The organism is Chlamydiota bacterium (assembly GCA_016178055.1).
In the GTDB taxonomy this organism is placed as follows: domain Bacteria; phylum Auribacterota; class JACPWU01; order JACPWU01; family JACPWU01; genus JACOUC01.
This window is the reverse complement of the sequence record JACOUC010000047.1, coordinates 1-57,671: the sequence shown is the minus strand read 5'-3', so window position 1 is coordinate 57,671 and position 57,671 is coordinate 1. Positions and strand designations below refer to the sequence as shown.

55 protein-coding genes and 1 tRNA gene (1 of these 56 running past the window's edge) are annotated in these 57,671 nt (G+C 41.4%); 38 read left to right on the top strand and 18 right to left on the bottom strand.

Annotated features, from left to right (window positions below):
• The 3 genes from HYS07_07475 to HYS07_07465 form a co-directional block, all read left to right on the top strand.
• A protein-coding gene (locus HYS07_07475; GenBank protein MBI1871015.1) for an ABC transporter ATP-binding protein crosses the window boundary here: on the top strand, positions 1-426 show its 3' portion. It extends 264 nt beyond the left edge of the window; 426 of the gene's 690 nt are visible here — the last part of the coding sequence; its start codon lies off the left edge, out of view; it ends in the stop codon at positions 424-426.
• 2 nt (positions 427-428) lie between these two features.
• Positions 429-1,583 carry an FtsX-like permease family protein gene (locus HYS07_07470; GenBank protein ID MBI1871014.1) on the top strand — a complete coding sequence of 385 codons (1,155 nt, stop codon included), beginning with the start codon at positions 429-431 and terminating at the stop codon, positions 1,581-1,583.
• A gap of 212 nt (positions 1,584-1,795) precedes the next feature.
• A complete protein-coding gene (locus tag HYS07_07465; protein ID MBI1871013.1) occupies positions 1,796-2,956 on the top strand; it encodes an ABC transporter permease in 1,161 nt (386 codons plus the stop codon).
• Positions 2,957-3,082: 126 nt separating this feature from the next.
• On the opposite strand, the gene HYS07_07460 is transcribed toward HYS07_07465, so the two are convergent.
• Entirely contained in the window at positions 3,083-3,397 is a 315-nt protein-coding gene (locus tag HYS07_07460; protein MBI1871012.1) for a 4Fe-4S binding protein, read from the bottom strand.
• 100 nt (positions 3,398-3,497) lie between these two features.
• Here HYS07_07460 and tilS point away from each other — a divergent pair, with 100 nt between their 5' ends.
• Positions 3,498-4,991 (top strand): tRNA lysidine(34) synthetase TilS, encoded by a 1,494-nt coding sequence (gene tilS, locus HYS07_07455; protein MBI1871011.1) that lies wholly within the window; start codon positions 3,498-3,500, stop codon positions 4,989-4,991.
• A gap of 353 nt (positions 4,992-5,344) precedes the next feature.
• Here tilS and HYS07_07450 read toward each other — a convergent pair whose 3' ends face one another.
• Positions 5,345-5,854, bottom strand: a complete 510-nt coding sequence (locus tag HYS07_07450; protein ID MBI1871010.1) for a hypothetical protein — start codon at positions 5,852-5,854, stop codon at positions 5,345-5,347.
• Positions 5,855-6,004: 150 nt separating this feature from the next.
• Between HYS07_07450 and ahpC the strand changes: the two genes are divergently transcribed.
• The gene (gene ahpC, locus HYS07_07445; GenBank protein MBI1871009.1) at positions 6,005-6,568 is read left to right on the top strand and encodes a peroxiredoxin; all 564 of its coding nucleotides are present in this window, start codon (positions 6,005-6,007) and stop codon (positions 6,566-6,568) included.
• Between the two features lie 35 nt (positions 6,569-6,603).
• Here ahpC and HYS07_07440 read toward each other — a convergent pair whose 3' ends face one another.
• From HYS07_07440 to HYS07_07430, 3 genes are all read right to left on the bottom strand, one after another.
• Entirely contained in the window at positions 6,604-7,356 is a 753-nt protein-coding gene (locus tag HYS07_07440) for an SIMPL domain-containing protein (protein ID MBI1871008.1), read from the bottom strand.
• 34 nt (positions 7,357-7,390) lie between these two features.
• Positions 7,391-7,463: transfer RNA gene (locus HYS07_07435), tRNA-Phe, on the bottom strand.
• Between the two features lie 255 nt (positions 7,464-7,718).
• Entirely contained in the window at positions 7,719-8,990 is a 1,272-nt protein-coding gene (locus HYS07_07430; protein ID MBI1871007.1) for a hypothetical protein, read from the bottom strand.
• A 73-nt stretch (positions 8,991-9,063) separates the two neighbouring features.
• On the opposite strand from HYS07_07430, the gene HYS07_07425 reads away from it, so the two are divergent.
• Both HYS07_07425 and HYS07_07420 read left to right on the top strand, forming a co-directional pair.
• Positions 9,064-9,321, top strand: a complete 258-nt coding sequence (locus HYS07_07425; GenBank protein MBI1871006.1) for a type II toxin-antitoxin system prevent-host-death family antitoxin — start codon at positions 9,064-9,066, stop codon at positions 9,319-9,321.
• Positions 9,321-9,737, top strand: a complete 417-nt coding sequence (locus HYS07_07420) for a type II toxin-antitoxin system VapC family toxin (protein MBI1871005.1) — start codon at positions 9,321-9,323, stop codon at positions 9,735-9,737. Before HYS07_07425 ends, HYS07_07420 begins: the two co-directional genes overlap by 1 nt.
• Here HYS07_07420 and HYS07_07415 read toward each other — a convergent pair.
• Genes HYS07_07415 through HYS07_07395 form a run of 5 tightly spaced genes read right to left on the bottom strand, consistent with a single transcriptional unit; the run spans position 9,714 to position 15,594 of the window.
• Positions 9,714-10,829: a long-chain fatty acid--CoA ligase gene (locus HYS07_07415; GenBank protein ID MBI1871004.1), complete on the bottom strand. Its 1,116-nt coding sequence runs from the start codon at positions 10,827-10,829 to the stop codon at positions 9,714-9,716. The two genes, HYS07_07420 and HYS07_07415, sit on opposite strands and share 24 nt — an antisense overlap.
• Complete coding sequence (locus tag HYS07_07410; protein MBI1871003.1) at positions 10,826-12,145, bottom strand: aspartate aminotransferase family protein; 1,320 nt, start codon at positions 12,143-12,145, stop codon at positions 10,826-10,828. Before HYS07_07410 ends, HYS07_07415 begins: the two co-directional genes overlap by 4 nt.
• The gene (locus HYS07_07405) at positions 12,142-12,864 is read right to left on the bottom strand and encodes a DUF4143 domain-containing protein (protein ID MBI1871002.1); all 723 of its coding nucleotides are present in this window, start codon (positions 12,862-12,864) and stop codon (positions 12,142-12,144) included. Before HYS07_07405 ends, HYS07_07410 begins: the two co-directional genes overlap by 4 nt.
• 17 nt (positions 12,865-12,881) lie before the next feature.
• Positions 12,882-14,186 (bottom strand): ATP-binding protein, encoded by a 1,305-nt coding sequence (locus tag HYS07_07400; GenBank protein ID MBI1871001.1) that lies wholly within the window; start codon positions 14,184-14,186, stop codon positions 12,882-12,884.
• Between the two features lie 31 nt (positions 14,187-14,217).
• Positions 14,218-15,594: a hypothetical protein gene (locus HYS07_07395; GenBank protein MBI1871000.1), complete on the bottom strand. Its 1,377-nt coding sequence runs from the start codon at positions 15,592-15,594 to the stop codon at positions 14,218-14,220.
• A gap of 137 nt (positions 15,595-15,731) precedes the next feature.
• Between HYS07_07395 and HYS07_07390 the strand changes: the two genes are divergently transcribed.
• From HYS07_07390 to HYS07_07340, 11 genes are all read left to right on the top strand, one after another.
• Positions 15,732-15,974 carry a hypothetical protein gene (locus HYS07_07390; protein ID MBI1870999.1) on the top strand — a complete coding sequence of 81 codons (243 nt, stop codon included), beginning with the start codon at positions 15,732-15,734 and terminating at the stop codon, positions 15,972-15,974.
• Positions 15,975-16,188: 214 nt separating this feature from the next.
• The gene (gene mfd / locus HYS07_07385) at positions 16,189-19,392 is read left to right on the top strand and encodes a transcription-repair coupling factor (protein ID MBI1870998.1); all 3,204 of its coding nucleotides are present in this window, start codon (positions 16,189-16,191) and stop codon (positions 19,390-19,392) included.
• A gap of 31 nt (positions 19,393-19,423) precedes the next feature.
• A complete protein-coding gene (locus HYS07_07380) occupies positions 19,424-20,386 on the top strand; it encodes a SurA N-terminal domain-containing protein (protein MBI1870997.1) in 963 nt (320 codons plus the stop codon).
• Positions 20,387-20,412: 26 nt separating this feature from the next.
• Positions 20,413-21,390, top strand: a complete 978-nt coding sequence (pdxA, locus tag HYS07_07375; GenBank protein ID MBI1870996.1) for a 4-hydroxythreonine-4-phosphate dehydrogenase PdxA — start codon at positions 20,413-20,415, stop codon at positions 21,388-21,390.
• 42 nt (positions 21,391-21,432) lie between these two features.
• On the top strand, positions 21,433-22,590 hold the full coding sequence (locus HYS07_07370) for an ATP-binding protein (GenBank protein MBI1870995.1): 1,158 nt from the start codon (positions 21,433-21,435) through the stop codon (positions 22,588-22,590).
• Positions 22,587-23,492, top strand: coding sequence for a ribosomal RNA small subunit methyltransferase A (gene rsmA, locus HYS07_07365; GenBank protein MBI1870994.1), 906 nt, complete (start codon positions 22,587-22,589; stop codon positions 23,490-23,492). The genes HYS07_07370 and rsmA overlap by 4 nt, the downstream gene beginning before the upstream one ends.
• Positions 23,493-23,551: 59 nt before the next feature.
• Complete coding sequence (locus HYS07_07360) at positions 23,552-23,869, top strand: excisionase family DNA-binding protein (GenBank protein ID MBI1870993.1); 318 nt, start codon at positions 23,552-23,554, stop codon at positions 23,867-23,869.
• Positions 23,870-23,882: 13 nt separating this feature from the next.
• A complete protein-coding gene (locus HYS07_07355) occupies positions 23,883-24,320 on the top strand; it encodes a putative toxin-antitoxin system toxin component, PIN family (GenBank protein ID MBI1870992.1) in 438 nt (145 codons plus the stop codon).
• A 14-nt stretch (positions 24,321-24,334) separates the two neighbouring features.
• Positions 24,335-25,330, top strand: coding sequence for an NAD-dependent epimerase/dehydratase family protein (locus HYS07_07350; GenBank protein MBI1870991.1), 996 nt, complete (start codon positions 24,335-24,337; stop codon positions 25,328-25,330).
• Between the two features lie 220 nt (positions 25,331-25,550).
• The gene (gene shc, locus HYS07_07345; protein MBI1870990.1) at positions 25,551-27,506 is read left to right on the top strand and encodes a squalene--hopene cyclase; all 1,956 of its coding nucleotides are present in this window, start codon (positions 25,551-25,553) and stop codon (positions 27,504-27,506) included.
• A 76-nt stretch (positions 27,507-27,582) separates the two neighbouring features.
• Positions 27,583-28,326 (top strand): hypothetical protein, encoded by a 744-nt coding sequence (locus HYS07_07340; protein ID MBI1870989.1) that lies wholly within the window; start codon positions 27,583-27,585, stop codon positions 28,324-28,326.
• Between the two features lie 117 nt (positions 28,327-28,443).
• Here HYS07_07340 and HYS07_07335 read toward each other — a convergent pair whose 3' ends face one another.
• The 3 genes from HYS07_07335 to hpnC all read right to left on the bottom strand — a co-directional run bounded on the left by HYS07_07335 (position 28,444) and on the right by hpnC (position 31,752).
• Positions 28,444-29,784, bottom strand: coding sequence for an FAD-dependent oxidoreductase (locus tag HYS07_07335; protein MBI1870988.1), 1,341 nt, complete (start codon positions 29,782-29,784; stop codon positions 28,444-28,446).
• Between the two features lie 3 nt (positions 29,785-29,787).
• Positions 29,788-30,624 carry a squalene/phytoene synthase family protein gene (locus HYS07_07330; protein ID MBI1870987.1) on the bottom strand — a complete coding sequence of 279 codons (837 nt, stop codon included), beginning with the start codon at positions 30,622-30,624 and terminating at the stop codon, positions 29,788-29,790.
• Positions 30,625-30,822: 198 nt separating this feature from the next.
• Entirely contained in the window at positions 30,823-31,752 is a 930-nt protein-coding gene (gene hpnC, locus HYS07_07325) for a squalene synthase HpnC (GenBank protein MBI1870986.1), read from the bottom strand.
• 114 nt (positions 31,753-31,866) lie between these two features.
• Between hpnC and nadA the strand changes: the two genes are divergently transcribed.
• Complete coding sequence (gene nadA, locus HYS07_07320; GenBank protein ID MBI1870985.1) at positions 31,867-32,793, top strand: quinolinate synthase NadA; 927 nt, start codon at positions 31,867-31,869, stop codon at positions 32,791-32,793.
• A 190-nt stretch (positions 32,794-32,983) separates the two neighbouring features.
• Here nadA and HYS07_07315 read toward each other — a convergent pair whose 3' ends face one another.
• Positions 32,984-33,361, bottom strand: coding sequence for a hypothetical protein (locus HYS07_07315; GenBank protein ID MBI1870984.1), 378 nt, complete (start codon positions 33,359-33,361; stop codon positions 32,984-32,986).
• A 264-nt stretch (positions 33,362-33,625) separates the two neighbouring features.
• On the opposite strand from HYS07_07315, the gene polX reads away from it, so the two are divergent.
• The gene (gene polX, locus HYS07_07310; protein ID MBI1870983.1) at positions 33,626-35,356 is read left to right on the top strand and encodes a DNA polymerase/3'-5' exonuclease PolX; all 1,731 of its coding nucleotides are present in this window, start codon (positions 33,626-33,628) and stop codon (positions 35,354-35,356) included.
• Between the two features lie 23 nt (positions 35,357-35,379).
• The gene (locus HYS07_07305) at positions 35,380-35,658 is read left to right on the top strand and encodes a hypothetical protein (GenBank protein ID MBI1870982.1); all 279 of its coding nucleotides are present in this window, start codon (positions 35,380-35,382) and stop codon (positions 35,656-35,658) included.
• Positions 35,659-35,683: 25 nt separating this feature from the next.
• On the opposite strand, the gene HYS07_07300 is transcribed toward HYS07_07305, so the two are convergent.
• Entirely contained in the window at positions 35,684-36,034 is a 351-nt protein-coding gene (locus HYS07_07300) for a 4a-hydroxytetrahydrobiopterin dehydratase (protein MBI1870981.1), read from the bottom strand.
• Between the two features lie 117 nt (positions 36,035-36,151).
• Between HYS07_07300 and HYS07_07295 the strand changes: the two genes are divergently transcribed.
• The 5 genes from HYS07_07295 (at position 36,152) to HYS07_07275 (ending at position 41,280) form a co-directional block, all read left to right on the top strand.
• Positions 36,152-36,700: an ACT domain-containing protein gene (locus HYS07_07295; GenBank protein ID MBI1870980.1), complete on the top strand. Its 549-nt coding sequence runs from the start codon at positions 36,152-36,154 to the stop codon at positions 36,698-36,700.
• 163 nt (positions 36,701-36,863) lie between these two features.
• Positions 36,864-37,370 carry a peptide deformylase gene (gene def / locus HYS07_07290; protein ID MBI1870979.1) on the top strand — a complete coding sequence of 169 codons (507 nt, stop codon included), beginning with the start codon at positions 36,864-36,866 and terminating at the stop codon, positions 37,368-37,370.
• A gap of 156 nt (positions 37,371-37,526) precedes the next feature.
• On the top strand, positions 37,527-39,233 hold the full coding sequence (locus HYS07_07285; GenBank protein MBI1870978.1) for a GAF domain-containing protein: 1,707 nt from the start codon (positions 37,527-37,529) through the stop codon (positions 39,231-39,233).
• 236 nt (positions 39,234-39,469) lie between these two features.
• A complete protein-coding gene (locus HYS07_07280; GenBank protein MBI1870977.1) occupies positions 39,470-40,564 on the top strand; it encodes a DegT/DnrJ/EryC1/StrS family aminotransferase in 1,095 nt (364 codons plus the stop codon).
• Positions 40,561-41,280: a glycosyltransferase gene (locus HYS07_07275; protein MBI1870976.1), complete on the top strand. Its 720-nt coding sequence runs from the start codon at positions 40,561-40,563 to the stop codon at positions 41,278-41,280. Before HYS07_07280 ends, HYS07_07275 begins: the two co-directional genes overlap by 4 nt.
• Before the next feature lie 198 nt (positions 41,281-41,478).
• Here the strand turns inward: HYS07_07275 and HYS07_07270 are convergent, their stop codons facing one another.
• Both HYS07_07270 and HYS07_07265 read right to left on the bottom strand, forming a co-directional pair.
• Positions 41,479-41,874, bottom strand: a complete 396-nt coding sequence (locus HYS07_07270) for a nucleotidyltransferase substrate binding protein (GenBank protein ID MBI1870975.1) — start codon at positions 41,872-41,874, stop codon at positions 41,479-41,481.
• Positions 41,864-42,184, bottom strand: coding sequence for a nucleotidyltransferase domain-containing protein (locus HYS07_07265; GenBank protein ID MBI1870974.1), 321 nt, complete (start codon positions 42,182-42,184; stop codon positions 41,864-41,866). Before HYS07_07265 ends, HYS07_07270 begins: the two co-directional genes overlap by 11 nt.
• 133 nt (positions 42,185-42,317) lie before the next feature.
• On the opposite strand from HYS07_07265, the gene def (HYS07_07260) reads away from it, so the two are divergent.
• Genes def (HYS07_07260) through HYS07_07250 form a run of 3 tightly spaced genes read left to right on the top strand, consistent with a single transcriptional unit; the run spans position 42,318 to position 44,651 of the window.
• On the top strand, positions 42,318-42,866 hold the full coding sequence (gene def, locus HYS07_07260) for a peptide deformylase (protein ID MBI1870973.1): 549 nt from the start codon (positions 42,318-42,320) through the stop codon (positions 42,864-42,866).
• On the top strand, positions 42,866-43,666 hold the full coding sequence (locus tag HYS07_07255) for a DUF1189 family protein (protein MBI1870972.1): 801 nt from the start codon (positions 42,866-42,868) through the stop codon (positions 43,664-43,666). Before def (HYS07_07260) ends, HYS07_07255 begins: the two co-directional genes overlap by 1 nt.
• Before the next feature lie 46 nt (positions 43,667-43,712).
• A complete protein-coding gene (locus tag HYS07_07250; protein ID MBI1870971.1) occupies positions 43,713-44,651 on the top strand; it encodes a methionyl-tRNA formyltransferase in 939 nt (312 codons plus the stop codon).
• Between the two features lie 544 nt (positions 44,652-45,195).
• On the opposite strand, the gene HYS07_07245 is transcribed toward HYS07_07250, so the two are convergent.
• Positions 45,196-45,528, bottom strand: coding sequence for a hypothetical protein (locus HYS07_07245; protein MBI1870970.1), 333 nt, complete (start codon positions 45,526-45,528; stop codon positions 45,196-45,198).
• Positions 45,529-46,648: 1,120 nt separating this feature from the next.
• Here HYS07_07245 and HYS07_07240 point away from each other — a divergent pair.
• From HYS07_07240 to mutL, 9 genes are all read left to right on the top strand, one after another.
• Positions 46,649-46,957: an RDD family protein gene (locus HYS07_07240; protein ID MBI1870969.1), complete on the top strand. Its 309-nt coding sequence runs from the start codon at positions 46,649-46,651 to the stop codon at positions 46,955-46,957.
• A 58-nt stretch (positions 46,958-47,015) separates the two neighbouring features.
• The gene (locus HYS07_07235) at positions 47,016-48,065 is read left to right on the top strand and encodes a Fic family protein (protein MBI1870968.1); all 1,050 of its coding nucleotides are present in this window, start codon (positions 47,016-47,018) and stop codon (positions 48,063-48,065) included.
• A 602-nt stretch (positions 48,066-48,667) separates the two neighbouring features.
• Entirely contained in the window at positions 48,668-49,468 is an 801-nt protein-coding gene (locus tag HYS07_07230) for a hypothetical protein (protein MBI1870967.1), read from the top strand.
• A complete protein-coding gene (locus HYS07_07225; GenBank protein MBI1870966.1) occupies positions 49,469-49,960 on the top strand; it encodes a recombinase family protein in 492 nt (163 codons plus the stop codon). It begins immediately after the preceding gene.
• The gene (locus HYS07_07220) at positions 49,935-51,104 is read left to right on the top strand and encodes a recombinase family protein (protein MBI1870965.1); all 1,170 of its coding nucleotides are present in this window, start codon (positions 49,935-49,937) and stop codon (positions 51,102-51,104) included. Before HYS07_07225 ends, HYS07_07220 begins: the two co-directional genes overlap by 26 nt.
• Positions 51,092-51,313 (top strand): DUF2283 domain-containing protein, encoded by a 222-nt coding sequence (locus HYS07_07215; GenBank protein MBI1870964.1) that lies wholly within the window; start codon positions 51,092-51,094, stop codon positions 51,311-51,313. The genes HYS07_07220 and HYS07_07215 overlap by 13 nt, the downstream gene beginning before the upstream one ends.
• Positions 51,314-51,324: 11 nt before the next feature.
• Positions 51,325-52,644 carry a tRNA (N6-isopentenyl adenosine(37)-C2)-methylthiotransferase MiaB gene (gene miaB, locus HYS07_07210; GenBank protein MBI1870963.1) on the top strand — a complete coding sequence of 440 codons (1,320 nt, stop codon included), beginning with the start codon at positions 51,325-51,327 and terminating at the stop codon, positions 52,642-52,644.
• Positions 52,645-52,728: 84 nt separating this feature from the next.
• The gene (mutS, locus tag HYS07_07205) at positions 52,729-55,353 is read left to right on the top strand and encodes a DNA mismatch repair protein MutS (protein MBI1870962.1); all 2,625 of its coding nucleotides are present in this window, start codon (positions 52,729-52,731) and stop codon (positions 55,351-55,353) included.
• A gap of 3 nt (positions 55,354-55,356) precedes the next feature.
• Entirely contained in the window at positions 55,357-57,141 is a 1,785-nt protein-coding gene (mutL, locus tag HYS07_07200; GenBank protein ID MBI1870961.1) for a DNA mismatch repair endonuclease MutL, read from the top strand.
• Positions 57,142-57,671: the final 530 nt, after the last annotated feature.

Genomic DNA, 57,671 nt, shown 5'->3' with positions numbered 1-57,671 from the left:
CGAGTTGGTTTTATTTTTCAGTTTTATTATTTAATTCCTGTTCTCACCGCTTTTGAAAATGTGGAACTTCCTCTTTTACTCCTCAAAATGTCGAAGGCTGAACGGGCCCAACGGGTGAAGACGGTGCTCACCATTGTTGGGCTAGAGGCCCGAATGAAACATCTTCCCAATCAACTTTCAGGGGGAGAGGAGCAGCGGGTGGCCATTGCTCGAGCGATTGTAGCGGATCCTAAAATTGTCTTGGCCGATGAGCCGACCGGAGACTTAGATGCTAAGTCCGCTCAAGAAATCTTGAGACTTCTTGAACTCTTGAATCAAGAGTTCAAAAAGACAATTCTGATGGTGACCCATGATCCAAAGGCGGCTTCTCATGCAAAGAAAACCCTCCATTTGGAAAAGGGAGATTTGGTGGAAAGGGGACAGTAAAAATGCGTTTCATCCCTTTAATTATTAGAAATATCTTTAGAAGTAAGCGGAGGAGTTTTTTGACCCTTCTTAATATTGGGGTTTCCCTCTTTCTTTTTTGTGCTTTGGATTGTGTGCTATCGACCCTCCGCAGATTTATGACTGAAACAGAAAAGAATTTGGTCGTGATTACTCGAGATAGGCATGCCACCTTTATGAATGGGGGAGTTCCGCTTTCTTATATCGGTGAAATTCGTAAAATTCCAGAGGTGTTGGATTTATCCACCAATCTTTTTGTGATTATTCGACCCAAGAAAGAGGGGGAAGAACCGATCTTTACCATTTCGATTACACCACAAGGGATTGATTGGATGAGAAAGGATTTTAAGGACATTCCTGAAGTTGAGCGCGAGGCTTTTAAAAAGGGAGACCGAACCGTTGCCTTGGTTGGAAAACAGGTGATGGATCGTTATGGGTGGAAGGTGGGTCATATCGTGACACTTGATGCGGCCAATGCGAATGCGAGGCTTGAAGTTAAAATTGTAGGAGTGGTTCCCAGCGGGATTGCAGCGGATAATATTCTTCTTCATTATGATTATTTGAATGAGGTCTTGGGCCGTCCAGATGTTGCGCACAGTGTGGCCATTCGAATCCCTAGCTTAGATGTGATTGCCCATTTGTCATCCCAAATCGACAAGATGTTCGAGAATCGGCCTGTCCAGACAGAAACTTTAACTGAAAAAGCTGCGTTCAGCGATTTTATGTCTTCTTTTAGTCCCATTGAATGGATTATTCGAACCATTTCTTTTTTGGTGATTGTTTCCAGTGTTTCAATTACGGCCAATGCCATTGCAATGTCGATGCGGGAGCGCTCTCGCGAGGTTGCTGTTTTAAAGAGTTTGGGTTTTACCCGCCAACTCATTTTAAGTTTATTGCTGTCAGAGTCGACCTTGCTTTCCTTTGTCGGGGGAGCTCTGGGTTCTTTTGGAGCTTATTTTTTCTTTAAATTTTATGGGGTCTCTTTAAGATTGGGACCTTTTAGCTATTTTGTGGTGGATCCAGAAACGCTAGCCATAGGGCTCATCATTTCTATCGCTATTGGTTTCTCAAGCGGACTCGTTCCTGCCCTTCATGCTGCGAGGCTTTCGATTACAAATACGTTAAGAAGAGTGGGATAAATAAGCGATAAAGGATAAGGGTCTAGGTTTTAGTTTTAATAAATTTAAAATCCAAAAATCAAAATGCAAAATGACATATTAAAATCCAAAATTTAAAATGCTACTAAAGGGAGACATTTTAAATTTTGATTTGTCATTTTGATTTTTGATGTTTGATTTTTGGATTTTTACAGTTGGTGTCAAAACTTATTCATACATAGGCACATTAAATTATGGCTTTGCCTTTAAAATACAGCATTCGCAATTTATGGGTTCGTAAAACAACGACGACCATGACCATTGTTGGCATGGGACTCACCGTGGGCATTTTTATTTGTCTCATGGCCTTTACGGAAGGAATACGGTCGGCTGTGATATCGACGGGCTCAGTGGATAATATCATTTTGATGCGGGATGGAAGTGTTGCAACTGAATTCAGTGTTTTAGATCGAGAGATTTTGACTCAGCTTAAAGCGATTCCAGAAGCAAAGACCACCTCTAAAGGTGAGCCCTTGGTTTCTCCCGAATATCATATTGGAATTCCCATCCCTGTTAAAAATGGAAGAGGTCAACGCAAACCCACACGTTTTCGAGGCGTTCTTCCCATCGCTTTCAAAGTTTATGAAAATGTTCGTGTGAGCGAAGGTCATTCTAATCTGGCTGGATCAGGGATGGTCATGGGCCGGGCCGTCGCTGAAAGGTTGGGGGGATATCGGGTCGGAGACCATTTGAGGTTTAGCCGTGGGGAATGGACGGTGGTTGGAATTTTAGATGGGAATGGAACCTCTTATGATTCTGAAATTTGGGTGGATCTCAATGATTTATTGTCAGATCAAAGGAAAGATCAAATTTCTTGCGTGACGATTAAGCTTAAAAGTATAAAAGAAGAGAAGGAACTTAATCAAAGGTTGACGGATGATCCTCGTCTCCATGTCAAGGCCATGGGAGAGATTGAGTATTATGAAGAGCAAAGCGAGGCCCTCTCTCAAATCCACGTTTTGGGCAATATTGTGGCACTACTCATGGCCATTGCGGCGATCTTTGGTGGCATGAATACAATGTATGCTGCGGTCGCAGGAAGAATTCAGGAAATTGCAACTTTGCGATTTATGGGATTTAAAAATAGAAATATCTTATTAGCTATTTTAATTGAGTCTTGGCTCATTGCTTTGGGAGGGGTCCTTGTCGGATCTTTGATGGGACTTGTTGTCAATGGAATTTCCCTAACCACTTTAAGCCCGATGTTTTCGGAAATCACCTTTCAATTTCGAGTGACATTAGGAATTCTCTCTGAGGCTTTTCTTTTTGCGCTTGTGATGGGCCTTCTTGGAGGGATTCTTCCCGCTCGATCGGCTTGTAAGGTTAAAATGGCAACCGCATTAAGGGAGGAATGAAATGAGTTGGGAGACATTGTAGGGGTCGCATTCATGCGATCCGACACTCAAGGAACGGGTCCGATCCTTCGACATAGCTCGGGACAGGTGAATCGGACCCCTACATTCTCAAACAGCCTTTAATGGTTATTGAACCAATTTATTATCGGGCCTTCGAGGAGGATCGTTTCGGGCTCTTTCCGTTGCAGGAGGATTTCCTTTATAGGATGGAGTGAGTTCGATATTAATTTTTGCCCAGGTTGGATCTTGATCTTCGCTATCAACAATGGCATTGATGGGGCATTCAGGAAGGCAGAGTCCGCAGCTGATGCAAACTTCCGGATCAATGATCATGAATTCTTTTCCCTGGTAATCACCGGGGTGAATGCATTCAACAGGACAAACAGAAGCGCAAGATGCATAACGCTCCCCTAAACATTTTTCGGTAATAACATAGGCCATTTTATCCTCCTTTTAGGCTTTCGATTGGCAAATAAATTTCTTGTTCCAAAAATGGGTAGAACCAGTGTACAAAAGGGAGTTTGAAACGTCAAAGGATAAAATGAAATCATTGCAGGATCGTGTATTTGAATATATTCAGAATAAAAAGCTGATCCATTCTGGCGACAAGGTGTTGGTTGGGGTCTCAGGTGGGGGGGATTCTATCGCTCTTCTTCATCTCCTCTACGATTTAAGCTTGCGTTTAGAAATCAATCTATTGGTAACCCATTTCGATCACCAACTTCGTCCGGATGAATCTCAGAAAGACTGTGTCTTCGTTCAAAAAGAAGCAGAGGCTCTTCGTCTTCCATTCCTCTCGAAAAAAATGAATATTAAGACTCTGGCCAAAGATGAAAATCTTTCTTTGGAGGAAACAGCACGAGATGCAAGATATTCTTTTTTTGAAGAGGTGGCGCAAGCATGCGGTGCTCAAAAGATTGCTGCGGGACATACACGGGAAGACCAGGCAGAAACGATACTGCTTAGAATTTTGAGAGGAACAGGACCTGAAGGACTTCAAGGAATGAAACCGGCCCGATCCTTAGGCCCTTTAACTCTCATTCGTCCCTTGCTTTTTATTTCTCGCAATGAACTCAGGGAATATTTAAAAGAAAAAAAACTTGAGTGGCGTGAAGACGCTTCCAATGATAACCTTTTTTTTACAAGAAATCGGGTGAGAAAGGTGCTCATTCCTCTTTTAGAAAAAGAATTTAATCCTCAGGTAGTGGATCACTTAAATCATCTTTCGGAAACGCTCGAGTGTGAAAACAAATATTTAAATGACGAGATTCAACGCATCAGGGCATCTGAAATTCAAAAGGAGGATCGAAATTTATTTTTTAATGCACATTCCTTTAAAATCTTGCCTCAGGCTCTTCAGACACGATTGATTCGAAACCTCTTTCGAGAACTGACAAAGGGGGAAGAACTTTCATTTGTTCATGTCAAAAATGTTTTATCCTTCCTTTCTTCTTCTCAATCAGGTCGAAGTCTTGAACTTCCTCAAGGGCTGGAAGTTTGGCTAGACTTCGATCGAATTTTTATGGGGCAAAGAGAAGCGAAGAGTGGATTTCCCTGTCAAACACTCTTGATCCCGGGTGAAAAAATGATTTTGACGGATCCATTCAAGTATGAAATTTTCGTTCGTTGGATGAAGAAAGAAGAGGAGATAGAAGAGAGAAAAAATCAAGTTTCATTGGGAAATTTTTTAGAAGAGTTATCTCTGGAAGGAGAGGTAGAACGTGTAGAACATTTTGATGGGTCTTGCGTAGATTCTTTGCTCATTCGCTCACGTGAGGCGGGAGATCTTTATGATCCTATTGGCCTTGGGACTTTCAAAAAAATAAAAGAGATTTTAATCGATCAGAAAATTCCTCGATCGTTACGGGAAGCAATCCCTCTTTTTTTATCTAAAGATAAAATTCTTTGGGTGGGGGGATACCGAATTTCAGAATCGTTTAAGGTGAAGCCAGAGACTCAAACAATTTTAGAGATCAGACTTAGGATGGTTAGATGTTCAAGGACATTGTACTTGCCCGTATTGCCAATCCCGTGAGCAAGTGCTCGAGCGTATTTCATTGGAGGACAAGGCGACTCAAGGCTTCCTGACTTCGTTCTCGGTCCAAAATGTCCTCAACATAGTGCAAACGATGCTTCCGGGCATTTTGGACCTGCGGCCTCGTCAGGAAACCTCTCGCTCGGCTTCGTGACGGAAGTTTGTGAGAAATTCTGGCTAGAGTGCTGCGCTGTCACGGCGGAGGTCGCGGGTTCGAGCCCCTCCGTCATTTTTTCTTTCGGAGCTGGAGAATCGTTTCCCGAACCATTTCAATCCAATGAATCTTTTCTGACCAGGAAAGAAATGCTCGTTTCTTCTGCCACTGGGCCTGTCGTTTGAACAGTTTCTGAATATTATTCATTGAGGAATCTCTTTTCAAATTTATTCCACGCCTCTGACAAATGATGTTGAAATGCGAGCTCTCTAATTTCTTCACGGTTCACGCTTTTTGATTCAAGCAATACAAGAATTCTCGCAAAATCCTTAGCCCTTCCAACACTGAGGGCAATAATAGCCAGATGTTTGGCACGTATAACACGAAAGGGTTCTCCTTCGAAATCCGCTGTTTCTGCTTGTTCCACGGCTTCTTGTGTGAGGGGACTAAAAACGGGAATGAATTGGACTGGCCATGCCCCAACGCGGATGGCTTCACCTTCTGTAGAATATCCCTCTTGATAACAGAACTGATAAATGGCATTTAGAATATCCAACCGATTGGGCGATGGTATCGCAACAAGTACATCGGCGTCTAAGGTTGAAACGGGTTCAGTGTATCTCACTTGAGCTAGAGCTCCAAAGAGGGCATAGTTTGTGATCACACCTGCTTGGTGCATTTTGTTCAGCAACTTTGCGACTTCTTTCATTTTTGCGCTCGAGTCGTTAGATAGTCTGAATGATACCATTACTTATATTTTTTCGAAAGAGCTGGTTTTTAAGCCATTCTTTGTGCTAGGCTTTTGCTTCAAGTGTATTTTGATGGATATTCAATCAAATGATATTTGAGGAGAAAAACGATGATTCAAATTAACCATAAAGTCCCAGATTTTGAAGTTGATGCGTTGATGAATGATGAAGTGAAGAAAATTAGGTTTGCTGATTATCGAGGGAAGTGGATGGTTCTTATTTTTTACCCAGCGGATTTTACCTTTATTTGTCCAACCGAGCTTGAGGATGCAGCGAAGAAATATGAGGAATTTAAAAAACTAGGAGCAGAAGTTTTTGGGGTGAGTACGGATACTGTCTATACCCACAAGGCCTGGCACGATTCATCTCCATCCATTAAAAAGGTTCAATATCCGATGATTGCGGACCCGACCGGAAAATTAGCCCGAGAATTTGGAACCTATATTGAAGAGGCGGGACTTTCCTTGAGAGGAACCTTCATCATTGATCCAGATGGGATTTTGAAGACGATTGAAGTTCATGACAACAGCATTGGGCGAAATGCCTCTGAACTGGTTCGTCGTCTTCAAGCAGCAAAGTTTGTTCGTGAGCATAAGGGTGAGGTTTGTCCTGCCAGTTGGGAACCTGGAAAAACAACATTGAAGCCGGGTCTTGATCTCGTTGGAAAGATTTAATCAATCTTTTACTCTCTCTTTGAGGAGAGGATTTTTTATTCTTCAATGCCAAATTCAGCGTGGATAACGGCATTTACTTTTTTCTCCAGAGAAGAAGTATCGTTCATTCCCCAGCTTGAGACATCATAGGAATTCACAGGGGTGATTTGAAAAACCCCCATTTCTGCTGAGCGCATTTTTCCTATTTTGTTTCCTGTTGTTTGAATCATTTTTTCAGCCCGATCTTTTGCATCCAGGGTTGCTTGGGCCAGCATTTCGAGTTTTAACTCGGAAAGTTTGGTGTAGAAAAATTCGGGAGGGTTTGAAATGATTTCAATTCCTTCATTGATTAATTCTGTGGAGGAACGTGAAATGTCCATGACTTTTTGAACATTCCAAGATCTTATTTCGATGGTTTGACTTAAGGAATATCCTTCGATTTTATTGGTGCTATAGCCACGACGGTTTCGCTTAAAGATGATTTCTGTATTCACTTGAGAAATCATGATTTCTTGTTCAGTGCAACCTCTTCCAAGCAGATAAGTTTTGACCCTGAGAAGATCCGTGTTTAAGCTGGAGAAGGCCTTGGTCAATTCATGTGCTCTTCTAGAAAAAGAGACCTTCCAAACACTGTAATCTGATAAAATTTTCTTTTCCGCCGATCCCGTAACGGTGATGACCTCATTCGTGAATTTCTTTATTTGCATCAGACTCTTTGAAAGAATCAGTGTTGAAACAATCGTTGCAGCACTGATACACAGGCCTAAAATGATAATTTGAGAATTCCTAAAGATTCTTGTTCTTTCCATAAGTTGTAATCCTTTATTGATGGGAGGTATACGGTGCCGGGAGACGGAATCGAACCGCCCACACAAGGATTTTCAGTCCTCTGCTCTACCGACTGAGCTATCCCGGCACTAACGACAGTTTAAAGTTCAAAGTTAAAAGTTAAAAGTTCAAAAAGACAAGCGCAAAAAACAGTTTAAAGACTTTGAGTGCTTAATTTTCCCCTTAAGCTTTAAACTCTGAACTGTTTTTAAGAGGAAAGGATATTGGAGTTGGTAAGATGCGTCAAGCTTTTTTGGTTTGTAAGCTTCAGGTGCTCATTAAAAAGCTATAACTTAGCGATCGACCGCTAAGTGATAGCTTTTATATTTTTCACTTTTAATTTTTAATTGTTTCTCAATTGATTTAATCGTTCTTCGATATGGTCCTTGAACGATGTATTTTGCATGGAACCGATGGGGAGGAGAAAGGGGATGGATAAACTCTTTGAAATCCTTTCAACTTCTTTTTTTCTTTCCGGAGAAACAGCGTATCCAAGCGCTTGAAAGTTTCCTCTCCATTTTTTTAGAATTTGGGGAAGGTTTTTAATGTGGGCAATAGGTTTAATAAAAATAACACGATTTAAGCATGAGGGATGAAATTCTGGATTTTCCTCATAGATCACGGTCCAATTTGGGTTAGGGTGACTAGAAAGGCAGAGCGTTTTTTCTCTTAAAGAATATTGTCCTCGGATTTGATGGATGAGGGAAGCCTCGCCCAAGCTTAAGTGTCCAGGAGGAAATTTACGGGTCATTTTCTCCATGGCATCAGCCAATGCACGAGTCCAGGCAATGGGATTAAGAAAATTCACTTTTTCTAAATAAATGACGTGTGGAGAAACGCATCCTTGCTGATCATAGAGACAGATATCATAAGCCATTTTTTCTGCCAAAAGATGTAAAGGCCCCTTTAATTTTTCTTTTCCTATCACTGAAAAGCTCACTTTGTGGCCAAACTTAATAAAAATTTTCTTTGGGGGAATCAGGGCCTCTATTTCTTTTATGCTTTTATCATCGCCGTAGGCATGGATGAGATCTGCTTCTTTAAAGATCATTTTTTCAAGATTCCATTTTCCGCCAGGCCACCAAAGGGCTTTAACACAGCTTCCCAGAGAGGGGTCTACTTCGTAAATTGAGTGTGCGAGTAGAATAGGAAAAAAGGGAGCTCGAGAAGGGGTTTTAACAATGACAGCAGATTTCAGAAGGAGGCCCATAAAAATGTCAAAAAGCATGGGGGTAGGAACCATGCCTCCAAAGATAAAACTGGAAAGTTGTGGTCGAGGAAATTGTGAAAGGATTTTCGCATTTTTTCTTAGAAAGAGGTGGCGGACTTCATTGAATGCAAGGTCGAGTCCTTCTGAGATAACTTCTTTGGAGCAACCAGTTGTCTGGGTAAGAAGGTTTTCAGCTTTCTGTCGAATGGGGGATTGAAGGTTGAGCCAATGTTTGACGACTTGGTTAAGTTTGGATAAAATTTTCTCAGTGGAAAGGGGAGCCAAATAACGTTCGCGATTTTTTCTGAGTGTTTGAAGGATGGTGGATAAAAGCCGTTGTTTAATGTTTTCGGGATAACGTTCTGAGGTGAAATAGGTTTTGTTGACTAAGTATTGTTGGGTCATGAAATTTTCCACGCTTGACAAATCTAAACCAGTTCATTAAACTAGTTTATTAGAAAAACAACAAGAGGTTTTTATGGAATATGATCATGGACAGGATGTCAGTGCCTTTGAGGCTAAGACTCATCTCTCAGAGCTTTTACGGGAAACAGAGCAGGGAAAATCCTTTGTCATTCGCCGACGGGGGAAGGCGGTGGCAAGGTTGATTCCTCTCGCGAAAGAAACTCGACGTCGGAATTTTCGGGAAGTACTTGCCGGGTTTCGTAAACTTCGCAAAAGTATTCCTGGTACTTTTAAGTTGAAAGAAATGATTGAAGAGGGTCGTCGATATTAATGATAGACTGGGTTTTAGATTGTTCTTTTGCATTAGCTTGGGGGCTGCGAGATGAAGAGACGAGTAAGGCTGATCGTTTGCTTTCAAGGGTGTCACAAAAAAGTCAATTTTGGGTTCCTGCTCTTTGGTGGTATGAGATATCCAATGCATTAACGACTGCCCGTTTGAGAAAAAGGTTACTGGAGAGCCAGTTTTCCTATGTGATAGGGCTTTATCAAGATCTTCCAATCCAAACAGATTTAAGTCTTGGTTATGATCAGGTGTTTCGACTGTTTTCAATTGCTCAAACCTATCATTTGTCTGCTTATGATGCAGCCTATTTGGAATTAGCAGAGCGCAAAGGAATAGGGCTTGCAACGTTAGATCATCGTCTTGTTCAAGCTGCAAAATTATCAGGAGTGCAAGTTTTTTCCTAGGATAAGTTGTTGTTCTATGTTTAAAGAACAACCTCTTGCCTCGGCCAGAGGAGCGCGGCCTAAAATTTCAAAACCATCTTTGATTTTAACTCCTAAATCTTCCGTGAGAATTCCCATGACGCTGGATCGATTGGCCAAATCATAGTGTTGAAGAAGTCCCACTTTTCCAGGAGGTTCTTCCTCTAAAGTGAGAGGATTGAGAATACGAGTTCTAACCCACGGCGGGATATTTTTATAAACGGGCATTCTCTTTTTTTCTATTCTATTTTTTAAAGTATTGTCATAGAACTGCGATCCCATTTCTGTCATCCCGTATTCATTGATGATATGGGTCAAGGGCACCCCTAAAATATTTTGGATTTCTTTATAGAGATTCTCTTTTGACAGTTCACGAGATTTTCCCTTAAAACCGCCTGTTTCCATAACACGAGAACCGATGGGAAGTTTAAGGCCCCATTTTTGTTGGGCACAAGCATCTAAAAAATGAACAAAAGAAAAAGCGGTTCCCAAAATAAGAACCGGTTCTTTTTGTGATATGAATTGTTTTAATTTTTTTCGAAGCAGGTGAATGAGGAGTTGCCCTTTTTGAATGAAATAGGTTTGAGTCTTAGAATATCCAATTTCTCTTTGAAGACAACCCATCATATGGGAAAGAGACGAGTGAGGGGCTTCAAGGGGGGAGGGCGTTAAAACAAGTAAGGGCCAGCGCTCGCTTTTAATTTTAAAATGGCTCTTAAAATTTGTCAAAAGAGCCTCTTCATAGAGCATAAGATTTTCGAGATAGTGGCGTCCTGATTTTTTAAGGGTGGTACCGCTGGTATAAAAGACTTTTTTTGCTTTTGAAGAAGGGAAGGTAGAGAGCACGGCTTCTTTAAAAGTTGAGGTTGGAACAAAGAGGATTTTGCTCCAGTGAGAGATTTTGGAAGGAGTTATGTCTAGATTTTTACAATATTTTTGATAGGGAAGATTATGGGTGAATTGATATTCGAAAAGTTCCAGTGCAATTTTGTTAAACTCAGAATCAGACAAGGGTTGGTCAACCCCCTGGTTAATGATGGATAGAATTTGGGTGTCAAGATCTGATGATGTCATTGTTTGACGATTTCTCGAATGCATTCTTCGATTATTTTTACAGCATCATTCAATTGTTCGTCGCTGATAGTGAGGGGTGGGGTCATTGCTAAAATATTTTGGTCCACTCCTTCAGTAAAAAGAATGACCCCTTTTTGAAGCGCCCTATGACTGATTTTTTGTGCCTTTTCTGAAGAAGATTTTCCATTTTTGTTTTCAATGATTTCAATTCCAATCATCAAGCCCCTGCCTCGAATCTCTCCAATAACAGGATATTTTTGTAATTTTTCAAGTTTTGGAATCAGTTTTTCGCCCATGATGCGAGCTCTCTTAACAAGCCCTCGGTGTTTAATTTCTTGAATGGAGGCAAGGGCCATGGCACATCCGATGGGATGTCCCATGAAAGTGCTGGTATGAAGGGCCTCACCATGATGTCGTGGCCAAACCTTCATCAGGGAGGATGATCCGATACAGGCAGAAATAGGAAATCCTCCGGAAAGCCCTTTACCTACGGTGACAAGATCTGGAATAATCCCACTATGTTGAAAAGCAAACCATTGGCCTGTTCTTCCCATGCCAGAAAAAATTTCATCGGTAATTAAGATGATTTTATGATGATCGCAAATTTTGCGTAAGTCTTTTAGAAAAGATGTAGAGAGAGCTCGAATCCCTCCACGTCCTTGAATGGCTTCTATTAAAATGGCTCCGATCGATTTTTTTTGAATGAGTTGAGTGATTTGATGAAGCAGGGCCTTTTCTTTCTCTTTATGTGGAAAGGGGAGTCGATAGGTATGGTGCGAAAGTTGGGACTCAAAAGGTTGATAAAAATTAAAAAGGGAAGTTGCGCAAAGTGCTCCATAAGTCAGCCCATGATAAGACCCTTCAAAAACGATTAAGCCCGGTTTTCCCGTGGCGAGAAAGGCTGTTTTCATTGCAATTTCAACAGCCTCGGACCCTGCACATCCCAGCATGATAGTATCCAGAGGCTTTGGACAGATTTTTGAGAGGGCTTCGAGAAATTGAATTTTAATTTCAGCCGGGTGAATGTCTCCAGGGCCATGAGGAAATTTTTTAGCTTGCTCTACGAGGGCTTGAACAATTCTAGGATTAGTATGGCCGGCATTAGCCACGGCAAAAGCAGCTGTAAGATCGATATAGCGATTGCCGTCGACATCCCAGACATTGGCCCCTTTTGCTCGGGCCCAAACAATCAGGGTTTCGTCATTGACGAGGATCATGCTTGAGCACTCACAGTGTTTGAGGCGTTTTGCAAGCGCTTTTGATCGAGGGCCTGGGATAAGGGTCTTAATAGAGGGAAGATGATTTTTGTTCATCATTCTTTCAGTCTTTTAAGCATTTCAAAAGGCGGGAGGACGTTGACAGTATCTATTTTTAGAGGTGTTTTAATTGGGGCGACGATATAGCAAGGGATTTTGGGTTGTTCTTCAAGAATAGAATGTAACCCTGACAGATCTGCTCGTGAAAGCGTTTGCTTACATTTACATTCAATGGCACAGATCATTTTACCTGCTTGTTCAATGACAAGATCCACTTCTGCTCCGTGGCTGGTTCTCCAAAAGAAGAGCTTCCAATCTTTTGAAAAATATTTATTAATCCGATCCACCTCTTGAATAAACCACTGCTCAAAAAGGCGGCCTTTCTCTAAAAAATTTGGGGGATTTCTTAGAGATCCAAGAATGGCACGGGTAACGCCATTGTCGAAAAAGTAGAATTTAGGACTTTGACTCATGCGTTTTCGAATGCTTTTTAAGTACGGATAGAGAAGAAATCCCATGAGCGTGTCTTCTAAGATTGAATAGAATTCTCGAACGGTACTGTAGGCCACCAACGCTTGGCGCCCAACATCTGTGAAATTTACTTGTTCCGAAAATTGTGCAGCTGCGATGTCTAAAAAATAAGAAGATTCAGAGTAAATATAGTACGGAGTGATTTCAAAAGGGTGCTTTTCCCAACTTGACGTGGGCCAAAGAGAAAAAAACTTTGATGGGGTAAAAGGGGTTCTAAAATTCTCTTGTACATAGTCGCTAATATACACGGTATATTAGCGGGATATCAAGGAAAAAGGGCTTTGAGCCCATAGAATGGGATCCAGGAGATGTTATCCATTTGGACGGATGGATGTGATGAAACCACAAAGGCCTTCTTGGGATCAAAATGGGAGAGGTACCAGTGAAGGCTTTTGAGTCTTCCTTTTTTATCACTTTTAACTTCGATGGGAACTAAACTATTTTCATATTCGATGAGGTAATCCACCTCAGCAGCAGCCCCGCGTTCTTCTCTTTTCCAATAGAATAGGGGTTTAGAAACCTCGGTTGAGGTGTAACTCAAGATTTCCTGGCCTACAAACTGCTCTGCCAGCATGCCCCGATAGATAGCGGTCAAGTCTGCCTTTTCAGAAACTTGACTCCAGTCCACGCCGCAGAGGGTTTGCATTAACCCAACATCAAGGAAAATCGTTTTGAAAACTTTGTCAGAGGCATGGGCGAGAAGAGGAATCTGGGGGTTCTGAACAGCTCGAACCCGAGAAAGAATTTGTGCTCTTTCCAAAAGGTAAATAACCTCCTTTAAATAAGTCGAGCGAATTTCCTGATCAATATGGGCATATTTAATTTGTTGACCAATGAGTTGGGGAATTTTCTCAAGAACCGACAATAAATGGGCATAGGGAATTTTCGGGGCATACTTAGAAAAATCCTGTCGATAGGTTTCAATCAGATTTTGGTGATGGAGGGTCACCTCTCTGATGGAGCCTGTGTCGAGATATATTTTAACGGCCTCCGGCATTCCTCCAATCTGCATGTATTTTTTTACAAGTCCAAGACATTGAGTATGAATGGGATCCTCTTGATTGGACAAGGGATGATTTAAAAGATAATCCTGGAGAATGTTTTCTCCCAGGGCCCCTAGAAATTCAAAAAAGGAAAGAGGATGCATGTAAAGATAGGTCACTCGACCCACGGGAACCGATGTTTGATCCAACGCAAAATCTAAAAGAGACCCCGCTGCAATGACTGCAAGCTCTGGTTTTTCCTCATAAAAATAGCGTAAGGAAGTGATCGCTCGAGGACATTTTTGAATTTCATCCAAAAAAAGAAGGGTTTTCTGAGGAAGAATTCTGGTTTTCAGGAGAAGCTCCAATTTTTCTAAAAGAGAAGTGATATTCAAATCCCCCTCAAAAAGTTCAAAGAGCCCTTTTTGCTTTTCAAAATTGGCCACCACACAATTTTCAAAATTTTCTCGAGCGAATTTCTCGATCGCATAGGATTTTCCAACCTGGCGAGCCCCTTTGATTATCAAAGGTTTTCTGTTTGGGTTTATCTTCCATTCATTGATTTTTTTCTCAATTTCTCTATTCATCAATTGATTTTTAGCATATTTATGTAAAAAATCAAGGTATTTTAGAATTCTCGCAAATGAGAATGGTGGTCATACCTCCTTGTTGGGCGACATTGACAATGTTGGCTTGGGAGGCACGCCCTAAAATGCCCAATCCATAGGGAGAATAGATAAAACCACAGACGACGTTAAGATTTTTTTCAACGATGCGCTTTTTTTCGTCTAAAACAGGAAATTTCTTTTTACGCACGGCACATCGTTCCTGAATAATGTAAGATCCAGTTTGCTTCAATGCCTCTTGAAGCATATGCTCCCACTTTTTCTGAGGGGCTTCTTTTCCCATCAGAATACCTGCTCCGCCATAGCCTCGATTCGGTTTAAGGACCAGTGATTCCTGATGTTGGAGGGCATATCGTAAAAGGTCAATGGAAGAGCCTTGCGGGTCTGTTGTTTTTGTTTCTCGAATGAGACGGGTCCAAAGGACATGTTTTCGGAAACATTTTCTTTCCTCAAAAGTGAAATAGCGTTCATAAAAGGGGCTCGTAAAAATTTCAAAGGCGCTTTTGTGATCTAATTCTCCTCCGAGTCCTGAAACAACCCTATTTTCAAGAAAGGCTTGGCGCATGGCTGATAAGGTTTTTTTCTCTTCCTTTTCCATTTCGATCAATTCTTCAATCATGCTATCTCGATAAAGAATGTCTAAAGGTAAATCTTTTGCCATGATTTGGCCTTTTTTAAGACGTAAATCTCTCGGATCTACAACGATGGCTTGAATTCCTTGAGATTGAAAAAATTTTGCGAGAAAGAAAAAATCCAGAGGCCCTCCTTTGGTTCGATCATCCAGGACCAGTCCAATGTGACAACGTTTTTGACCCAGTGATTTTAAATGGGATTGGAGTTCCCAAAGGAGAATTTGTCTCACGTCATCGTTGGGCCTTATTTTGAGAGAATGGCCGCGCTTCCTGAGTGCGCCGAGAACCACTTCTAAAATAATGCGTTCTGCGGTGGGCGTATAGTGAAGGCCGCCTACACCGACCCCATTGACTTCCAGAAAGTGAAAAGAGGCTTTCCATTGTCTACCGCTGAAATTGGTATTAGCATCCCAGCGTGTGATGAGCGTATGCGGGGCTTTGGGATTTTTCGGGAAGTAATCATTCAACCATTTTTTTTCTTCGGGGGTAAAAGGAAAGAGGGTTTGTATTTTAGGATGAGAAAAATAGAGTTGGATTAATTTCTGGTAGGCTTGATTCATGTGATAGCAGACTTTGAGAAAGTAATCCCTTTGATGAGGCCGAATGAGACGGGGACGGATCATGAGTGGGATGACGCGGGTTTTTCCATCGGACTCTTCGTAAATCATGCCTTGTTTTCGACTCTCTTTTTTTACTTCCTGAAAAAGGTCGCGAATGGCTTTGGAGTCGAGTTCCATGAAGAGTTGGTGGATGGAATTGGAAAGTGTGTAATCTGGCCATGAATCCATTTGTTTAACAAAATATCATGTTGCGATAGTTTATTCATTATTAAATAATGTTAAGCTAAAACTTACAGCTGATAAAAGGAGGGTTTATGCCAGAAGGGCGAGATTTAAAAGATGTGAAAGAGGTGATTAGTTCTATGAAGGAACTTCATTCAAATATTAAGGATATGGTTGAAATTTTTGCGAAGCTTCCATCAGGGACCCATCAGGATGTTTCTGGAAATTTGGAGTTAACGACGAAGGAAAAAGAGGTTTTGAAACTTATTCAATCCGAACAGGAGCGGGCTGATCGGGTGGTGGAGATTTTGACAGAGGCCCTTAAAATTGAATAGGTTAGTCCCGGGAACCGAGGTAGTTTCTGATGGAGTCGCTCGTCCCGACCAGCGATCGGGACGAGCTCGGCGAAGTTGTTCGCTCACCTCGACTATTCGTCGAGGTACCATGCTCGCGAACAACTTCAACGCTCCATCAAAAACCACCTCGATTCCCTCGAGGGTGAATGGTAGCTAAACTTCTGTTGCCTTAAAATTGGGTGATGATTGAAGCATGATGCACACAATCCTAGAACACATCTCTTCTTTTCAGAAGACATTGGAAGGACTTGGCACTTTGCCATCCGTTCAAGTGAGTGGACTTTGGGATTCTTCAAAGGCGGCATGGATCGCTTATCTTGCAGAAAAGAAGAAGGTAACGACCCTGGTGGTAACGGCGGGTTCCCTTGAGGCAGAACATTTCTATCAGGATTTAAGTTTTTTCTCATCCCTTCCCTGCAATTTTTTCCCTCCCTGGGAAACTTTACCTCATGAGAATATTGCCCCCCATGTTGAAATTGTGGGAGACCGATTTTCAGTTTTAGAAAATCTTTTAAATTTCAAAAATCCTCATTGGGTGGTGACTCCGATTGACGCCATTCTTCATCAAGTGCTTCATCCGATGGCGTTTAAAAAATTAATTTTATCTTTGTCGCTCGGTTTTGAAATTCCCTTTCGAAAATTTTTGGAATTTTTAGAAGAGGGGGGATACCACAGAGAGGCTGTAGTTGAGAATAAGGGCGAATATGCGGTTCGGGGAGGGATGATAGATTTTTATTCTCCTCCATCAGAATTTCCTCTGCGTCTAGAATTTGAAGGAGATACAATTTTTTCTTTGCGTGAGTTTGATCCTCAAACACAGCTTTCTTTGAAGGAAGTGAAGACGACTCGTCTTTTCCCTGCCTGGGAGCTTGAACTCTATTCGAAGAAATTATTGAGGGGAAGTTTCCTTGATTATTTTCCGAAAGATTTTCTTCTGGTCTTTGACGATTGGGACTTGATCGTTGAGAAGGTCAAATCTCTTGAAAAGGATATTCCATCGGGTGCCATCGATTCCTATTTGCATTTAAATGAATTTAAGGCGTCTCAGATCGTGTATCTTTCTGATCTTTCTCCTTCGCAGTCGCTTGAGGCTGATCAAAAATTCAAAATTTCTATTGAACGATCGCAAAGTTGGCAGGGAACCCGGAATTTTCTTTCTGAAGACCTCATCAACCCGGATCCCTCTTCCGATATTTTTTTGAGGATGCGAGAGAAAACCCAAGCAGGTTTTTCCCTTTATTTGGTGAGTCGAAAGAAGACGGAAGAGGAACGTCTCATTGAAGTCATCAAAGATAAAGGGTTTTGGGATCCTCAATATCATCATGCCTGTATCGGCTCTCTTTCAAGCGGATTTGTTCTTCCCAAAGAAAAAATAGCTATTTTAACCGATGAGGAAATTTTTGGAAGGCTTCGGGTACGCCCTCCCCGGAGCCATTTAAAGAGGGGAGTTGCCATTCATGAATATTCTGAACTTAAAGTAGGAGATTGGGTGGTTCACTTAAGTTTCGGAATCGGAAAATATTTGGGTGTGAGCTCTCTCGATGAGAAGGGCTTACAGGGGGAATTTTTAACGATTGAATATGACAAAAAAGCAAAACTCTACGTTCCAGTCGATCAGATCGAACTTGTAGAACGCTATATTGGGGTTAAGGGAGGGGCCGTTCGACTGAGCCGTTTGGGAGGAAAGGATTGGGAAAAGGTAAAGAAAAAGGCCCTTTTAGCACTGAAGGATTATGCTGCGGAGCTTTTGGAGATTCAGGCAAAACGATCGGCTATTCAGGGATATGCCTTTCAGCCCGATACTTCCTGGCAGAAAGATTTTGAGGCGGCTTTTATTTATGACGAAACACCAGATCAAGAAAAGGCGATTGAAGAAGTAAAGCGAGATTTAGAATTGGCTCGTCCCATGGATCGTTTAATTTGTGGGGATGTAGGATATGGAAAAACAGAAGTGGCCATTCGGGCTGCTTTTAAGGCTGTGATGGAGGGAAAACAGGTGGCGATTCTCGTTCCCACAACGATTTTGGCTCAGCAGCATTTTTATACCTTCCGTGAACGCTTTGCGGGGTATCCCATTCAAGTTGAAATGTTTTCTCGTTTTAGAACGGGGAAAGAGCAAAAGGGAATTCTTCAACTTTTGAAAGAGGGGCAATTAGATGTCATCATTGGAACCCATCGCCTGCTGGGAGACGATGTGAGTTTCAAGGATTTGGGACTTGTGATTGTGGATGAGGAACAGAGATTTGGGGTTTCTCATAAAGAGAGGTTTAAGAAACTCAAGCTTTCTGTGGATGTTTTAACGCTGACGGCAACGCCCATCCCCAGAACCCTTTATTTATCCTTGGTGCAAGCCAGAGATATGAGTCTAATCAAAACGCCTCCTCAGGATCGTCTGCCGGTAGAGACTCTTTTAACTGCCTATGATGAGACCTTAATTCGGGATGGGATTGTTCGAGAACTGGCTCGGGATGGACAGGTTTTTTTTATTCATAATAGAGTGGGCAGTATTTATCGCGTTCAAGAGAAATTGAAAAAACTTGTTCCCAAGGCCCATTTTGCTGTGGCTCATGGTCAGATGCCGGAAGATGAGTTAGAGGAAGTGATTCGAAATTTTATTGAAGGAAAAATTCAGGTTTTGGTGTCGACCAATATTGTTGAATCGGGGCTGGATATTCCTAATGCAAATACCATCATCATTGATCATGCAGAAGGGTTCGGCCTTGCGGATCTTTATCAATTAAGAGGTCGGGTCGGGCGCTATAAGAGGAGGGCTTATGCCTATTTGATGTACGCTTCGGGTTCGATTCTGAAAGAAGAGGCGAAGATGAGGCTTAAGACCATTGAAGATTTTACGGAGTTGGGTTCAGGTTTTAAGGTAGCCATGCGGGATTTAGAGATTCGAGGGGCTGGAAATCTTTTAGGAAAAGAGCAGCATGGTCATATTACGGCGGTTGGGTTTCAACTCTATTGTCGACTCCTTGATGATGCCATTCGCCGACTGAAAGGGGAAAACATTTCGGAGCGTATGCCGGTTAGCCTCAAGCTCGGTTTTGAGGTCATGATTCCTCTTGCCTATCTTTCAGATCCTCTTCTTAGGATGGAAATTTATCGAAAAATTTTTGAAGCTTCTTCGGAAAAAGAATTTAGTCAAGTGACCCAAGAATTGATAGACCGCTTTGGCCCTTTGCCTCCTGAAATGGAACTTTTGCTTGAGGTTGCCCAATTAAAGGCTTTAGCAAGGAGACAGGGTTTAACGTCGATCCAAATTCATCGAGATCGTGTTTTTTTAAAAGCCAAGGAGGTGATTCGAAGGGTCGAAATGTGTCCTAAAAATCTTGAGCCCTCACAACTTCTGCTTCTTTTACGAAAAGTATTGAAAGGAGGAAGGGGCGTATGATAAAAAGAAAGAAATAAGGTTAAAAATCAATATGAAAATCATTTTCTCTTTTTTACAATCCTTCTTTTTCCTTTCGTTCGTACTTTCTGCTTTGGCCCTTTCAAAAACCGATGCTGAGATCGTCACCCGTGTGGTGGCAGAAGTGAATGGTGAAATTGTTACTTCTCAGGAGCTTGATCAGATCTTGCGTCCTCTTTATGCCAAATATAAAAGTGTTTATTCAGGCGAAGAGCTAGAGAAACACATGACCGATGCTCGCAGGGATGCGATTGATCAACTTATTGAACGAAAACTGGTTCTTCAAGAAGCCAAGAAACAAAATTTGCAAGTAGAAGATAAAAGGATTGAGGAAAGATTAAACACCATTAAAGCCAAATTTGATTCTGAAGATGAATTTTATTACGCCTTGGAAAAAGAAGGAATGACGGTGGACCAGCTTCGAGAGAACATCAAAGAACAACTGATGGTTCGTTTGCTTTCAAGGCAGGAGGTTTCTAAATCCATTGTGGTTTCTCCTAAAGAAATCAGTGATTTTTATGACCAAAATATTAAAAAATATTCTGATCCTGAAATGATTCAAGTAGGTCAGATTTTGGTGAAGAAAGAAAAAGATGTTGAAGCGGCCCGTGAAAAGATTGAAGAAGCAAAAAAACATCTGGATGAAGGAACCCCTTTTGAGACGGTCGCCAAGGATTCTTCAGAAGGCCCCTATGCCCAGGAAGGTGGAGTCATGCCTTTTTTTGCAAAAGGTGAATTGATGAAGGAAATTGAAGACAAGGCTTTTTCAATGGAAGTGGGTCAAACAGGCGGTATTATTGAGACCGATTTAGGGTTTCATATCGTTACTTTAAAGGCTCGAAAAAAGACCAGAGTCAAACCTCTCTCCGAGGCTTGGTCTGAGATTGAAGATGAACTTTATCAGAAAAAGGTTGAAGAATTTCATTCTCAGTGGGTAGAAAAGTTGAAGAAGAAATCTCATATTTTGGTGTATTAAAAAACTTACCCTTAAGCCTATCTCTTATGAAACCAATCATTGGAATTACTTTAGGTGATCTTGCAGGTATTGGTCCTGAAGTCGTTGTTAAGGCACTTGCTTCAAGGAGGGTATGGAGTTCTTGCTATCCAGTCATCTATGGACCTCCCGGAATAGTGAGTAACCTTTCCAAAAAATTAAAACATCCTCTTCGTGAGATCCTTTGGGGTTCGTCACGGGAAAGGCAAGTTCTTCTTCGTCCAGTTGGGAAAGTTCCTCTTAACTGGATCTCCTGTGGAAAACTAAAGAAAGAACTCATTCGCATTGCGGTTGATTGTGTTCGTGCAGCTACAAAAGATATTTTAGAAGGAAAGATTCATGGCCTTGTTACAGCCCCTGTTCATAAAGTAAAAGCTCCTGAATGGGGCATTGATTTTGTAGGGCATACAGAATTACTCGCTCAACTCACCTCTTCTAAAGAAGTGGTGATGATGATGGCAAGTTCTCGATTAAAACTTGCTTTAGTGACAACGCATATTCCCATACGAAATCTTTCGAAGAAAATTACATATCAAAAGATTTTGATCACGATTCGGCATTTGAATCAGGCCTTGAAGAATTTAGGTATTCGTGCCCCCAAGATCGGTGTGGCCGCTTTTAATCCTCATGGCGATGAGGATGGAGGAAAAGAGGAAAAAAAAGAGATTCGTCCAGCTATTCTTCAAGCTCAACGAGAAAAAATAGTTGTTGAGGGTCCCCTTTCTGCAGATGCGTTGTTTTGCCAGGCCTATCATGGATTTTATGATGGAGTGGTAGTGATGTATCACGATCAAGGATTAGTTCCTCTTAAGATGATCGCATTTGATGAGGCTGTGAATGTGACCTTGGGTCTTCCTTTCATTCGGACTTCTCCTGATCACGGAACGGCGTATGATATTGCAGGGAAAGGAATCGCTCGGCCTGAAAGTATGATTCAGGCGATTTTAACAGCCTCAGCATGGGTGAAAAGAAAGCGGCAAATGTAAATACGACTTTACATTTGGCATGCCAAATGTTAACCTGACTTTATGTTTGCCGAACACCGAAATCTTGAGGAGACGATTCATTCAGATCTTTTAAAAAAGTTCGTATTTCTTTCCGGTCCTAGGCAAGTAGGAAAAACAACGCTTGCAAAAGCCCTTATTAAAAAAGAAAAAGGGACCTATCTTCTCTACGATGATGAGGAGGATCGCAGAAAGATTCTGGGGAGAGAATACATTCAAGATGCATGGGTCTGTCTGGATGAGTTTCATAAATTTCCACGCTGGAAGAGTCAGATTAAAGGAGTTTTCGATAAATATCATGAGACCCTCCATCTCTTGATGACAGGGAGTGCTCGGTTAGACGTTTTTCAAAAATCGGGGGATAGCCTCTTTGGAAGGTATTATCTCCATCATCTTCATCCGCTCACCTGTGGAGAACTTCACTCGAGCCATCTCCCTTCTCTTCCCTCGGATCTTTATGAGCCTCATGCGGAAGTTGATTTTATTCCTCAGCTTCTTCAATTTGGAGGTTTTCCGGAACCTTTTTATTCACATTCTGAAAAGGAACATCGACGTTGGTCCAATAGTCGTCGTCATCTTTTGATTCAGGAAGAACTTCGAGAACTCACTCAGGTAGAACTCATTGGACTGATTGAACAATTGATGCTCCTTCTTCCAAATCGCATAGGCTCGCTTTTTAGTTATCGGTCGCTTTCGGAAGATATTCGTGTGAGTGTACCCACCATTCAGAATTGGATGGAGATATTTCAACGTTTGTTTATTCTTTTTCGCATGGCTCCTTATTCTCGTAAAGTGACTCGTTCCATTCAGAAGCAACCCAAGTATTATTTTTATGATTGGTCTCAAATTTCGGAGGAGGGGGCAAGATTTGAAAACTTTGTCGCCAGTCATCTTTGGAAGGCAGTTCAGGTCTGGACGGATGTAGGAGAGGCCAATTTAAATCTTTGTTTTGTTCGGGATCGAGATGGCCGTGAAGTTGATTTTTTAATCACGCGAGAAGGGAAACCCTGGTTTTTGGTAGAAGCAAAGCTTGCAGAGTCTCAAATTTCTCAAAATCTCAGGTTTTTCTCAAACCATCTAGGGGTTCCTGGTATTCAAATTGTCTTGAAAGAAGGACTTTATCGAAGGGAGAATAATATTCTTTTGGTCAGCGCTAATCGTTGGTTAGCTCATTTCCCATGAACACTCATTTTAATTCTTGGCTTCATCCTAAAGATATTCAACTCATTTTGGCCGATCTTGAGGCGGCTCCGAGGCGCAGGTTTGGGCAAAGTTTTTTGGTCAATGAAAAGGCTGCGGGCCAAATTGTAGATGCGTTGGAGCTTCAGCCCCAAGATATTGTTCTTGAAATTGGTCCGGGGCTGGGGGCATTGACAGGGCTTATGATGGGAAAGGTCCAAAAAATTCTAAGTATTGAGATTGATATTAAATTATCAGCTTTTCTCAAGAAAAGATTCGAAAACTTTCCAGAGTTGCATCTTTTAAGTGCGGATTGCTTAGAAGTTGATCTCACTCATATTTTAACCAAGCTTACCTCTGAACTTTCTTCAGGCGCCCTAAAGGTTGTAGGCAATCTTCCTTATCGCATTTCGACACAGATTTTGTTTAAATTTTTAGAATGCCCGATTCATCCTGAAAGAATGGTGATGGCTTTTCAATGGGAAGTTGCCGAGCGATTGATGGGAAAACCCAACACCAAGGATTATGGAGCACTGACTTTAATCACTCGGTTTTATGCCGAGGTGAGGAAGCTATTACGGCTGAAGCCGACTTTATTTTATCCTGAGCCAGAGGTTGAAACAGGTGTTTTGGAATTTAGACATCGCGTGTTAGATCTGGGGCTTCCTTCAGATTCAAAAGAGCAGCTTTTTGGCCTCATTAAATCAGGTTTTTCTCAGAGGAGAAAAACACTAAAAAATGTGTGGAGTCATTCTCCTCAGCTCTCCTTTTCTGGAGAGAAAATAGAACAAGCTTTAAAGTTGGGTGGCTTTGATTCAAAGGCAAGGGCAGAGGATTTAACGTTGCAGGATTTTGCAAAACTTTTGGGAATATTATCAAATATGATAAATACTGATAAATATTGATAAGATAATTCAAGTATGCTAGGCTCTAATTAAAGAGGATGGATGGAAAGGAGGACCGGATGAAGGCTGTAAAAGCGAACGATCAAGATCCCATTATGGATGTTGAAGAGGTTGCCAAATATCTTGAGGTCAGTTCCATTACTATTTACCGATTGGCTTCAAGAGGTGAAATCCCTGCTCGAAAAGTTGGACGACAATACCGATTTTATCGACCCGTTATCAATCAATGGTTAAGTCTTTCTATGGATTTACCCGAAGAAGCTTTATATTTTAATAAATTTGATAGGCATGCTAAAAAGTATGGGCTTGAAGACATTTCGGAAGATGAGATCAATAAAATTGTGAAGGAAGTACGCAGAGGCGAAAAAAAGAAGTAGGGGGAAAAACTTCTTGTACCGTATTGTTATTGATACCAATGTGATTGTGTCAGCACATCTCACCAGACTCGGCTTTCCTAGAATGGCTTTTAAGAGCGTTTTAAGGGGAAATGTTGAACTCTATGTTACGGAAGCGATCCTCGACGAATACGAAACAGTTCTTAGAAAACCCAAGTTGAAATTTTCTTCCAGCGACATTCAAGCAATAATCAGTTCAATAAAAAAACATGCCAAGCTTATTAAGCCTCAGAGGTTGAAAGACGATGGAATTAAGGATTTAACCGATAAGAAATTTTTAGAATGTGCTGTTGCAGCAGAAGCTGATTTTATTGTGACAGGAGATAAAAAGGCATTTGAGTTTAAACAATATGAAAATATTAAGCTTGTAAACGCTACGCAGTTTCTTGGTGAACTTGGACTAGCTCATTTTAGCAAGTTTTCGAATGACTAATGAGGGGCTCGAACATGGCGATCAATTTTGTGACTGGAGGAACGGGGTTTGTCGGAAGTCATGTGGTTGAAAAACTTCTCGAGAAAGGGGAAAAGGTCCGTGCCTTGGTTCGTCCGAAAAGTGATTTGAGAAATTTAAAGGGATTCTCTGTGGAATCAGTCAAAGGAGATTTGAGAGATCCTTTGACTTATACCAAATCCCTTCAAGGTTGCAATACCTTATATCATGTGGCGGCTGAATATACTCTGTGGGTCCCCCATGCAAAAGAAATTTATGCCTCTAATGTAGACGGTACCCTTCATTTGATTAAGGCAGCCTTGGATGCGGGGGTTCAAAAAATTGTTTATACAAGCACAGTTGGAACTTTAGGAATATTAAAAGATGGAACTCCTGCCCATGAAGAAACTCCTGTAACGTTGAAAGATATGATTTCTCACTACAAGCGCTCAAAATTTTTGGCGGAAGAGAAAGTAAAGAAATTAGCCGACGAGGGTGCCCCGATTGTGATTGTGAATCCAAGCACTCCAGTTGGAACTCGAGACATCAAACCCACTCCTACCGGTCAAATGATTGTCGATTTTTTAAAAGGAAGAATGAAGGCTTATGTCGAAACAGGTCTTAACCTGGTTGATGTTGAAGATGTGGCTCGGGGCCATTTGCTGGCGGCCGAGAAGGGAAAAATTGGAGAAAGGTATATTTTGGGTTGTGAAAATTTAACCTTAAAAGAAATTTTTGAGATGCTTTCAAGTATCAGCGGTATTTCTGCTCCTAGATTCAAAATCCCTTATGCGGCCGCTTGGTCTTTGGCGGCGCTCAGTACGGCCTATGCTGATTGGGTAAGTCACCGCCCTCCCTCCATTCCTTTGGATGGAGTGAGAATGTCGAAAAAATTGATGTTTTTTGATTCATCAAAAGCGATGCGAGAATTAGGGTTTCGAACCGGCTCTGTGAAAGAGGCTTTAGAGAAGGCGGTTCACTGGTTTCGAAGCAATGGTTATGCCTCCTCTTAAGACTACAGACTACAGACTACAGACTAATAAGGTATTCCATGTACATAGTAGGGTCTTTGGTCTGTGGTCTTTAGTCTATTGTCTCTGGTCTGTAGTCTCTGGTCTATTGTCTATCTTTCAAATCCCGACTTGAAGGGGTCCGCTCGTTTATGATATCTTTTGCTTCCTCTCATTGGAGTAAAGTGAGAGCAATCAATAGAAAATCAGAGGGCTTTTTTTTGTGTCTTTGGAAACGCTACAATTAAAATCAGAAAAATCATTGGAAGAGAGAGTTGAGCAAGCTATTGATTCTGCCAGGAATCATCTGCTCTCTCTTCAACATCCTCAAGGGCATTGGGTTGCAGAACTCAAAGCGGACACGACTCTTCCTTCTGATTATATTTTGATGATGCATTTCATGGAAATTCAGAATCCTGAAAAAATCAGAAAACTCTCAAATTTTATTCTTAAAAATCAATTGCTGGATGGGAGCTGGAATATTTATCCTAATGGGCCTGGAGACATCAGTGCGACGGTCAAGGCCTATGCGGCGTTCAAATTAGCTGGGTATGCTGCCCATGAACCTTTTATGAAAAAGGCTCGTGAAGCTATTTCAAGATTGGGAGGGGTCGAGGCCTGTAATAGCTTCACCAAAATTTATTTGGCTTTGATTGGAGAGTATAACTGGTCTGCCGTTCCAGTGATTCCTCCTGAGATTGTTCTTTTCCCGAATTGGTTTTATTTTAATATTTATGAAATTTCCTCCTGGTCTCGGGCGATTGTGATTCCTCTTTCTATTATGAGTGCAGTAAGACCTGTGAGACCTGTTCTTCCAGGACGAGGAATTGATGAGCTTTTTGAGGGAGCAAAACGCCCCAAGAAAATTCATTTTTCAAAAGAGAATATTTTTAACTGGAAAAATTTCTTTTTGTTGATTGACCAAATTCTTAAAGGGTATGAGAAAAGCCCTGTTAAACCTTTTAGAAAGTTAGTTGTTAAAAAAGCAGCTTCCTGGATGTTGGAACGTCTTCAAATGAGTGATGGTCTTGCAGCCATTTATCCTGCCATGGTGAACTCTGTTTTTGCTTTAAGTGTATTGGGATATGACCGCCACCATCACTTAGTCAAGCGGGCGCTTCAGCAGCTTGAAGAGCTTGAAGTGGTTGAAGGAGATATGATTTGGCTTCAACCTTGTTTTTCTCCTGTTTGGGATACCGGTCTTTCATTGGTCAGCCTAACAGAATCTAAAATGGATCCGGGGCATCCTTCTTTAAAGAAAGCGGCTCAGTGGCTTTTGGATAAAGAGGTTAAACATTCGGGGGATTGGAAAGTGAAGAATCCGAAGATAATGCCTGGGGGATGGTATTTTGAATTTCAAAATGAATTTTATCCGGATGTTGATGATACGATTATCGTTCTTTTAGCCTTGAAGAGATTACATGATCAAGCGGCAAGTTGGCCTCAGGATCTGATTGTAGAAATTGAATCAGCCATGAGACGTGGACTGCTCTGGGTAAAGTCTATGCAGAATCAAGATGGGGGTTGGGGTTCTTTTGACCGGGACAATGACCGAATGATTTTTACAAAAATTCCCTTTGCAGATCATAATGCGATGTTGGATCCCAGTTCTGCTGATATTACGGGCCGGGTTTTAGAAATGTTCAGTGCTTTCAGTTGGGATAAAAAAAATACGCAATGTGCCAAAGCCATTAAATATTTAAAGGGAGAGCAGGAATCGGATGGTTCCTGGTATGGGCGCTGGGGGGTTAATTATATCTATGGGACGTGGCAGGTTTTGAAGGGTTTGAATTGTATTGGAGAAGACATGACAAATCCTCTTTATCAAAAGGCAGCCGAGTGGCTACGCTCCGTCCAGAATCAAGACGGGGGATGGGGAGAGAGTTGTTTGTCTTATGATGATCCATCTCAGAAGGCAAAGGGGCCCAGTACCCCCAGTCAAACGGCATGGGCCTTGATGGGGTTATTTGCATCTGGGGATACAACCAGTCAAAATGTTCAGCAGGGGATTACCTACCTTTTAAAAACCCAGAAGAAGGATAGTTCATGGGATGAAATTCCTTTCACAGGGACAGGCTTTCCGAGGGTGTTTTATATTAAATATGAATATTATAAAATTTATTTTCCTCTTTTTGCTTTGGCCTATTATGCGAGATTGAAGGAGACAGCTAGAAGCTAGAGGCTGGAAGCTAGACGAAAATCAAGAAGCAGAGCTTTTTCTAGCCTCTAGCCTCTAGCTCTTTTTAGAGTGTCCTATGCGTATCTTAATTTTTTGCGCTTTAAAAGAAGAGGCGAAGCCTCTGATTAAAACACTGGCCTTGGGGTCATCTTCAGAGCCTGTGATTTATGAGGGTGAGCTTTCTTCTCATTCGATCCGATTGGTCGTGACCGGAATGGGGAGAGAAAATACCGAGCGAGCCTGTGAAAAATTTGTGCAATATCCTTTGCCTGATCTGATCTTCTCCTGTGGCTATACGGGAGGGCTGGATCCACGTCTTGAATTAGGTCACATCGTTCTTTCCAGTAAAATTCTTGTTTGGGGGACATCCTCATCGCTTGAACCTGAGGCTGAGTATCCGATTGAAGAATGTTGGAAGGGTCTTCGTTCTTCAATCGATCCATTTTTATCCGAAATACATTTAGGCCCTCAGGTTACGGCCCTCAAAATCATCGATCAGGCCTCCGAGAAGAAAATGCTGGGGGAGCGCTTTGGAGCGCTTGCTGTCGATATGGAATCTGCATGGATCGTAGACTCAGCCAAGAAAAAAAACATCCCTTTTCTTAATCTAAGGGTTATTTCTGATGCGGTGTCTCACGATATTAAAATTGATTTCAGTCATTGGTTTAATTCAGAGGGTTCAATTTGTAAGAGGGCTATTTTTCAAGAGCTTATGAGACACCCCTTGAAAGTTTTCTATCTCATTCAAGTGGTTCTGACGACTCGAAGAGCGATGCGACGCTTGGCGGGTGTTGTGAAGGAGCTGGTTCTGACTTTATGATCGACATTCAAATATCTTAAACAGACATATGCACTTGATTTTCTCACCCATGTCGTTGTAGTCGCCCGATTCATCGGGCAGATTTATGCAAGGGGCACGGCCCCATAAATGGGGCGACTACAAATTCATCATATCTTCCGCTGCAAGGTTTCCGCTGAGGACCGCACTTTCCATGGTCGCAGGCCAGTCTGTTTTAGTCCAGTCTCCAACCATCCAAAGATTTGCGATTTTTGTTTTTTGCTCAGGTCGAAAGGTATCACATTGGGGGGTCGGAGAAAAGGTAGCATAAAGCTCTTTAAAGACAATCGCTCTTTTTAATTTAACTTTTCGCGCCTTTGGAAAAAACTCTTCTAATTCTTTCATGACTAGCTCCAGAACTTCTTTTTTTGACAGGGGAATAAATTCCCGAGAAGCACTGATCACGAGTTGAAGATATTGTCCCTTCCCTACCCATTTCTTAAAATTTCTAGTCTTATTAAAAACCCATTGGATTTTTCGATCCAGTAGCATGGCAGATTCAATCTCAGTGATGGGTTCCTCAAAAAAGAGATGGATTCCCGTGATGGGAGAAGATTCTAAATTGCGAAGTGGATCTAGGTTATTTTGTTCAATCACTTGTCGAGGTAAAATCTCAAGCAGCTCATAAAAGGGTAAGGCTAAAACATAAAAATCACTTTGAACGACGGAACCATCTTTAAAGATGATTTCTTTAACACGATTGTTTTCAATATTAATTTTTTCCGCTTTTTTCTGAAAAAAAACCTTTCCATGACACCTTTCTAAATATTCAATGACGGGTTTTGAATAAATTTCAGAAAGAGGCACATTTGGAATGCCCATTTGATGTCCTGTTTTATTTTTAAGGAAAGTTTCTCTAAAAATTTTGAAGGCATAATAAGCTGAAACGCGTTTAAGATCTTCGTTAAGAGCGCTGACGACAATCACTCTCCAAAACCTTTCGATGGCAAGATTCGTTTGATGATGCTGTTTCAACCAGTCTAAAAATGAAATCGAATGGAGGTAAGTAAGCTGACGTTTTGAAGTGAAGGCCATCAGGATCAGGGCTTTTAAAATAGCCCATTTATCCTTGGGTGCTAAAAATTTTAAGTTAAAAAAAGAAGGAAGGAGATGAAAAGGAAAAGGCCATTTTGATGGGGTGAGTTTGGATGTTTGTCCGCCGGGCTCAATAAAAAGAAATTCGTCGTGAAAAGTAATTTTGGATTCTATTTGTAGGCGCCTGTAAAAATCAATAAGCTGAGTAGAGGAGGACAAAAGAACATGCTGGCAATTATCGATCAGCTCATGGGTTTCGGGATCCCAGGTTGAAGACGCCCTTCCCCCCAGCGTATTTCTCTTTTCGAAAACGCTTACACGGAGGCCTTTTTCAGCCAAACGGGTAGCTGTAGATAGTCCTGAAAGACCTCCTCCAATCACGGTAACTGTTTGAGTTGGATTCATTTTTTAAAGATTTGAAATAACAATTTTTACCTTCTCCCAAAAACTTAAGCGAATTCTTTCTGAAAGAACATCATAGTTCTTCGCCTGTATTTTTTTGAGGATGCCATGATAAATTCCAATCATCACTTTGATCGCTCGTTGGCTATCCGGATCAATTCTTTCTGGAAGGACAGCCGCTTTTTGATAAAAACTTTCAGCCCGCTCAGATTCAAACTTCATCAACGCTATAAAATTTTCATTGATCTTAAAATGGATTAAATCATTTTCACTGTATTTAAATTTTGTCATATCTTCTTGGGGAAGATAAATGCGACCCATTTCGGCATCTTCTTTCAAATCTCGTAAAATATTTGTGAGCTGAAAGGCAATGCCACAGGCTTCACCGTGCTCGAGGGTAGAGGCTTCTTTAAATCTAAAAATATAGAGGCAAATGAGTCCCACGACGGATGCCACCTTGTAACAATAGGGATAAAGCTCTGTAAATCGTGAGAATCGAATGGGTTCAAGATCCATTTGAACTCCTTCCAGAATTTCATAAAAATAAGAATGAGGAATTTTAAATTGATGGATTGTATCCTGAAGGCTAGGAAAAATAGGATGGTTTAAGTCTCCTTCCTCAAGAAATTTTTTCACTTTTTCTTTCCATTGATGAAGAGATTTTTTCCTAAATTCGTTCGATTGACCATTGTCTGTAATGTCATCACAGGCCCTCATAAAGGCATAAACAGAAGAGATGGCGTTTCTTTTTTCACGAGGTAGAAAGAGAAAAGAAGTGTAAAAATTCTTTGCTTGAGATCGGGCCATAGAAGAACAGTAACGATAAGACTCTGCAATATTCATATTTTAAGAGAACAAATTTAATAATTTAGCCCCGGGAACCGAGGTAGTTTTTGTCGGGGACGCTCGTTCCGACCAGCGATCGCAACGAGCTCGGCGAAGTCGTTCACTCACCTCGACTATTCGTCGAGGTACCATGCTCGTGAACGACTTCAACGCCCCATCAAAAACCGCCTCAGTTCCCTCGAGGGAGTATGGCAGCTAAATTGTTACGAAAAAATTTCTTTTCAAAAAGTGTAAAGTGGTACTCATCCCTAATCGGATTTTATGATGTTTGGATAAGACGGGTCGATTTTGGAAAACGTTATAGTTGTTTTTTTCGATCCCTTTTAAAATTTCAAGTCCTCCTCGACTAAAAAGCTCGATATCGAGTTGAAGGCGGCCTTTAATTTTTGTAACGAGTGGCAATCCCTGAGAAAAAAGTTTGCGAGTCCTTTCAATCTCAAATTTCATGAGTTCGACAAACGAAGGATTAAATTTTTTTTCGAGACATTCTTTCTCAGAATAACTAAAGTGATACATGTCTTCCAGTGGGATATAAATCCGTCCTTTGGAAAGATCCACGGCGACATCCTGCCAAAAATTGGCAAGTTGAAGAGCTGTACATGTTGCGTCTGAAAGTGCGAAGCGCTCTTCATCTCGATAACCAAAGAGCATGAGAAAAATTCTTCCAACAGGATTGGCAGAATAACGACAGTAATAAAGAAGTTCCTCAAGATTTTTATAGCGATGGACCACTTGATCCATTTTGAATGCCTTGATCAAATCTTGAAAGGGTTCAATGGGGAGGTGATGTTGAGTCATGGTTTCCTGAAGAGCGATCATCACAGGATGTTGTGGCTTCCCTCCCAGGCAGGTCCTTAGTTCTTGAGACCACAGATCCAAAAGTTCAAAGGATTTTTGGGAATCTGAGATCTCATCCCCTAAATCATCAGACCATCGGCAAAAGGCATAAATGGCATAGAGATGAGGGCGCATTTTTTTGGGAATGAGATAGGACCCGACGGTAAAATTTTCATAGTGGGAACGGGCCATTTTTTCGCAGTACTGAAAGGCCTCATCGAGACTGAAGGTTTTATGAGAATCATCAACGCCCAAAGACGTGTTTAAGAAAATAGGGGACGGGTTCATTAGGATACAATTTTATAGCAATTTAAAAAGGAATGCACTATCATAACGCTTGCAGGCGGGTGAACGGGTGTTGGGGTGAGTGTTGACTCGCCGGAATTTAAGGAGGTGGTTTGTATGGCAAAAGCTCTTTATGCAACAATTGAAGGGGAGATTCTTTCCTTAAAGAAAGAGCGTAATGCCATTATTTTAGCGCATAACTATCAAGTAGGCGAGATTCAAGATATTGCCGATTTATGCGCAGATTCTTTGAAATTGGCACAATATGCAGCTAAAACTTCTGCCGATATTATTCTCTTTAGCGGCGTTCATTTTATGGCGGAGACCGCCAGCGTTCTTTGTCCCAATAAATTGGTGCTTGTTCCAGATTTGGAGGCGGGGTGTTCGCTTGCGAATATGGTGGATCCCCAGGCTCTTAGAAAATGGAAAGAAGAGCATCCCGAGGGGGTTGTGGTTGCTTATGTTAATACCTCGGCTGAGGTGAAGGCCTTAAGTGATTATTGCTGTACTTCCACCAATGCCGTTAAGATTGTTCAATCCATTCCAGAAGATAAGGAAATTCTTTTTATTCCAGATTATTTTCTGGGTCGATATGTTCAGGCCAAGACGGGTCGATTAATCCATCTTTGGCCAGGTTATTGCACCATTCATGTGAGGATCAGGTCAGAAGAAATTCAGAAATTGAGGGAGGAACACCCTAAGGCTGAATTTTTAATGCATCCTGAATGTGGCTGTATGACGGGTTCAATGCACCTTGCAGACCGAATTCTTTCAACGGAAGGAATGGTTAATTATGTCAAGGAATCTCAGGCTCAAGAATTTATCATTGCAACAGAAGTAGGGATTCTCCATCGCCTACAAAAAGATAATCCTGAAAAAATCTTTTATCCGGCTGCGAAAAATGCAATTTGTGAACACATGAAACGAAACACGCTAGAGAAAATTGCAGATTCGCTTGAAAAACTTCAATATGAAGTTAAGGTTCCGAAGATCTTAGCGGATCAAGCTAGACTTCCCATCGAGAGAATGTTATCTATTGTCTAGCGGGCTGCTGGAAAAGGCCAAATTCTAAAGTTGCGCACTTCATTCCTTTGTGCGACGTACGAGAAAAAGTACGTCTGCGCGCTCACTCGTGTACGCTCTTAGCTCTGGGACCTTTTTGAGCAGCCCGTTCAAGTGATCGGTCATAGGTTTTCGGTATTCGATCACCAATAACCAATCACCTGTTTTTCAATTACTTTGCTGCTTCCTCAGAATCTTTTGCTGCCTCTAAAGGGATAGACGCGGTTGCCGTTGCTGTTGCGACCAAACCTTCAGCGGTATCTTTAACAGGGGTCATCACAATATTGGGAGCTTGTTTGACATCTCCCGTCAAGACTTGTCCAGTGGTTTGTGCGGTATCAGCAGCTGTGTTGAGAACCTTTTCTCCAACCCCCAGTGCAACTTTTCCTGTTTCCCGAACGACGTTGACAGGATAAGTGACAACCTTGGTTACATTTTGCTGGGTTTCGGATTTTTCGCTTTTTTCTGTCCCTTCTTCTTCAGCCCAAGCAACAGAATGAAGAAGACACAATGACAAAACTGCAATACCTGTGAGTTGGATTTTTTTCATAAAATTCCTTTCAGTTTTATTTTTTTCGTTATGACGATAATTGAGACAAATAATCGTTCATTCTAACATCTATTTTTCCTTTGTAAATGAAGTAAGTTCAAACGTCCGGCTCATGACCACCCTAAATCCCCAGTTAGGTGACTCATCTGTTAGCCCGACCGAACCTGTAGCAGCCAATTTAAAACAGGGGAATTCTTTAACAAGAGAAATAAGCCCTTTTCCCAAGAGACAATATAGAATAATTATTATAAAATGAGAAAATCTATGGATAAGCAAAAAGTGAGTGAAATTTTGAAAGAAATTGGAGTTCTTCTCGAATTGAAGGGAGAGAATCCTTTTAAGGCGAGGGCCTATGCCAATGCTGCTCGGGTGATTGAAGGATGGGAAGGTGATTTGACCTCCCTGGTTCAAGAAGGGAAATTAAGCGAGCTCAAAGGAATCGGAGAAGCCCTTTCCCAAAAAATTACTGAATTGGTAAGGACAGGACATCTCTCCTATTATGAGGAGCTCAAGAAATCAATTCCTTCAGGATTGTTTGAAATGCTGATGATTCCAGGTCTAGGTCCTAAGAGGATTCAAACGATTTATCAAAAGTTAAAATTGACGGATATGAATCAATTAGAAAAGGCCTGTCATGATCATCAATTAAGGGAGCTTGAAGGTTTTGGAGAAAAGACCGAAGAAAGAATTCTTCAGGGAATTGAATTTGTTAGAAAAAATGAATCGCGTCATCGTTTTGATGTTGCCTATGCCCAAGCCCAAATCATTTTTAATGCTTTAAAAGAAGATAAACGAATCATTCGTTCGAGCATTGCAGGGAGTTTGCGCCGACATAAAGAAATCATTAAAGATATTGACATCTTGGTCAGTGCCCATGAAAAAGATGCCGATGGATTGATGGATTCTTTTACAAGTTTTTCTCAAGTCAATCAGATTGTTGCAAAAGGGATTACAAAATCAAGTGTACTTCTTAAATCTGGTATCAATGTTGATTTGCGTGTGGTGAAAGATGCTGAATTTCCCTATGCCCTGCATCATTTTACAGGGAGTCGGGAGCACAATACCTCGGTGAGGAGTCGCGCTAAAAAGATGGGACTTAAACTCAATGAATATGGGCTTTTTAGGGAAGATGAAGCCCTCATTCAATGCAAAAACGAAGAAGAAATTTTTGAGGCGTTGAAATTAACTTATATTCCACCCGAACTTCGTGAAAATCAGGGGGAGATTGAAGCCTCTGAACAGGGGAGAATTCCAAAATTAATCTCTGCAAAAGATATTAAGGGAGTTTTTCATGTTCATAGTGTTTGGAGTGATGGAAATGCGTCTTTGAGAGACATGATTCAAGCTTGTGTAAATTTAGGCTATGAATATGTAGGTATTTCAGACCATAGCCAAGCGGCTTTTTATGCAAAGGGTCTTAAAGAAGATCAAGTTAAGAAGCAGCAGGAAGAGCTAGATGAGTTAGGAGAGGAATTTAAGGAAATTCAGATTTTTAAAGGGATTGAGGCGGATATTTTGGCCGATGGATCTGTCGATTATGATGAAACAATATGGCCCCGATTTGATTTTATCATTGCATCCGTTCATAGCCGGTTTGGAATGTCCCAGAAGGAGATGACCCAAAGAATCATTAAGGCCATGGAAAATCCATATGTGACCTTTCTAGGGCATCCGACGGGAAGACTCATTTTGGAACGAGAGCCCTATGCGGTTAATTTACATGAAGTGATTGATGCTGCCCATGATTTAGGCGTTGCGATGGAGCTGAATGCAAGTCCTTATCGATTTGATTTAGATTGGCGTCTTTGTCCTTATGCAAAGTCAAAGGGGGTCAAGATGAGTATTCATCCCGATGCTCATAGTGTAGAAGGATTGAATGTGATTTCTTTGGGAGTAGGAATTGCCCGTAAAGGTTGGCTTGAGGCCAAGGATGTGGTGAATACAATGGCGGTTAAAAAAATAGAGCAATTTTTAAAGAAGCGGAGAAATAATTAAAAGTGAAAAGTTAAAAGTGAAAAATGAAAATGGGACTTATGGAAAACCTTCCCTATCGCTGTAAAGAAGTGTTGGAACTCTATGGATCAGGTCAAAAAGAGATTGATCAGCTAGAAACCCTGCAAAAATCTTATGAGAAATTGGGAATGATGGCCGAGATGTATTATTCCCATCGAGGAGAACTTTCCTATGCAACACTGGTCATTTTTTTGTCTTGGACATTGCATGGAGAAATCTCGAAATTTGATCCAAAGGCTTTTAAGAAGTGGCATTCGTTAAAAACCGGTGTTCGTCGTTCGTAATTCGTATTTCGTTAAAAGACACTTTTTAAATTGATGCTATGATTTTGTCGATTTTAGCGGCCAGGATGAAATCATTTTCTGAGAGGCCATCAATGGCATGTGTCGAAAGTTCGATTCTGAGGTTCCGGTAATGATGGATATAAAGATTGGGATGATGATTTTCTTCCTCAGCACAAGCACCCATTTTGTTGACGAGGGTTAAAACAGTTTGAAAATCTTTCGCTTTAAGATTTTTGATGAGTCCTTTTCCATCAGAGGTCATTTCCCATCCTGAAAGTTGAGAGAAATAAATTCTAACCTGTTCAGGGGATAAAAGAGGCGTTTGGCCACTACAAGGTTGGCATTTTTTTTGGGTTAACTTTTGGGTATCACTCATATAAAGCTAGTATATCGTGTTTTTTAAATTTTCGTGCTAAAAAATAAGTTGTAAGTGATCAGGGATAAGAGGTAACTTTAAAGAGAATAAATATTCAATCTATTGATGGAGAGTTTTTTGATGAAGACACGGCAAAATAGTTTGGTGATTACAGCCATTGGAAATGACAGATGCGGAATTGTGGCCGGGGTGACTCAAGTCCTTTTTGAGGCGGGTTGTAATCTCGAGGATTCAAGTATGACCCTTTTAGAAGGCGAGTTTGCAATGATTCTGGTTGTAGAGATGCCTCCAGAACTCGATCTTAGTTTATTAGATAAGCATTTTGATAAAGTAAGAAAGACTCTGGGTTTAGAGGTCGTTTTAAAAAGAATGATTTTAGAAAAGAGTTCTGTATCTCTTCCCTCTCATATGATCAGTGTTTATGGGGCGGATCAGCCTGGGATTGTTTATAAGGTGACACATCTTTTGGCTGAAAAGAACGTCAATATTACCGATGTCAATACGAAAAGGGTTGATGAGAAAGGTGCCTCTCTCTATATGATGGTGCTTGAGGTCGAACTTCCGTCAGGATTAGATCAAGACTCTCTCAAAAAAGATTTAGAAGTATTAGGTAAAAATCTTTCTATTAAGATAACCCTTCATCCCATTGAAACTCTCACTTTATGAGACCTCTCAAAAAGGCCCATCTGACAACGTTTCCCGCTACGCTCCTTTGTGCGGCGTACGGGAAAAAGTACGCCTCCGCAGTCGCTTGCGGGCGCTCTTCGCTCTGGGACCTTTTTGAGAGGTCTCTAAAAATAATAGTTTTACGAGGTTTCACTTCATAGTTATGGCTATTCTTCCGGTTCTTCACTTACCTGATCCAGTTCTTAACCAGAAATCTCTTCCTGTATTACCCCCTTTTCATCATTGGGGCCCTTTGATTCATGACTTAGTTGAGACGATGGAGTATTATCCAGGTTGTGTGGGCCTTGCGGCTTCTCAGGTAGGACGTCTTGTTCAGGTCATTGTTGTTGATGTTCGTCGTTATCGTAAACCCGTCAAAGGACATGGGCTTCAGGTTCTTTTAAATCCAAAGATTCTTGAGAAACATCTTCCTCAAGTAAGTCGAGAAGGATGTTTAAGTGTGACGGATTACACCGGAAATGTTTTGAGATATCAGGAAGTTTTGGTTGAAGGCCTCACTCCTCAAGGAGAGAAAATCGAGATTCAGGCAGAAGGTTTTGAGGCCATTGTTTTTCAGCATGAGGTGGATCATTTAGAGGGGCTTTTATTTTTGGATCGGGTTTCATCCCTTAAAACAGATATTTTTCGAAGAAAGAGTTTTTTACATTAAGACCTCTGAAAAAGGCCCATCTGACAACGTTTCCCGCTGCGCTTCTTTGTCGGCGTACGACAAAAAGTACGCCTGCGCAGTCGCTTGCCGGCGCTCTTCGCTCTGGGACCTTTTTGAGAGGTCTCTAGAAATAAGTATGTTAGGGATTTTAATAATATGCCTAAAAAAACACGTGAATTACAAAAATTAAAATGGCTTTATGGGATTAACCGTATTATTACGTCCACTCAAGAACCGAGAAAGGTTTTGAAATCCCTTTTGAAGGAAACGGTGAGGATGATGAAAGCGACCAGTGGTTCAATTCTTTTAATTGAACCCAAGACGCGTTTTTTGAAGGTGGAGGTTGCTCAGAATATCAGCCGAAATAAGATTCGTTCCTTGGGTTTAAAGGTGGGAGAGGGGGTTACGGGCTGGGTGGCCAAGATCGGGCGTCCGCTTTTGGTGTCAGATGTCAAGAGGGAGCCTAAATACGTCCAAGTTGATAAGAAGATTCGTTCAGAGCTGGCTGTTCCTCTGGTTCTTAAAGCAAAGGTGATTGGAGTTATTAATGTAAATAGTACTCGCCAAAATGCATTTACTCGAATGGATTTGGAGCTTTTATCTAATTTGGCTGCGCATTCAGCACAGATGATTCAAAATGTGAGACTCTTTTCAGATACCCTCAAGCAGGCTCAGAAGCTTTCTTCTCTTTTTAATATGGGACAGACCATTATTTCAAGTATTGAGATAGAAGAAGTTTTAAACAGGGTGACAGAGGAAGCAGCTAAATTAACCGAGACCAAAATTTGTTCCTTAATGTTGCTCGATGAAAAAAAAGAAGAATTGGTCATTCGAAGTGTGTATGGAGGGTCCGAACGCTATATTCGAAAACCCAATTTACCCGTTCGGCAAAGTTTGTTGGGACAAGTGGTTCTCAAGCGTCAAGACCTTCAAGTCTTTGATGTGAAGAGCAGTAGTGTTTATCGATATCCAGAAATAGCCCAGGAAGAGGGTTTGTGTTCGCTCCTTTCTGTCCCGATGATTTTTCAAAGGAAAGTGATCGGAATTTTGAATGTCTATAGCAGTCAGTTACGTCATTATAGCCAGGAGGAGGTTGATGTTTTGTCTGCTTTGGCGAGTCTAGCGGCCATGGCCATTGAAAATGCAAGGCTTTACGGTCATACGATTCAAGCGGAGGAACATTTAAGGCAGCAGGAAAGGCTCGCGATTTTAGGTGAGGTGGCCGCTGAAATTGCTCATGAAATTCGAAATCCCCTGACGGTGATCAAGATGTTGATTCAATCGATACAAAATAATACGGAAGGAAGTGTTTCTCCCATCCTTCGAAAGGATATTGAGGTTGTAGGTGAAAAAATTCGTCATATGGAAAGGATTGTCGATCAAGCGCTTTCGATAGGGCGGCCCGGAGAAATGTTTTTGGAACAGACGGATTTAAGAATTTGTTTGGATGAAACCCTTGCTTTTTTAAGATTTCGTTTAGCTCAGCAACGCATTAAAGTAGAGACGCACTTTGCAAAAGAGGTTGATAAAGTCCAGGTCGATCGGGCGCTTATTTCTCAAGCTTTTTTAAATATTGTTCTGAATGCGATTCAGGCGATGCCTAGGGGTGGGACTTTAACGGTTTCGATTCATCAAGTGGAAGATAAAATACGAATTCAATTTCAAGATACAGGTGTGGGTATTCCCCCGGAATATATCAATAAACTTTTTCAACCTTTTTTTACGGCAAGGCGAGGAGGAACAGGACTGGGGCTGGCCATTGTTCAAAGGATTGTGGAAAGCCACTCCGGACGGATCTCTGTTCAAAGTGAGGTAGGAGAAGGAAGCACATTCACTTTTGAACTTTCGTCAAGGGCGGCTTGAAATGGGTGGATGAAAAGAGTCCATAGTCGACCCAGCCTCCCGCCAAAGGGCGAGGCTCGCCAAAGGCGGCGACTCGCCCTGACGAGCAAAGTCGGGCAAGGCGGGCAGTCAACAGTCGATAGTTTTAAAGGAAGCATTTATTTCTATGGACCGTGGACTGTTGACCGTGGACTCATTTTCATATCTGAATGGCAATAAATTTGATAGGATTTTGCGCTATGAATACGGTTAAAAAAATGATTCCAGTGGCAGAGCCTGATTTAGGAAAAGAAGAACTTGAGAAGGTAACGGACTGTATTCAATCTGGATGGATTTCTTCAATCGGTTCCTATGTGAATCAATTTGAGGAAGGGTTTAGCCGATTTTGTGACACTCCTTTTGGTGTTTCTTGTTCGAATGGAACGGTTGCACTTCACTTGTCACTTCTGGCCCTTGGAGTAGGACCAGGCGATGAGGTCATTTGCCCGACCCTTACTTTTGTTGCGACCGCCAATGCGATTCGCTATGTAGGGGCGAATCCCGTCTTTGTGGATTCGGAATTAATCACTTGGAATATGGATCCAGAAAAGATTAAATCCAAGCTTTCCTCTCGAACCAAGGCAATCATTGTGGTTCATCTTTACGGGCATCCAGCACGGATGACTCCTATTTTGGATTTGGCAAAATCAAAGGGGATTCCTATTATTGAAGATGCTGCTGAGGCCCATGGTGCATTTTATGAAGGGAAAAGGGTTGGATCCTTGAGTGTTTTGGGATGCTTTAGTTTCTATGGAAACAAGGTGATTACGACGGGAGAAGGCGGCATGGTGGTAACCCGGGATGCTAGATTAGACCAGCATATGCGGCTTTTAAGAGATCATGCGATGGATTCTAAGCGGCGGTACTGGCACTCTGAAATGGGATACAATTATCGTTTAACCAATCTTCAAGCGGCGGTGGGCGTTGCCCAATTAGAAAAAATTGAAAAATTTCTTCAAGTTCGAAAAGAAAATGCTAGGATTTATAGAGAACTCCTTCAAAATATTCGGGGGATCACACTTTTCCCTCAGGAAAAATGGGCTCAGCCTGTATACTGGATGATCAGTATTCTTGTTGAGAGAGAATTTGGAATGAGTCGCGACGAGCTGATTCAAGCGTTGAAAGAACGAGGGGTAGATACCCGTCCTTTTTTTGTTCCGATGCATGAGCTTCCTCTTTATCGGGCGAAAGAGTCTTTCCCGATAGCGGAGGATTTATCACGTAAGGGTCTTAATCTTCCCTCATCAACCCGTTTGACTCGCGAAGATATTGAATACGTGGTTCAAACCATTCAGGAGATTCAAATCCTTTGAGCATGATGAAAGAAGGTCTTTCAATTATTTTGCCGACTTATAATGAGCGTGAAACAATCGCTCGATTGATTCAAAAGATTATAGAGGTTCTTTCCTCAATGGTTTTAGATTTAGAAATTATTGTGGTCGATGATTCAAGTCCAGATGGAACCGCTCAAGCTGTCAAAAAATCTTTTGCAGAAAAACCTTTTGTGAAGGTTATTCAACGTAAAGAAACTCCCAGTTTAGGGGCTTCTGTCAAGGAAGGGATTCTTGCTTCATCAAAAAACCTTATTTTAATGATGGATACGGATTTTAACCATTCCCCTTTGGATATTCCGCGCTTTCTTGCTTCACTTGAGCGGGCTCAAGTGGTCAATGGCTCTCGATTTATCCGTGGAGGGGGGATGGAAAAGGCCCCTCTGCGCTATTTAGGAAGTCGTTTTTTCAATTTTATCTGTCGGAAAATTTTGGGCCTTCGAGTCACCGATATTTTAAGTGGATTTTTACTGGTCAGGAGAAGTGATCTTCTCTCGTTAGAGCTCGAAACAATATTTACAGGGTATGGTGACTTTGCGATTCGGTTTCATCAGACAGCCAAAAAAAAGGGCTGGTCGGTTCTTGAAATTCCCGTTCATTACCCTCGGCGTTTAGGAGGGCATTCAAAGACAAAATTTTTCAAACATGCCTGCCAATATTTTCGAGCTGCGATCAAAGCCAGACTTTTTATAAAATAAGATAAGTAAGAAATGAAGCTGTGATTGTCAATGAGAAGTGCGGGGGGAATTAACTCTGAAAATAGGAGAATTCCTCCGGTTAAAACCTATCTTGAACACTTGAGTGATGGTTACAACTTGATTGCACGCTTTGCCCATATTCGCGAGACGAGTATGTGATGCGTTTCTCAAGGCACAAGTACGTTGAGAGGAGAATTGCTACGAATTTTTTAGGGAAGATTCTAGTTTTGCTAGGACATGATCAAGGACTGGAATATAGCTGTCACGTATTTTCTGAAAAATCTTTTCTGATTCTTCATTGTCGTAGATATGGGAAGTTTTATTTCTATCCACAAGCATATTCAAAAAGATTTGCTCATCCTGGATCATTTGAACACGATATGAAGCTTGAAGACATTCTTTAGGCGTTTTACATAGTATTCCCTGATCTTCGAGAAACATTTTCAAACTTTTCCAAAGCAGTTCGAATGTGAATTCAAACCGTTGAATGACTCCGTCCTTATCAAGATCATCTCTGGATCGGCGGGCTCCTTCTTTCAATCGTGTAACAGCTTTCCCAAATTTACTAATCGCGTATTTAAGTTCATCTTTCATAGATCACACGACCTGTTTTTAACACAATTTTTTTGAAATCCTTCTCTACATCTCTTAAGTAAATAATATCCACCTGATGGAGGCCGGCCACTTCTTCTATTTCCTCCATTATTTTCATTTCAACGGGGGAACCCGGCTTTGTTGTGTCGACAGCAAAATCAAAATCAGATCCGAGATGAGCCGTTCCTTTCCCTCTGGATCCAAAGAGAATAATTTTCTTTATGGCCAGATACTTTAAGAGTATATGGCAGACACGATTTATAATTTCTTTTCCTCTATGCTGAGTCTCAGGAAACCCTTTTTTTGCCATTTCTTACCCTCACTGCAATCAATATATCAAATGGGTCTCTTTTGTCTACGACGATTGTTTTGAGAAGGATCTATACCACAAGGTCAGACGTTTAAACTAGTGCCTGCTAGACGAATTATGATAAAATGTTTTTATGACAAGAGAAATTTGCTTTTACCCTAATCCTATTTTACGCCGTAAGTCCCAAGAAGTGAAAACGTTCGATCGTCATTTAAGGCAATTGGTTGAAGATATGTTTGAGACGATGGAACTTGAAGGGGGCGTGGGATTTGCTGCTCCTCAAATTGGAATTTCTGAGCGTGTTTTAGTGATTGATTTAAAAGCAGGGCCTCAAACTCGTTTGGTGGTCATCAATCCTCAACTTGAGATGAGCGGGCGTTCTTCCAAGGGAACGGAAGGGTGTCTTTCTATTCCTGGTATTTCTGCGGCTGTAACTCGTCCGAGCCATGTGCGGGTAGAGGGTTTTGACGTTAAGGGTAAATCTTTTGAGCTAGAAGCGGATGGTTTGATGGCTCGAGCGCTTCAGCATGAAGTGGATCATTTAGATGGTATTTTCTTCATTGATCGTTTGAGTTCCGTTGAACGTTCTTTGATGGCAGGAAAGCTGAGGCGTTTTGAAAAGGACTTTGCATCGGGTCAAAAACCCCAGCGTATTCTTGAGAAGACAGAAAGTCTACTGTGATGTTTAATTCCTTTTTCTTGACCTTCCAAAAATCATGTTACGATCTTCATTTCTATCCGTCCTTTCTCAAGCGATCCCTCAAAGAAAATTTTTCTTATTTTTTAGGATGTGCAACTCTGTTGTCGTTTTTAGCTCTGTGGGTTCAGCTTCCTCTTTTGATCCTTCAAGTGACAGAATGGACGGATTGGGCGGTCCGCAAACTTCCTTCTTTTAGAATTGAAGAAGGGGGAGTGACTTTGATTGATACGATTCATCGCAAAACGGATCATCCTCAAAAATTATTTGTTTATGACTCTGATGATAAGAAATTTACTTTTGCGATTGATTTAGAAGAAAAGGTTGATAGCTCTCTTTATTCCAGTGCCTTGATTCTCAAAAAAGATCGTTTGTGGATTAAAGGGGGAGGAAAGGTCCGGGAACTTTTATACCCCAAAGATTTTTCTTTAACCGTTTCGCCTTTTACTTTGATTCAGACAAGAGATTTCTTTCTCTGGGTTTTACCTCTTTTTTTGGGTGTGATTCTTTTTTTACAATTGACCCTTTCTAAGGGGCTTGAAGCGGTTTTTTGGGGAACGGTAGGATTTGTTTGTCTTCGGGTTCTAAAAAAAAGTCTTTCCTGGAAATCTTGTTTTTCAATTGCTTTAGTGTCATTTACGCCTGTCCTTCTCTTTTCATTTTTTATCAGTGCTTTAGCAGACGTTAATTCCTGGTCTCTTCTGGTGGGCGATGCTCTCTATATTTTTTTCCTTGTGGGTGCTTTGAGGGCATGCGTTAAGAATGCAGTAGGGAGTAGAGAGTAGGAAGTAAGGAGAAAAAACAAAGCTGTCGTTGACTCGAGGATTTTTAATGAAAATCATTTTTATGGGGACGCCTCAGGTGGCGGCACAGTGCCTGGAAGGGCTTCTTTCTCATTTTCCCGTTGAGGTGGCCGTAACCCAGCCGGATCGTCCACGAGGCAGGGGGCTTCAGGTGACGCCTTCTCCTGTGAAAGTTATTGCCGAGAAAGAGGGGATTGAAGTTTTACAGCCTCTTAAAATGAGAGATCAATTTTTTGTTGAACGATTGAGACAGATCGCCCCAGATTTGATTGTCGTGGTAGCCTATGGAGGTTTTTTAACAGAAGAAGTTTTAAAAATTCCCCCTTTAGGCTGCGTCAATTTGCATTCGTCCCTTCTTCCAAAGTATCGAGGAGCAACCCCTGTTCAATGGGCGGTGATGAAGGGTGAAACGGAAACAGGATGGACAACCTTTTATCTTACAAAGGAGATGGATGCCGGAGATATCATTCTCCAAAGGAAAATTTCAATTCTTCCTGATGAAGATGCCCAGGTTCTTTTTGAAAGAATGATTCCCACTGGAATTCAACTTCTTCAGGAGACTGTTCAAAATGTTTTGGATAAAAAAGCTCCGCGGATTCCTCAAGATCATGGAAAAGCAAGCCTCGCTCCTAAATTGAGTAAATCAGCGGGAGAAATTGATTGGAATATACCCGCCCATATCATTTTCAATCAGGTGCGTGGATTAATTCCTTGGCCTGTCGCTTTTACTTATTTTGAGTGGCGTGGGAAACGTTTAGAATTAAGAATTTTTAAAGCGCGAGTTGAAGCACATATTGCAGAGGAGCCTGGAAAAGTTCTGGGAACAGATTCCAAGGGTTTTTTTGTTGCCACTGCTGATGGGACTTTGTGGCTTGAGAAAGTCCAAATGGAAGGATCTCGTCGGATGAACGCTCAAGAATTTTTAAGGGGGCATTCACTACCGGTTGGGGCAAAATTTGGGACTTGACGCATTGAAGAAAAAAGGGGACTGAAATTCGTCGAAGTCTAGCTACGAAATCTGATGAGAAACCCAAGCTAAAAATGGGTTCTTCACTTCAGCTTATCAATCAGAAAAAAACTTTTCAGGCGGGAGGATCTGGCGGTGGATATTGGGCAAAGATTGGGAAGAGTAGAGAGTGAGAGATTGATCCCCCCACCTATTCCGTCTTTTACCATTACATTTCAAAATACTCTTTATCCGAGACACTGACTTTCAAAATGGCTCCATGGCCATGGGTAGAATAGGTGGGGGGATGAATAACCTTGTGTGTATTTTTCGAATCTGCTAGTTTCTTAGCGTAAATTAAGGAGAAAATATATGGGACGTCAGTACAATCGGCGCATTAAACGCAAGAAAACAAAAGCCCGCTTAAAAAGAAAAGCGAAGATGATCCGCCTTAAAAAAGCAAGTCAGCCTACTTCATCGACTCAAATTGCATCTGTTGCGTGAAGAGGGAGACATTTTAAGTTTTACATTGTCATTTTGATGTTTGATTTTTGGATTTTGATTTTTATTCATGTCCCTCATGTGTTCCTAAATGCCACCCTTGTTCTGGACTGTAGTGATAACCATGATGGAGTCCGTGGACGTAGGGACTTGCGACACTTCCCGTCGGCACATGTTCTCCTCCCCCATACTCATGGGCTCCTGAGTAGGCTGCATATGGGTTAAAGTAAGAGCCTGTGCTATAAACCCCATGGTGGTGGTGAGGATAATAGTAATAGTCATAGGGGTCGTAGTAGGGATCGTAGTAATAGTCGTCATGATAAGCCAGTAGTTGAGGTGGAAATGCTAATACCAAAGTTGAGAACAAAAACGTAAAAGCCAATAAGATTTTCCTCATAAAAGCCTCCTTTACCCACTGTATTTTCTACCAAATCCATTATACCATAGCTGGGACCTCTCTCTACCTGATGGAGATCAAAAAGAGCTACAAGATGAGTTTTCAATTACTTACACCTAAAGCTTATAAAATTGCCCTTGGCAAGGGGCAAGAACTGTGCCATAAATAGCGGATAAAACAGAGATAAATAGTTCTGGGCCGTGTTCATGAATCCAAAAACATTTTATGTTAAAACCTATGGCTGGCCTTTTGTTTCGGCTTTACAATGTTCTTTTTTCGTTCTTTAAAATTCAATGAACTAATGCACCGCCCGCTTGGGCGGGCTGCGTTTGTGGTGTATGTACCGTTCGCCTCACTGTCGTTCCGCTTCACTCCACGCTCGCTGGGCCGCTCGCTAAAGCGCTAATGCAAGGGTTCGATTCGGCTTTTCGTGTTTGGCGAATTTTGGGTGGGGGCAAAATTCGCCAAACACTTTGCGTCCTCTTCCTCGCAAAAATCCTAAATAAAAAAGCATGCCCTGAGTGAAGTCGAAGGGTCCTTTTTATATTGCGGCGGCCAAAAAATTTCTAAAAGGTATTTGATTTTTGCTCGGTCGAGTCCGCCCCCGCTTGCAGCTTTATATTGAGCTGCAAGCGGGGAAGCCGAATCTTAGACCCACTCAGCACCGTCTTTGAGTCGGTCCGATCAATTCCAGACATGTCATCTGTTCAGGTGAAGGCGCCCCTGTATTTTTTGCTTTATTCGGCATACCTTTTGTTTTAATGGGTTTATATTTTATCTTTGGGCGGTTTTTATGGAAAAATTTTAAAAAGAAGAAAACTTATTATGCCATCAACCCATAACCGATAAGAGGGTTATTGTGCTGACAGAAGCAATGGGACGAAATATTCAGGCTGAATTTATTGATAGGATTTCAAGCGTTAATAAGTCAATCGGGCAAATGGTATTGGGACAGTACGTTTCGGCAGTTCGAATATGATGGCATCAATGTATGGAAATACGGGTATGGATTTTTTGGTTCTTTTTACGGCCAAGATGTGCCGACCTTCTATGATATTAAAGAAGCAGATAGGGTGTATAATCTGGTTATGGAATTAAGGATGAAATAATGGAGGTCAAAATGAATGAAAAGAAAATAGTTGTAGGTTTTTGGATACGATTATTTTCAGATTCTTTAGATGCGATATTTCTCGGGGCGCTTGGTTTTGTTTTATCTCTTCCATTAGGGAGTATGTTCTACAAAATGGGAGAAAATGGACTGTGGTTAGGTTTAGTTATTACTTTTCTGTATACAGGTATTTTGCAAAGCGGAATTGGGCAAGGTCAGAGTCTTGTAAAGAGATTGCTTAAGATTCAAGTATTACGTTTAGACGGGTCATTTCTAAATTTGCCCCAGTCATTTTTGAGATATTCGGTCATCCTATTTTGAGTATAATTATCCGTATACCACGGATGGTAAGCATTATAAAAAGGATACTAAATAGAAAATGGCATTTAACTCGGAATATACCATAACACCGAAGATCAACAAGGCGCTTGTAGAGATTGAGCGGGTGCGGGGGTTTCTGGATGCGGTAAAGCTCAAGGATGACTGGATCGCCGATATGCAGAAAAAGGCGCTTATTCTTGAGTCGCACCATTCCACGCACATTGAAGGTACGGCCCTAAGCCTTGAGCAGGCCAAGAGCATCTTGGAAGGCAAAAAGGTTAAAGGCGTCAGCCGTGATGATGAAAAAGAGCTTTTGAATTACAAGAAGGCAATGGATTTTATTTCGAGATATCTCGGTAAGGATGATCCGGTTTCAGAAGGTATTGTCCGTGAGGTTCACAAGATTCTGGTTAAAGGCGTCCGGGGTGAAAACGCAGATCCTGGCAATTACAGAAAGATTCAAAACTATGTCGTTAATTCCCGCACACGTGAGGTAGTTTATACTCCACCTGCGCCCTTAGAGGTTCCGCATCTCATGCGGGAGTTTACAGAGTGGATTAACAAGGCAGAGGACGCATCTCCTATCCTTGTGGCCGGTATCGCTCAATTTCAACTTGTACATATTCATCCGTTCATTGACGGTAACGGCAGAACAGCCCGGCTCCTTTCAACGCTTATCCTCTACAAGACCGGCTATGATTTTAAACGGCTCTTTACCATTTCGGAGTATTACGATAAAGATCGGCCGAACTATTATCAGGCCATTCAGACCGTCCGCAAGAATAACATGAACATGACCACGTGGCTTGAGTATTTCGTTGACGGCTTGCGTTCACAGATGACTGAGATTCAGGCTAAAGGCGAGCAGTTGATTAAGCAGGACAGCCAGCTTCAAAAGATTAAGAAGATCGGGCTGAGTAAGCGTCAGGAGAAAGCTGTTAAGCACCTTATTATTAAAGACAGGCTCTCCGTTAATGAATATCAGTCTGTCGCCTCTTGTATCCGGCGCACGGCTCAACGGGATTTGGAAGAATTGGTTGAAAAAAAGATTGTCAAAATCGTGGCAAAAAGCCCGACGGACCCCACCAAGCACTATGTTTTACTGTGACACTCTACTGTGACATACTGTGACATGTTACTGCGACACGCTTAAGAGGCAATAAATGATATGTTATCGAAATAGCCAAGTATTTTGGTGATTCCTCGGAGAATGAGTAGTTGTTACTAACGGATGAAGAGGATTTTTAAATCAAATACCTTTTAAAAATTTTTTGGCCGCCGCAATATAAAAAGGACCCTTCGACTTCACTCAGGGCATGCTTTTTTATTTAGGATTTTTGCGAGGAAGAGGACGCAAAGTGTTTAGCGAATTTTGCCCCCACCCAAAATTCGCTAAACACGAAAAGCCGAATCGAACCCTTGCATTACCGCTTTAGCGAGCGACCCAGCGAGCGTGGAGTGAAGCCGAACGACAGTGAGGCGAAACGGGTGCAAACACCACAAACGCAGCCCGCCCAAGCGGGCGGTGCATTAGTTCATTGAATTTTAAAGAACGAAAAAAGAACATTGTAAAGCCGAAACAAAAGGCCAGCCGAAGGTCCGGATAAAGACTTTGGGGGCAAAAAATTCAAAAGAAAAAATCTTTTTGTGGGCGATTTTTATGTTTTTAAAAAGCAGATTTAGAAATTTATTTACTGGAAAGAAAAAATTATGCAAAATCCAATACCCCAAATAATTATTCCTGAATTGCCAGATAAGTTAAAGAATTTATCTAAGGGAGAAGAAAAGATTAAAAGTGATTCTATCATTTTATTAAAAAGCGATGCCATTTTGGACAGGCGTCTTACAGCCTATGAGCTGGCAATGGATACAGTCTACTCATTAGTAAAAGACCATAGAAATATAAACGATGATGAGCTAACTATTCAATATGTGGGCATTCGTCTTTTTAATGCTCTTTCTGTTTCTTTACGCTTGATGTTATCCGGATATTATCAAATTTCTTTTGCTATACAGAGAGACATAATTGAAATGTATTTTCTTTTAGACTATTTCCTTTATATTCAAGATAAAATTGCAGAATGGAAAAATAGTGGTAATGAAGAACGAATCAAAAATTATAGCCCCGGGAAAATTCGAGACATTTTGGATAAGCGAGATGGGCTTATAAATAAGAAACGAGAAAAGAAATATAAAATGTTTTGTGAGTATGCTGCACACGTAAGCTATACTGGAAACAAACTTGTTGCTTCTAAGGGTCTTGGTGAAATAGGGCCTTTCTTTGATGATAAATATTTAAAAAGTTGCTTTACCGATTTGATAGAAAATAGTTTTTATGCCGTTTTATTATTCATGGGGCATTTTAAAAATATAAAAGATGTAAATATTTTAAAATCAAAGACTGACTTCTTAAAAGAAATAGCCGAATGGTATAAAGAACGTTATAAAGCAGAACCGCAGATTGATTTTAATAAGATCGACGAATTATTGGATAAGCTATTTGAGGAGTAGATGATGGTAGCAATTTACATTCGTGTTAGCACAGAAGATCAAGCCAAAGAGGGTTATTCTCTTGAGGTCCAGAGGGAATATCTTGAAGCTTTCGCTAAACGCGTAGGTCTTGAGATATTCAGGGTTTATCAAGACGACGGCATAAGCGGTTATTCTACCGAGCGCCCTGCCCTGAAAGAGCTTCTTAAAGACGCAAAAGGGAAAAAGTTTGACTTAGTTTTGGTATACAAGATTGATAGATTTAGCAGGAACTTAAAAGATTTACTTAACTTAGTAGATGAACTATTGTCTTCCGGCGTTGGTTTTAAGTCAGCAACAGAACCGTTTGATACTACAACATCAGCGGGAAAGCTTATATTTCAGCAGTTGGGGAGTTTTGCAGAGTTTGAGAGGAATAGAATTGCTGAGAGAGTATTTCCCGGTATGGTTAAAGGTGTTCAGCGAGGCAATTGGCAGGGCGCTCGATATGCTCCTTATGGGTTATACGTATAACAAAGAGAAAAAACTTTTAGAGATAGATGAGGAAGAAACGAAAGTCGTTAAACTCATTTATACCATGTTTCTTTGCGATAAGAGCATTCGTAGTATTACCGAGTATCTTACTCGTAAAGGATACAGAAATAGAAAGGGCAATATATTTAGTACTAAGCTAATTGGCGATATCCTAAAAAATAAAATTTATACAGGTAAGCTTGTTTGGAACGCCCATTATTACGACAAAACGCAGAAGACGAAGAAAGGCTATCGCTACATAAAGAACCCACCTGAAAAAGTTATAATCTCGCAAGGTAGACATCAGCCTATTATTCCAGAAGAAGATTTTGAGCTTGTGCAAGAGAAGCTCAAAGCACGAAGGGTTGAGCGAAGGAAGAAGGTAAACGACTATCCGTTTTCAGGCCTGCTTTATTGTGCAAAATGTAATCATAAATATTTAGGCATTTCGTCTATTTCTAATCACCGTACCGGCGTTAAAAAGAGATGGTATCGTTGCGTCGGGCCTTACAGAAGCTTTATCAAGTGTAAAAACAAGAGTGTGAAGGGGCAAGAAATAGAGTCAGAAGTAGCAGCGATATTAGAGACACTTCTTAAAAATGACAAGCTAAAAACGAGCCGATGGATGAACGTGACCGCCGCAAATTTTCCCGTCTTTGCAGAAAACGCAAAAACTGACCTCTTGAAGGTCAAAAATAGGCTTGAAAATAATCTTAAAAAACAATCAAAATTAACTGACGCCTATTTGGAAAATTTGCTGAGTGAAGAACTATATAAGCAGAAAAACGAAGGCCTAAGACAGGAGGAAGAAGAATTGAAGAAACTCATTGCATTACAAGATGTTAGAGAGATTGAGAGGGAGCGGTCAAAGGACTATCTGGACAGGGTAGAGGAGTTTTTAGAAGGCTATGATCCAAACAAGAAAGAGATCGAAGAAACAATAGTGAATCCTAATTTAATTCAACAAGGAGACTTTGGCGAAATTTTGGCTTTAAAATATTACTCAATGGAACCCTTGGAACCCTTCACTAAAAAATATCTTGTTGTTGCTTATAAAGAATTGACTCGCGAGGATGGTTTTATTTTAACGGCCTATTTGTCAAATTCACCTTCAAAAAGGAGAAAAATTCTATGGAAGCATTAAAAATTCTTGAGGGAAAGTCAAATTTAAATTGGGATTACGATGAGGAAGCAGATGTTCTTTATATTTCTATTGGAAGGCCGCGTCCAGCTGTAGGAGTTGATATTGGAGAGGGTGTTATCGTCCGCTACGATGAGAAAAAAAAAGAGGTGGTGGGTCTTACGATTATTGGTTTTCGGGTTAGAACATTGCAGGGTTTAAAAGCGGCATAAGGATTTTCATCATGATGAATCCAAAAACATTTTATGTTAAAACCTATGGCTGTCAGATGAATGTTTATGATTCTGAAGCGATTGAAGGCCTGCTTCTTGAACATCAGTTGGTGCCTGCAGCCGAAGATGAAGCGGATATTATTCTTCTGAATGCGTGCAGTGTGCGTGATTTGGCAGAGCAAAAAGTGATTGGGAAGGCAGGAATTTTATCGAAGCTGAAGAGGAAAAAAGAAGATCTTGTTTTAGGCATTTGCGGTTGTATGGCCCAAAATATGAAGGATGAATTATTCAAAAAAATTCCTGCCCTAGATCTGGTTTGTGGTCCCAATGATATTATTCATCTTCCTAAAATGATTGATGAGGTCTTTCAGGGGAAGAGAAGACAAATGCAGGTTGAGAATCCTCGTTGGGTGATGACCTCTGAGATTCCCAAAAATCGTAAGAAGGGGGTAACGGCTTGGCTTTCGGTGATGAGGGGATGTAATCACTCCTGTACCTTTTGCATTGTCCCTCGTGTGAGGGGAAAGGAGGTTAGCCGATCTCCGGAAGATATTTTGAAAGAGGTCGAGCAGTTGGTGAATGATGGATTTAAAGAAGTCACTCTTTTAGGTCAGAATATTAATTCTTACGGACGAGATTTGGGAAGGGGAATTCATTTTCCTAAACTTTTAGAGATTTTGAATGAGGTTGAAGGGCTAGAGCGTATTCGTTTTACAACGTCACATCCTGTAGATATTCGTGATGAATTGATACATGCCATGGGAAGGTTAGATAAGGTTTGTGAAGCGCTTCATTTTCCTCTTCAGGCGGGTTCTAATCGCATTCTTGGATTGATGAAAAGGGGATATACGCGGGAAGGTTATTTTGAAAAGGTTTTGAAGGCAAGAGAACGCATTCCCGGCGTATCGATCTCAACCGATGCCATTGTCGGTTTTCCGGGTGAGACCGATGAAGATTTTATGGAAACGTGTCGAGCTTTTAAGGAAATTGCTTTTGATGGGGCGTTTATTTTTAAATATTCAAGACGATCTCAGACCCCAGCCGTCGAGATGCCCGATCAAGTTCCCGAAGAGGTGAAAGAAGATCGACATCAAACGCTTCTTAAACTCCAGGATGAAATTTCATATCAGAAAAACCAGAGTTTTTTGGGAAAGACGATCGACGTTTTGGTGGAAGCCCCTGATAAAAAGAATAAGGCCCTTTTTTTTGGGCGCTCCCGTGATAATCGGATGGTTTTCTTTGATGGAAAACCTTCCTCTATTGGATCCGTTCTTCCGATTTGTATTGAAAAAGTGACCGCTTACGCGTTGTACGGAAAGATAAAAAAATAGCTAGAGGCTCGAAGCTGGAAGCTCGAGGCTGAAACAAAAACAGAAAACCGGGGCCAACCGGTAACAGGTAACGAGCAACAGGTAATGAATATGGACGGAACACTTACCCCGATGATGCAGCAGTATCGACAGGTTAAAGAGTCTCATCCTGATGGGGTTCTCTTTTTCAGATTAGGAGATTTTTATGAAATGTTTTTTGAGGATGCCCAGAAGGCTTCTCAAATTTTAAATATCGCTCTTACCTCCCGTGAAGCAGGAAAAGGGAAAAAAGCTCCCATGTGCGGCATTCCCTTTCATGCTGCAGAATCCTATATTGCAAAGCTTTTATCGGCAGGTTTAAAAGTTTCTATCTGTGAACAAATGGAAGATCCCGCCCAGGCCCGTGGGATCGTCAAACGAGAAGTGATTCGCACCATTACGCCAGGAACGGTTTTAGAAACAGGGGTCGTGGCGGATAAGAGAAACAATTTTCTGGCTTCCATTACGGGCAAGGGAGATCAATTTGGTTTGAGTTTAATGGATGTGACGACAGGAGAGTTTAAAGTTACAGAGCTTACTTCAAAGGAAGAATTAATGCGGGAGCTGGCTCGTCAGTCTTTAAGCGAATGTTTGATCCCCAAGAGTTTTGAACAAGATTTATCTCTATTTTTATCTCGTGAACTCCCTCGGGTGATGGTGACTGCGATTGAGGATTGGAAATATGATTTTGAAACTTGCCAAAATCTTTTAAAAGAGCACTTTCATATCCAGTCCCTGGATGGTTTTGGCTGTCGGGATTTGACCTGGGGTGTGATGGCCTCAGGTCTTATTTTGAATTATGTGAAGGAAACGCTTGGAAATTCAGCCACTCATATTACTCAACTTCTTTCCTATCAGAGAACCGATGCGTTGAGACTTGACAAAATTACACTTCGAAACATGGAACTTTTGGATTCACTTCATCCCATGGAAGGCAATAAAGGAACTCTGTTATGGGTTTTGGATCAAACACGTACAGCCATGGGAAGCCGTTTACTTCAACATTGGATCACACATCCTTTGCTTGATCTTCATGAGATTTATCGCAGACAAGAAGGGGTGGGAGAATTATTTGAATGGGGAGTAGAACTTGGAAAATTACGTGAAATTTTGGGGGATATCAGGGATTTGGAACGACTTTTGAGTCGGATTCACTGTGACTTTGCCAATGCAAGAGATTTGGTAAGTCTTCGAATTTCTTTAGAGATCATGCCCACTTTAAAAGCCCAGTTGAATCTTTTTCACTGCGAGATTCTGTCGTCTCTTCGAGAGGATTTGGTGGATTTAAGTCCTTTAAAAGAATTGATTGAAAAGGCGATTGAAGATCATGCCCCGTTAGGGTTAAGAGAAGGAGGAATGATTCGTCATGGCTATGATTTGGCTCTTGATGAGTTGCGGGATATTGCCAGAAGCGGAAAGGATTGGGTCACTCAACTCCAGAAAAAGGAAATCGAGCGAACAGGGATTAAATCGCTTAAAGTTGGGTACAATCGTGTATTCGGTTATTATATTGAGGTGAGTTCTCCCAATCTTCCTCAAGTTCCCTTGGATTATATTCGTAAACAGACCTTGGCGAATGCAGAGCGGTTTATTACAGAAGAGTTAAAGCATTATGAGGAGAAAATTTTAGGAGCTCAAGGTAAGAGCGAAGCATTAGAGTATGAAATTTTTATTAAAATTCGGGATGAGGTGAAAAGCTATACCGCTTCTATTCAAAAAATGGCTCAAGCGGTTGCAACTTTAGATACCCTCACTTCTCTTGCTTTGGTGGCGCTCAAGAATGATTATGTCTGGCCTCAAGTGAATGATTCAGATGTCATTGAAATTGAGGAGGGACGCCATCCCGTGATAGAACAGATTTCTGTGGGAGAAGGTTTTGTCGCCAATGACACTTTGTTAGACGGGCATGAAAACCAAATTTTGATGATTACAGGGCCTAATATGGCGGGTAAATCCACTTATTTACGTCAGGTGGCTTTGATTGTTCTCATGGCCCAAATGGGGAGTTTTGTCCCTGCTCAAAAGGCATCAATCGGTCTTGTCGATCAGATTTTTACAAGGATTGGGGCGAATGATGAATTGGCCAGAGGGCAAAGTACTTTTATGGTTGAGATGAATGAGACCGCTAATATTCTGCATCATGCAACGCCTAAGAGCCTCGTTATTTTGGATGAGATTGGGCGAGGGACGAGCACGTTTGATGGAATTTCCATTGCATGGTCGGTGGCGGAATATCTTCATCAAGATCCGGATGTAAAGGCGAGAACCTTATTTGCCACACACTATCACGAGTTGACGGATTTGGAGATGACCCTTCCGGGAGTCAAAAATTATAATGTGATGGTTCGGGAATGGAACGACAAAATTATTTTTGTTCGAAAGATTGTTCGTGGGGGGGCGGATAAAAGTTATGGGATTCATGTGGCGAGGTTAGCAGGGCTTCCTAAAGCGGTGATTGAACGGGCCAAGGATATTTTATCCTGTTTAGAGGAGGGGACCATTCGTTTGGAAGAATTACCTAAAGGGCCCTTTTTGGAGAAAGGATTGGAAGACGCCCCGCGTCAACTCACTCTTTTTGACCCGCGGTCAGGTTTAGTAGAGGCACTGAAAATTTTAGATTTGGATCGATTAACACCCGTGGATGCTTTGCTTAAATTGAAAGAATTAAAGGAAAAATTTTTGAAAGTGTGAGATATGAAAATTCATCGTTTGCCAGAAGAGGTGGCCAAAAGAATTGCTGCTGGTGAGGTGGTTGAGCGACCTTTCTCCGTTGTGAAAGAGCTTTTGGAAAATGCACTGGATGCGGGAGCCAAGCGGATTGATCTTCAAATTAAGGGGGCAGGGAGGTTGTTGATACGGATTACTGATGATGGTTGCGGAATGGATCAAGAGGATTTAAAAATTGCCATTCACCGTCATACGACCAGTAAAATTGGGACGGTGGAAGATATCGAGGCGATTACAAGTTTAGGATTTCGAGGTGAAGCCCTTTACAGCATTGCTGCCGTTTCAAAACTGGATATCGTCAGTTCAACACGAGATGCGGGTATGGGCCATCGACTGCGTTCAGAAGGCGGACAAATTCTTCATTTGGAAGAGGCAGGAGCTTCGGTGGGGACAACAGTCGAAGTGAGAGACCTTTTCTGGAATACACCGGCTCGATTAAAGTTTTTGAAAAGTGCTTCGACTGAAGTGAATCATATTTTTGAGACTGTAGCGCATCATGCACTGGCTCGCCCAGAGATCGGCTTTCGATTGGAGGCTGACGGAAAAATTCTGATGGATTTAAATCATACCCATGATTTGCTTTCAAGAATTAAAGAGCTTTATGAGGGGTTAGGAGAGGATTGGATTAAAGTAGCTTTTGAGGATCCATCGATTCAGATCCGAGGATTTTTAGCCCATCCAAAAATGTCACGGGCCAATAGATCCCATCAATTTTTCTTTGTAAATCGGCGACCGGTGAAGGCACTCGCTTTGGGTTATGGCTTAGAAGCGGCTTTTCATTCTTTGGTTCCCGAGGGACGTCATCCTGTCGGGTTCATTTTTTTAGAATTAGATCCAGGAGCAGTAGATATTAATATTCATCCAGCCAAGCGGGAAATCAGATTTCATCGATCTAGTTGGGTTCAGGATTCTTTGAGAGAAGCTGTGCGCCGGGCTTTATCTGAGGGCTTTGCTTCTGGCTCACCCAATTCTACTGTGTGGCCTGAAAAGGTAAGGGATGCCGTTTCAGATTTTCTTCAGCGCCCAAGTGTTTCTTCAAGGCCTTCCTATGGAAGCAAACCCATTTTTCAAAATCATGAGAAGATTTTTTCTTCTAGCTTGGACCCTCAGAAAGAGGGAGTCCATGCCTCAACTTTTCAGATTCAGACCTTTCCCGATGATCTTGAACGCTCTCATGCCTTTAGGGTTTTAGGATGTCTGGACTCCCTTTATTGGGTGATTCAGTGGCCAGACCGATTTTCTCTTGTGGATCAACATGCGGCTCATGAACGGGTTCTCTATGAGCGATATTTAAAGGATTGGAAGAATCATAAGCTTGAGGTTCAGCCGCTCTTGATTCCAGCAACTTTTGAACTTTCAAAAGAGGATCACTCTGTGATGTTGGAATATCAAGAGACTTTGAGGGAGTTGGGATTTGGTTTGGAAGAGTTTGGAGAAAATTCTATTTTGGTGAATCAAGTTCCGGCCTATTGTCAAACCCATGAATTAAAAGGGCTCATTTTAGATCTTCTTGATGATTTAAAAACTTTTCGAAAAACCCCTGCTTACGGTGAGCATCGATTGGAAGAGCGAATCATCTTGAGGGCCTGTAAGAGTGCGGTCAAGGCTCATGATTCAATGAGTTCTCAGGAAATTGAGCGTTTGATCGAAGATCTCCTGTCTCTGGAACTCCCCTATACCTGTCCCCATGGTCGACCCACCCTCATTCAGTTGACGGCAGATGATTTAGCGAAGATGTTTAAAAGAAAATAATTTTTGCTTGACTGCTTCAAAAAATCGCGATATTTTGAAGCTTATGTACCCACCATCTGATGCACCATCCGAGAGGGGACATCGGTCTTCATTCAATGTTCAAGCTGTCCAAAAGAAGGACAGCTTTGCATCAGGTGGTGGGATGATTCATAGAATATTACCTCTTCCGCTTAAGCATAACGTGGACAAGCCAGAACCAAACAGGGTTAAACCCAGAATTTGCAATAGGCCGCGGAATTCGACGCAAGATCTTGGCCACCTTGGCCTTCAGAAAGGCTCGACAGACATCTGTCAATGTATGCCTTAAGTTTCCCCCTGCGGGGACCTTGTCTTCAGGCCAATCTGGCTCAAGCTCTTGCTCTTGAGTTCTCGCGTCTATTGCAAAATCTGGGTTAAATATTAATCTAATGGTGCAAATAGAATCCTGGATCAGTCATAGGGTTGTCCAGGTTATTCCTAAAAATATTCACAAAAAACGTGAATATTTTTAGCATTAAAATAAAAAGTTGGACTTGGAGCGAAACACCTGC

Coding starts and splice junctions, on each gene's coding strand:
- HYS07_07330 (MBI1870987.1), bottom strand. CDS start 30,624: ATGAATATTGCAGAGTCTTATCGTTACTGTTCTTCTATGGCCCGATCT.
- HYS07_07335 (MBI1870988.1), bottom strand. CDS start 29,784: ATGAATCCAACTCAAACAGTTACCGTGATTGGAGGAGGTCTTTCAGGA.
- HYS07_07315 (MBI1870984.1), bottom strand. CDS start 33,361: ATGAAAAAAATCCAACTCACAGGTATTGCAGTTTTGTCATTGTGTCTT.
- HYS07_07340 (MBI1870989.1), top strand. CDS start 27,583: ATGCGTATCTTAATTTTTTGCGCTTTAAAAGAAGAGGCGAAGCCTCTG.
- HYS07_07220 (MBI1870965.1), top strand. CDS start 49,935: ATGCTCCTTATGGGTTATACGTATAACAAAGAGAAAAAACTTTTAGAG.
- def (MBI1870973.1), top strand. CDS start 42,318: ATGACAAGAGAAATTTGCTTTTACCCTAATCCTATTTTACGCCGTAAG.
- HYS07_07215 (MBI1870964.1), top strand. CDS start 51,092: ATGGAAGCATTAAAAATTCTTGAGGGAAAGTCAAATTTAAATTGGGAT.
- HYS07_07410 (MBI1871003.1), bottom strand. CDS start 12,145: ATGATGAACAAAAATCATCTTCCCTCTATTAAGACCCTTATCCCAGGC.
- HYS07_07285 (MBI1870978.1), top strand. CDS start 37,527: ATGCCTAAAAAAACACGTGAATTACAAAAATTAAAATGGCTTTATGGG.
- HYS07_07420 (MBI1871005.1), top strand. CDS start 9,321: ATGATAGACTGGGTTTTAGATTGTTCTTTTGCATTAGCTTGGGGGCTG.
- HYS07_07235 (MBI1870968.1), top strand. CDS start 47,016: ATGGCATTTAACTCGGAATATACCATAACACCGAAGATCAACAAGGCG.
- HYS07_07415 (MBI1871004.1), bottom strand. CDS start 10,829: ATGACATCATCAGATCTTGACACCCAAATTCTATCCATCATTAACCAG.
- HYS07_07430 (MBI1871007.1), bottom strand. CDS start 8,990: ATGACCCAACAATACTTAGTCAACAAAACCTATTTCACCTCAGAACGT.
- HYS07_07245 (MBI1870970.1), bottom strand. CDS start 45,528: ATGAGGAAAATCTTATTGGCTTTTACGTTTTTGTTCTCAACTTTGGTA.
- HYS07_07280 (MBI1870977.1), top strand. CDS start 39,470: ATGATTCCAGTGGCAGAGCCTGATTTAGGAAAAGAAGAACTTGAGAAG.
- HYS07_07270 (MBI1870975.1), bottom strand. CDS start 41,874: ATGAAAGATGAACTTAAATACGCGATTAGTAAATTTGGGAAAGCTGTT.
- HYS07_07390 (MBI1870999.1), top strand. CDS start 15,732: ATGCCAGAAGGGCGAGATTTAAAAGATGTGAAAGAGGTGATTAGTTCT.
- HYS07_07350 (MBI1870991.1), top strand. CDS start 24,335: ATGGCGATCAATTTTGTGACTGGAGGAACGGGGTTTGTCGGAAGTCAT.
- HYS07_07400 (MBI1871001.1), bottom strand. CDS start 14,186: ATGAATAGAGAAATTGAGAAAAAAATCAATGAATGGAAGATAAACCCA.
- HYS07_07470 (MBI1871014.1), top strand. CDS start 429: ATGCGTTTCATCCCTTTAATTATTAGAAATATCTTTAGAAGTAAGCGG.
- HYS07_07370 (MBI1870995.1), top strand. CDS start 21,433: ATGTTTGCCGAACACCGAAATCTTGAGGAGACGATTCATTCAGATCTT.
- HYS07_07265 (MBI1870974.1), bottom strand. CDS start 42,184: ATGGCAAAAAAAGGGTTTCCTGAGACTCAGCATAGAGGAAAAGAAATT.
- pdxA (MBI1870996.1), top strand. CDS start 20,413: ATGAAACCAATCATTGGAATTACTTTAGGTGATCTTGCAGGTATTGGT.
- HYS07_07450 (MBI1871010.1), bottom strand. CDS start 5,854: ATGAAAGAAGTCGCAAAGTTGCTGAACAAAATGCACCAAGCAGGTGTG.
- mutS (MBI1870962.1), top strand. CDS start 52,729: ATGAATATGGACGGAACACTTACCCCGATGATGCAGCAGTATCGACAG.
- HYS07_07425 (MBI1871006.1), top strand. CDS start 9,064: ATGGAATATGATCATGGACAGGATGTCAGTGCCTTTGAGGCTAAGACT.
- HYS07_07250 (MBI1870971.1), top strand. CDS start 43,713: ATGAAAATCATTTTTATGGGGACGCCTCAGGTGGCGGCACAGTGCCTG.
- HYS07_07305 (MBI1870982.1), top strand. CDS start 35,380: ATGAAAATGGGACTTATGGAAAACCTTCCCTATCGCTGTAAAGAAGTG.
- def (MBI1870979.1), top strand. CDS start 36,864: ATGGCTATTCTTCCGGTTCTTCACTTACCTGATCCAGTTCTTAACCAG.
- miaB (MBI1870963.1), top strand. CDS start 51,325: ATGATGAATCCAAAAACATTTTATGTTAAAACCTATGGCTGTCAGATG.
- rsmA (MBI1870994.1), top strand. CDS start 22,587: ATGAACACTCATTTTAATTCTTGGCTTCATCCTAAAGATATTCAACTC.
- HYS07_07255 (MBI1870972.1), top strand. CDS start 42,866: ATGTTTAATTCCTTTTTCTTGACCTTCCAAAAATCATGTTACGATCTT.
- mfd (MBI1870998.1), top strand. CDS start 16,189: ATGATGCACACAATCCTAGAACACATCTCTTCTTTTCAGAAGACATTG.
- HYS07_07380 (MBI1870997.1), top strand. CDS start 19,424: ATGAAAATCATTTTCTCTTTTTTACAATCCTTCTTTTTCCTTTCGTTC.
- hpnC (MBI1870986.1), bottom strand. CDS start 31,752: ATGAACCCGTCCCCTATTTTCTTAAACACGTCTTTGGGCGTTGATGAT.
- HYS07_07360 (MBI1870993.1), top strand. CDS start 23,552: ATGAAGGCTGTAAAAGCGAACGATCAAGATCCCATTATGGATGTTGAA.
- HYS07_07460 (MBI1871012.1), bottom strand. CDS start 3,397: ATGGCCTATGTTATTACCGAAAAATGTTTAGGGGAGCGTTATGCATCT.
- HYS07_07395 (MBI1871000.1), bottom strand. CDS start 15,594: ATGGAACTCGACTCCAAAGCCATTCGCGACCTTTTTCAGGAAGTAAAA.
- HYS07_07300 (MBI1870981.1), bottom strand. CDS start 36,034: ATGAGTGATACCCAAAAGTTAACCCAAAAAAAATGCCAACCTTGTAGT.
- HYS07_07225 (MBI1870966.1), top strand. CDS start 49,469: ATGATGGTAGCAATTTACATTCGTGTTAGCACAGAAGATCAAGCCAAA.
- HYS07_07440 (MBI1871008.1), bottom strand. CDS start 7,356: ATGGAAAGAACAAGAATCTTTAGGAATTCTCAAATTATCATTTTAGGC.
- HYS07_07230 (MBI1870967.1), top strand. CDS start 48,668: ATGCAAAATCCAATACCCCAAATAATTATTCCTGAATTGCCAGATAAG.
- tilS (MBI1871011.1), top strand. CDS start 3,498: ATGAAATCATTGCAGGATCGTGTATTTGAATATATTCAGAATAAAAAG.
- HYS07_07465 (MBI1871013.1), top strand. CDS start 1,796: ATGGCTTTGCCTTTAAAATACAGCATTCGCAATTTATGGGTTCGTAAA.
- HYS07_07240 (MBI1870969.1), top strand. CDS start 46,649: ATGAATGAAAAGAAAATAGTTGTAGGTTTTTGGATACGATTATTTTCA.
- nadA (MBI1870985.1), top strand. CDS start 31,867: ATGGCAAAAGCTCTTTATGCAACAATTGAAGGGGAGATTCTTTCCTTA.
- ahpC (MBI1871009.1), top strand. CDS start 6,005: ATGATTCAAATTAACCATAAAGTCCCAGATTTTGAAGTTGATGCGTTG.
- polX (MBI1870983.1), top strand. CDS start 33,626: ATGGATAAGCAAAAAGTGAGTGAAATTTTGAAAGAAATTGGAGTTCTT.
- mutL (MBI1870961.1), top strand. CDS start 55,357: ATGAAAATTCATCGTTTGCCAGAAGAGGTGGCCAAAAGAATTGCTGCT.